Below are 54,174 nucleotides of genomic sequence, written 5' to 3'. Positions count from 1 at the left end.
CCGACCTGGGCGGGCCGCAGGGGCTGGTGATCGGCGGCAAGTCCATGGGCGGCCGCATGGCCAGCCTGATCGCCGACGACGCCGGCGTGCGCGGACTGGTGTGCTTCGGCTACCCCTTCCACCCCGCCGGCAAGCCGGAGCGGCTGCGCACCGAGCATCTGGCCGACCTGCGCACGCCGACCCTGATCTGCCAGGGCACCCGCGACGCCCTCGGCGACCGGGCGCTGGTGACGGGGCTTTCGCTGTCGCCGGCCATTACCCTGGCATGGGCGGAGGACGGCGACCATTCGCTGAAGCCCCGCCGCGCCTCCGGCCGCAGCGAGGCGCAGGCCCTGGCGGAAGCGGTCGATGCCGTCGACGGTTTCCTTCACCGCCTTCGATATCAGTCGCAGTGAGGCGCATATCTGCTATAGTGGTACCAAGGTCGCAGGAAGTTTACCTGCCAGAGACCCAACGAGGGATGCCATGGCCGTGGATGCCGCCGTCGCGGAACCGACGGTGCCGGGCGCGCGATCCCGCGCTCGTGAAGAGGGAGAGTTCGGGCGCCAGCTGTGGCCGGTGGGGCGCATCATTCGGCGCGCCATCCTGCAGTGCCCGGCCGATACGCCGGTAGCCCAGGCGGCCCGCCTGATGGCCGAGCAGGGCTGTTCCTCCATCATCGTCACCGAAGCGGGTGCCGCCGCCGGCATCTGGACCGAGCGCGATGCCCTGGCGCTGGACTTCTCCGACGCCGACGCCCTCGCCCGCCCCATCGCCGAGGTCATGAGCACGCCCATCCGCACCCTGCGGGAGGACGTGACCATCGAGGAGGCCATGCCGCGCTTCCGCGAGTCCGGCCTGCGTCACTTCCTGGTGGTGGACGCCTACAACAAGCCGGTGGGCGTGCTGTCGCGCACCGACATGGTGCGCAATTCCGGCCTGCACGGCTACCTCACGCTGCGCACCGTCGCCTCGGTCACCGGCCGCCGGCCGCTGGAGATCGCCGCCGACGCCTCCGTCGCCGCCGCCGCCCGCGCCCTGCGCCACACCGAAGCGGAAGCCGCCCTGGTGGTGGAGGCCGACGGCACCGCCTTCGGCATCGTGACCGAACGCGACATCCTGCGCCTGGTGGCCCGCCGCGACATCGGCCGGCCGGTGCGCGCCGTCGCCAGTTCGCCCGTCGTCGCCGTCCCCGCCGGAGCGCCGCTGCTGACGGCGCAGGAACTGATGGAGACGCTGCACATCCGTCACCTGGGGGTGGAGGACGGCGACGGCCGCATCGCCGCCATCCTGTCGTTCACCGACATCCTCCACGGCATCGAAAGCGACTACCTGCAGCACCTGCAGGCGGCCCTCAGCCGCCAGCTGGCCATCCTCCAGGCCGGCGAGCGGCGGCAGGAGACCATCCTCAACCTCACCCAGGAAGGCTATGCCGAGGTCGACCACGACGGCCGCATCACCACCTGCAACGCCGCCTTCGCGGCGCTGCTCGGGATGTCGCAGGAGGAACTGACGGGTCGCGCCCTGCGCAGCCTCGCCCACGGCGACGCGGCGACGCGGCTGGACGAGGGCTTCCGCGCCGCCATTGCCGCCGGCGACACGCCCCACGCCGCCTTCGAGACCGATCTGCTGCGCCAGAACGGCACCAGCGTCCCGGTGCGCGTGGCCGCCACGGTGCTGCACGACGAGGACGAGGCGGTGATCGGCGCCTTCGCCTTCTTCTCCGACCTCACCCAGCTGCGCCAGGGCGAGCAGCGCCAGCGCGAGCTGCTGAACCAGCTGTCGCAGAGCAATGCCGAGCTGGAGGCCTTCGCCTACATCATCAGCCACGACCTGCAGGAACCGCTGCGCATGATCGCCAGCTACCTGCAGCTGGTGGACCGCCGCACCGCCGGCACCCTGGACGGCGAAACGCGCGAGTTCGTCGGCTATGCGGTGGACGGCGCCAAGCGCATGCAGTCGATGATCACCGACCTGCTCGACTACAGCCGCATCGACCGCAAAGGGCGGCCGTTCGAGCCCTGCGACACCGGCCAGGCCGCCGACAGCGCCCTGCGGCGGCTGGAGGTCGCCATGGCCGACAGCGGCGGCCGGGTCACCCGCGGGCCGCTGCCGGTCATCGACGGCGACTTCCAGCAGCTGGTGCGGCTGTTCCAGCACCTGATCGACAACGCCCTGAAATACCGCGCCCCCGATCGCCCGCCGCGCATCCACATCAGCGCCGAGGCCGATCCCGAGCAGCCGGACCGCTGGCGCTTCGCGGTGCAGGACAACGGCATCGGCATCGAGCCGCAGTTCAACGACCGCATCTTCCTCATGTTCCAGCGGCTGCATGCCCGCGGCGCCTATTCCGGCAACGGCATCGGGCTTGCCATCTGCAAGCGCATCGTCGAACGCCACAAGGGCCGCATCTGGGTGGAAAGCCACCCCGGCAGCGGCAGCACCTTCCTGTTCACCCTGCCGGCCGCCGCCGCTGCCGCGCCGGCCGCAGCCCGCACGGAGACGACGGCATGAGCGAGCGCATCCCCTCGCATCTGGACTCGGGCGTCGCCAACCTGCTGGGCGAGGCGCCGCCGGGCGGCGTGGTCAAGCGGTCAGTGAACATCGCCGGCCACCGCACGTCGGTGTCGCTGGAACAGGCGTTCTGGACCTCGCTGCAGGCCATCGCGCGGGCGGAGCGCACCACCATCACCGCCCTCATCACCGCCGTCGACATCCACCGCGACCACGGCGAGGGCAACCTGTCGAGCGCCCTGCGGGTGTTCTGCCTGCGCTGGACCCAGGCCCGCGCCGGCCGCAACAACTGAACCCGGCCGCCGCCTAAGGCCCCACGCTGCCGGAGCCGGTGCCGGTCCCCACGTTCTTTTCCTGCGCCGCGATCAGGTCGTCGGCCCGCACCTCGGTGATGCCGGTGGGGTCGTGGTGGATGATGATGTCGGCGGTGGGATACTCGGCGCGGATCGCCGCCTCCACCTGATCGCCGATGGCGTGGGCCTTGGCGAGGGTCAGGGTGCGGTCCATCTCCACATGCAGCTGGATGAACTGCTGCTGCCCGCTCGACCGGGTGCGCAGGTCGTGGGCGTCGTGGACGAAGGGATGGGCGCGGGCGATGGCGAGGATCTTCTCCCGCTCCGCCTCGGGAAACTCGCGGTCCATGAGCAGGTCGAGGCTGGACAGGAAGATGCTGCGGGCATTCCACAGCAGATAGCCGGCAATGCCGATGGCGAACAGCGGATCGGCGTGCGGGATGCCGACGTAGGACGCCAGCACGATGGAGACGATGACGCTGCCGTTGATCAGCACGTCGCCGGTGTAGTGCAGGCTGTCGGCGTTGATGGCGACGGAGTTGGTCCGCCGCACCACGCTCTTCTGATAGGCGACCAGGCCGAAGGTGGCGACGATGGCGAAAGCCATGACGGCGATGCCGACCCAGCCGCGCGTCACCTCCTGCGGCGTCACCATGCGGTCGGCGGCCTCGATCAGCAGGAAGATGCTCGACCCGGCGATGAACGCCGCCTGCCCCAGCCCGGCCAGCGGCTCCGCCTTGCCGTGGCCGAAGCGGTGCTCGGCATCGGCCGGCTGCAGGGCGTGGCGCACGGCGATGAGGTTGATGACCGAGGCGGCGGTATCGAGGGCGCTGTCGATCAGGCTGGACATCAGCGCCACCGATCCGGTGACGGCATAGGCCACCACCTTCACCACGATCAGCGTCGACGCCACCGCCACCGCCGCATAGGTGGCGCGCCGCATGAGCCGGCCGACGGCCTCGCGCGGGTCGGCGGCGGCATTGGCGGCGGCATCGGCGTCTGACATCACATCCCTCCCCTCGCCCGCCACCCCGGCGCGCCGCTGCCGGTCCTTACGGGAACAGGCGCTCGGTCCGCCAGGGGGTGTCCTCGGCGTCGCGACTATAGACCAGGCGGTCGTGCAGGCGGAACGGGCGATCCTGCCAGAACTCGATGCGCGTCGGCACCAGCCGGAAGCCGGACCAGTGCGGCGGCCGCGGCACCTTGCCGATGGCGTACTTGGCCGCGTACTGCGCCACCCGCTTCTCCAGCTCGAACCGCCCGGCCAGCGGGCGCGACTGCTGCGACGCCCAGGCGCCGATGCGGCTGTCGCGCGGCCGCGACTCGAAATAGGCGTCGGCTTCCTCGTCCGTCACCAGGCTCATGGGGCCTTCGACCCGCACCTGCCGGCGCAGCGACTTCCAGTGGAAGCACAGGGCGGCGTGGGGGTTGGCCAGCAGTTCGGTGCCCTTGCGGCTTTCCAGGTTGGTGTAGAAGACGAACCCGCGGTCATCCAGGCCCTTCAGCAGCACCATGCGCACCGACGGCCGCCCGTCGGGCGTGCTGGTGGCAAGCGCCATGGCGTTGGGGTCGTTCAGCTCGTGCTCGCCGGCCTCGGCCAGCCAGTCCTCGAACTGGCGGAAGGGTTCGGCGGCGTCGTCAAGGGCGGTCATGCAAGCGGTATCCTCTGGTGGCGGAGCCGGCGGCAACGGCGGTGTTCTCCCGCCCGTTGCACCCGGACAGGACAGGATTATGTAAACGGGAAGCGGTGTTGGAAAGGGCCGCTTGCCCCACGATCGACAAGAAGCCTGGACGGATCGTCACGGTTTCGCCATGGTCGGTTTCTATGATTCTACGCATCGCCCCGTCCAACGGATTGAGAGACATGCTGAGCATCACCCGCAAATTCCCCGTTGTCGCCGCTGTCGCCGTGGTCGCCTCCCTGGGCCTGAGCGCGTGCGAGGGCGTCCAGAACAACCCCAAGACCTCGGCCGGCACCCTGCTCGGCGGCATCGGCGGCGCCGTGATCGGCAGCCAGTTCGGCGGCGGCACCGGCCAGATCGCCGCCACCGCGGCCGGCACCCTCATCGGCGCCCTGATCGGCAGCGAGATCGGCAAGTCGCTCGACCGCGCCGACCAGCAGTACGCCATGCAGGCGCAGAGCCGCGCCTACAGCGCCCCGGTTGGCGAAACCATTTCGTGGAACAACCCGCAGAGCGGCAACTACGGCTCGTTCACGCCGGTGCGCGATGGTCGTACCAGCAGCGGCGCCTATTGCCGCGAATACCGCACCACGGTTACCATCGACGGCCGGTACGAAACGGCCTACGGCACCGCCTGCCAGCAGCCCGACGGCACCTGGCGCGTGGTGGACGGCTGATCCGTCAGCCCGTCCGCGCGGCCGCGTTTCGTCCGCACAAGTTCCCTGGGGAGGCGCCCGTCGTGCGGGCGCCTCTCGTCTTGTCCGACCGGACCCGAAGCGACCACGGCTGAGCGAGCATGCGCGATCCCTACACCGTCCTCGGCGTTTCCCGCAGCGCCACCGCCGACGACATCAAGAAGGCCTTCCGCCGCCTGGCCCGCACCATGCACCCCGACCTGCACCCCGACGACACGCAGGCGGCGGAGCGGTTCAAGGAAATCAACGCCGCCTACGGCATCCTCGGCGACGCCGACAAGCGCGCCAAATTCGACCGCGGCGAGATCGACGCCGACGGCAACCCGCGGGCGCCCTTCGGCTTCGGCGGCGGTGGCGGCGGCGCCGGCCGAGGCGGCGGAGCGGCGGGCGGCGGCGGCCGGGCCGGCGGCCCCTTCGGCTTCGACTTCGACAGCACCTTTGCCGACGACGAGCTGTTCAACGACATCTTCGCCCGCGCCAGCAAGGCCAAGGCCGATGCCAAGGCCCGCAGCCAGCCCAAGGGGCCGGACAGCCACTACCGCCTGAAGGTGCCGTTCCGCGAAGCCGCCCTCGGCGGCACCCGGCGCATCCGCCTCACCAACGGCAAGACCGTCGACGTGCGCATCCCGCCGCGCAGCGAGGACGGCACCACCCTGCGCCTGAAGGGCCAAGGCCTGACCGGCATGGCCGGCGGCACGCCGGGCGACGCGCTGGTGGAGATCGTCATCGCCGACTCCGACAGCTACCGCCGCGACGGCGACGACGTGACGGTGGAAGTGCCGGTGACCCTGAAGGAAGCGGTGCTCGGCGGCAAGATCACCGTCCCCACCCTGTCCGGCCGGGTGGCGGTGACGGTGCCGGAGGGCTCCAACGGCGGCACCGTGCTGCGCCTGCGCGGCAAGGGCCTGCCCAAGACCGGCGGCGACGGCCACGGCGATTATCTGGTGCGGCTGCGCATCGTGCTGCCCGACCCGCGCGACGCGGCGCTGAAGGACTTCTGCGACCGCTGGAACCCTGCCGGCGACCAGGACGTGCGCAAGCGCCTGTTCGACGAAGAGTAGGCGCCGCGCCGGCGCCTACCTGTCCTCCCCGTCCTCCTCCCACCGCACCACGTCGCGGTAGGCGTGCCAGGTGGCATGGCCGATCAGCGGCAGCGCCACCACCAGCCCGAAGAAGGCGGTGATCAGGCCGAAGCCGGTGACCACCACGATCACCGCCGCCCACAGCGCCATGGCCTGCGGACTGCGGAACACCGCCTGGGCGCTGACGATGGCACCGGCAAACACGTCGGCGCGGCGGTCCAGCATCATCGGCAGGGCGAAGGCGCCAAGGACGAAGGCGGCGGCGGCAAAGCAGAAGCCCACCGCCGTCCCCACCGCCATGAACACCAGCCCCTCCGCCGTCGCCAGCTGCTGCACCAGGGCGGCGAAGCTCATGCTGGTGTAGGGGAAGCTGACGGCGAAGATCAGCGCCGCGATGCGCACCCAGATCATCATGAACAGCATCAGCACCAGGCCGGCGGTCAGGATGTGGAAGGTGTTGGTCCGCCACGCCAGCAGGGCGTCGATGAACCCCGGCGCCTCGCCGCGCTCCAGCCGCGCGCTGATGCGGTAGAGCCCGACCGCCAGCAGCGGCGCCACCAGCAGGAAGCCGGCGATCATCGGCGTCAGCAGGTAGAGCATGTCGAACCACGCCAGACCAATGCCGATGGCATAGCCCAGCACCACGAACACGGCACCGTAGGCAAAGCTCACCCAGCCGGCGGCGCAGACGTCTTCCCAGCCCTTGGCGAGCCAGTCGAACACCTGCGCGGCCTCCACCCGTCGGATGCGGTCGGCATAGGGAAAGGGCAGCGCCGCCCCCGGCGGGGATGCCGGCGGGGGAGACTCGCGGCGCGGCAGGGACCGCTGTCCGTCGGGCATGATCTGCGTCCTCCGTGCTGTTGCGACGGGTGGTGGAACGGGCTGGGCGCGGCCTTACTCGGCCGGCTTCACCAGGGCGCGGTAGGCGTGCCAGCTGGCATGGCCGATCAGCGGCATGGCGATGATCAGGCCGAGGAAGAAGAAGGCCATGCCGGCCGCCGTCACCACGGCGATGATGCCGGCCCACAGCAGCATGGGGCCGGGGTTGCGCAGCACCGCCGTCATGCTGACCAGGGCGGCGGTGAAGAAGTCGGTGCCCGGCCGGTCCATCATCATCGGCAGGGCGACGGCGCAGAACAGGAAGGCGACCAGCGCGAAGGCCGCCCCCACCGCCACCGACACGATGAGGAACAGCAGCCCCGCCGTGGTCGGCAGCACCGCCAGCATGGCGTCGAAGGAAAAGCTGGTGGCCGGGAACATGAGCGCAAAGATCAGCGTCGCCACCCGCACCCAGATCAGGCCGTAGAGCATGAGCACGAGGCCCGCCGTCAGGATGTGGAAGCCGTTGGCCTGGGCCGCCGTCACCGCCTCGTTGAAGGTGGGCTGGCCGCCGCCTTCCAGGGTTTTCGACATGCGGTAGAAGCCGATGGCCAGCACCGGCGCCACCAGGGTGAAGCCGGCGGCCACCGGCAGCAGCAGGAACGGACTGTCCAGCCGCGCCAGGCCGACGGCGATGACGTAGCCGGCCAGGGCGAAGATGGCGCCGTAGGCGGCGCTCGCCATGCCGCTGCGCACGAAGTCGCGCCAGCCGCGGGACAGCCAGGAGAACACGTCGTCCGATCCGACGGTGCGGACGCGGTCGGCGAAGGGAAGGTGCGCGCCGCCCACGGAGCCGTGGGGGTGGCTATGGGTCTGCTGGACGTCCATGTCGCTCTCCTCCGTCATGCTCGACGGCCGGATGCGACGGTGGTCAGCCCCTCTGGCTGGTCTGGCCCCTGTCGATGGCGCTCATACCTTAGCGGCGCGCAGGGTTAAGGATGATGGTAGGCGCAACCGCCGGTCTCTTCAAGGGGCGGGAAGGATGTCGGACAGCGGCGTCGCCAGGGCCCAGCGCTCGGTATCGTGCAGGGTGCGCAGGGTGTGGGCGAGCTTGGTCCGCCACGGCCGCGACAGGTCCGACGGCAGATCGGCGGGCAGGCCGAGGCCGAGGGCGTGGATGAGGTCGCCGAGGGTGGTGGTGCGCAGGTCGCGGGCGACCACCCAGCGCTGGCGGTCGGTGCGGGCGATAAGGCCGCAGGACTCCAGCGCCTCCATCACCTCGGTGAAGGCGGCCTCAGGGGCGCCGGTGGCGGCCAGGATGTGCAGCCGGCGGGCGCCCTGCGGCCCGGCCCGCTGCTCCGCCAGCAGGAAGCCGATGACGTCCAGCGCCAGCACCAGCCGCGTGGTGGCCGGCGGCTGGCCGGAGATCTGCGCCCGCTGCAGCCGCCATTCGGGCAGCGCCGCCGTCACCACCGCCCCCAGCAGCACCACGCTCCAGCTCGCATAGAGCCAGGTGAGGAACAGCGGCAGCGCCGCCAGCGCGCCGTAGAGGGTGAAGTAGTTGTGCGCCTGGGCGACATAGAGCACGAAGCCGAACCGCAGGGCGGCGAACAGCAAGGCCGCCACGCCGGCCCCGACCAGGGCATCCTTCACCCGCACCCGCCGGTTGGGCACGGCGACATACAGCAGCACGAAGGCGGTGGCGCTGAGCAGGTAGGGCATGGCATAGGCCACCGGCCCGCCCAGCCGGTCGAGCAGCAGCCGCAGCCCCACCTCGTCGTGGGCCTGGATCCAGGTGGAGATGGAAAAGCTCGCCCCGACCAGCAGCGGCCCGACCGTCAGCACGATCCAGTAGACCGCCAGCCGGGCCAGCGGCGGGCGCGAGCGGGTGACGCGGAAGATGTGGTTGAAGGCGTGCTCGATGGTCACCAGCAGCAGGATGGCGATGAACGCCAGCCCCGCCACCCCCATCAGCGTCAGCCCGCCGGAGGCATCGACGAAGCGCGCCACCGTATCCAGCACCTGCTGCCCGAAGCTCGGCACGAAGTTGAGGAAGATGAACTGCTCCAGCCACGCCCGCGCGCCCTCGAAGGCGGGCACGGCGGCCAGCATGGCGGCGCCGATGGCGAACATGGGCACGATGCCGATGAGCGACACATAGCCAAGATCCCCCGCCACCAGGAACACCTGATCGGCCACCGCCCGGCGGAACACATAGGCGGTGAAGCCGCCGGTGCGCCGCACGGCGGCCCGCGCGGCAGCCAGCAGCAAGGTGGTCCTACCGGCCTTCACCGCATCGGCCATCCGACTTTGCCCCCGTGATGTCTTGGTGTAGGATGCCCCACCTTTCATCGGGTATCACCCCACAGGACCCTAAAACGCAAGAGAGAACGCATGACCGCTTCCTCCTCCCTCATGGCGGGCAAGAAGGGCCTCATCATGGGCGTCGCCAACGACAAGTCGATCGCCTGGGCGATCGCCAAGGCGTGCCACGAAGCCGGGGCCGAGCTGGCGTTCACCTACCAGGGTGACGCGCTGCTCAAGCGCGTCAAGCCGCTGGCCGAAAGCGTCGGGTCGGACTTCGTGGTGCCGTGCGACGTCACCGATGCCGCCAGCATGGACGCCACCTTCGCCGAGGTGGAAAAGCGCTGGGGCAAGCTCGACTTCGTGCTGCACGGCATCGCCTGGGCCGACAAGGACCAGCTGAAGGGCCGCTACGTCGACACCACCCTGGAGAACTTCACCCGCAGCCTGCAGATCTCCTGCTTCTCGTTCACCGACGTCTGCCGCCGCGCCGCGCCGCTGATGACCGAGGGCGGATCGCTGGTCACCCTCACCTACTACGGCGCCGAGCGCGTCATGCCCCACTACAACGTCATGGGCGTGGCGAAGGCCGCACTGGAAGCCAGCGTGCGTTATCTGGCCGTCGACCTGGGCGTGGACGGCATCCGCGTCAACGCCATCTCGGCCGGCCCGATCAAGACCCTGGCCGCCTCCGGCATCGGCGACTTCCGCCAGATCCTGCGGTGGAACGAGCTGAACGCCCCGCTGCGCCGCAACGTGACGCTGGAAGACGTGGGCAAGTCCGGCCTCTACTTCCTGTCGGACCTCGCCTCCGGCGTGACCGGCGAAGTGCATCATGTGGACTGCGGCTACCACACCATCGGCATGCTGGAAGTGGACAGCGCCCCGCAGCTGGCGGAGATGCTGAGCCAGTTCAAGGTGCGCGACTGAGCCACCGGCGCGGGGCGCGGAAGGGGTTAGACATTCATGTCCGGTAATGGGTTCGGCACGCTGTTCCGCTTCACCACCTTCGGTGAAAGCCACGGCCCCGCCATCGGCTGCGTCGTCGACGGCGTGCCGCCGCGCATCCCGCTGACCGAGGCCGACATCCAGCCGTGGCTGGACAAGCGCCGCCCCGGCACCTCGCGCCACACCACCCAGCGGCGGGAGCCGGACGAGGTGCAGATCCTGTCCGGGGTGTTCGAGGGCCAGACCACCGGCACCTCCATCGGGCTGCTGATCCACAACACCGACCAGCGCTCCAAGGACTACGGCGAGATCGCCCGCCAGTTCCGCCCCGGCCATGCCGACGTCACCTACTGGCAGAAGTACGGCATCCGCGACTATCGCGGCGGCGGCCGGTCGTCGGCGCGCGAGACCGCTATGCGGGTGGCCGCCGGCGCCATCGCCCGCAAGGTGCTCGATGCCCTGGTGCCGGGCGGCGTGGTGGTGCGCGGCGCCATGGTGCAGATGGGCCCCCACGCCATCGACCGCGGCCGCTGGGACTGGACGCAGGTGGACGCCAACCCGTTCTTCTGCCCCGACGCCGAGGCGGCGGCGCAGTGGGAGGCGCACCTGGACGCCATCCGCAAGGCCGGCTCCTCCACCGGCGCGGTGGTGGAGGTTGAGGCGCTGAACGTGCCGCCGGGCCTGGGGGCGCCGGTCTACGACAAACTCGACGCCGACCTCGCCAAGGCCTTCATGAGCATCAATGCGGTGAAGGGGGTGGAAATCGGCGACGGCTTCGCCACCGCCGCCTACACCGGCGAGGACAATGCCGACGAGATGCGCATGGGGGCGGACGGGCGCATCGACTACCTGTCCAACCACGCCGGCGGCATCCTCGGCGGCCTGTCCACCGGGCAGCCGGTGGTGGCGCGCATGGCGATCAAGCCGACGTCGTCCATCCTCACCCCGCGCCGCAGCGTCGACATCGACGGCAATGAGGTGGAGGTCCGCACCAAGGGCCGCCACGACCCCTGCGTCGGCATCCGCGCCGTGCCGGTGGCGGAGGCGATGATGGCCTGCGTGCTGGCCGACCACCTGCTGCGCCACCGCGCGCAGTGCGGCGGCTTCTGACCGGCGGATCGGTCAAGGGAACCGGCGGCGCGGTCAAGACGCCGCCGCCGGTTTCGGTCACAGTAGCCGCCGGTTCCGTCTGAAGCAGAGCAGTTTCCATGTCCACCGCCGCCGCCGTCATGGCCCGTTCCGCCCGCACCGGCATCCTGCTGGTCGCCCTCGCCTCCGTGCTGTGGGGCACCAGCAGCATCGCCGCCAAGACCCTGATGCTGCACGCCGATGCCACGCCGCTCGGCGTCGGCTTCTGGCGGCTGGCGCTGTCGGTGCCGCCGCTGCTGGTGCTCGGCTGGCTGACCCTCGGCCGCGGCCTGTTCCGGCTGTCGCGCAAGGCGGTGCCGCTGGTGGCGGTGACCGGCCTCGCCATGGCCTTCTATCAGGTGTTCTTCTACGCCGCCGTCGCCCGCGCCGGCGTCACCGTCACCAGCCTGGTCGCCCTGTGCGGCGCGCCGGTGGTGGTGGCGGTGCTGTCGTCGGTGCTGCTGCGCGAACCGCCCGGCGCCCGCACCCTGCTGGCGCTGGCGCTGGCCGTCGGCGGCACGGTGATGCTGGTCGGCGTGCCCGACGGCGACGCCGGCACCCAGGTGCTGCTCGGCGCCCTGCTGGCGAGCGGCGCCGCCGCCTCCTACGCCACGGTGGTGATCGCCGGCCGCTCCATGGCCGGCACGGTTCACCCCTACCAGACCATCATCATCGGCTTCGGCGGCGGCGCGCTGTGCCTGCTGCCCTTCGCCGCCCCCGCCGGCATCGGCGTCAGCGACGTCGCCCTCGGCGTGCCGCTGCTCATCTACCTGGGCGTGGTGACCACCGGCCTGTCCTACGTGCTGTTCTTCACCGGCATGAAGACCACCCCGGCCACCGCCGCCAGCATCGTCACCCTGCTGGAGGCCCTGACCGCCACCCTGCTCGCCTGGCTGCTGTTCGGCGAGCGCCTGGGGCCGCTCGGCATGGTCGGCGGCGTGCTGCTGGTGGCGGCCATGCTGATCCTCACCCTGCGCCGCCGCACCGATTGACGCCGGAGCCGGCGGGGGCCATCTTGGTCACAGCCACGCCGCCGCCGGACGCCCGCCATGCCGTATGATCACAATGCCCCGAAGGCCCCCGTGAAGGTCGCCGTCAATGCCGACCTGCTGCGGCAGGCGCGGGAGCTTGAGCTTGATCTGGCGGTGGAACTGGAGCGCGGCCTGCAGGAAAGCATCCGCAAGCGGCAGGCGCTCAAGGCGGAGCAGGAGCGGCTGGCCCCGCATCTGCAGGCGCTCAACGACCTGGACCGGACCCGCGGCACCGCCATCGACGAGTTTCTGGACTACTGACGTGCGGCAGTTCGACGTCGTCCGCAACACCGGGCGCAGCCGGACGGAGGCGCCCTATTGGCTCATCGTGCAGTCGACGGCCTATGCCGCCTATGACCGCCGCGTGGTCATCCCGCTGGTCCCGGCGGAGCGCCTGCCCCTGCCTCAGCGCGCGATCAATCCGTCGTTCGAGATCGAAGGGCGGCGGGTGTTCCTGCACACCCTCAACATTGCCAGCCTGCCGCGGCAGGCGCTGGGAGAGGTGGTGGCGTCGCTCGCCGACCAGGGCGAGACGATCATCACCGCCATCGACTGGCTCCTCTCCCGCGCCTTCGACTGACGCCGCGGGAGCGGTCAGCCGAGGATCAGGCTGTCGTCGTCCACTTCCTCGCCGCGCACCTTCTCGAACATGTGCAGCAGGTCTTCCACCTTCATGCCGCGGCGGGCGTCGCCCTCCACGTCCAGCACCACGTCGCCGGCGTGCAGCATGACGGTGCGGTGGCCGTGGTCGAGGGCCTGGCGCATGGAGTGGGTGACCATCAGCGTGGTCAGCTGCTTCTCGCCGACGATACGGTCGGTCAGCTCCATGACGAAGGCCGCCGTCTTGGGGTCGAGCGCCGCCGTGTGCTCGTCCAGCAGCAGGATCTTCATGGGGTTCAGCGTCGCCATCACCAGGCTCACCGCCTGCCGCTGGCCGCCCGACAGCAGGCCCATCTTGTCGCTCAGGCGGTTTTCCAGCCCGAGGCCGAGCACCGAGATGCGCTCGCGGAATTCCTCCCGCAGCTCGTTGCGCACCGCCGCGCGCAGGCCGCGGCGATGGCCGCGGGCGGCGGCAAGGGCGAGGTTTTCCTCGATGCTCAGGCCCTCGCAGGTGCCGGCCATGGGGTCCTGGAAGACGCGGGCGCAGAGGCCGGCGCGGCGGGCGGTCGGCCACCGGGTGACATCCTGCCCGTCGATGAGCACGGTCCCCTCGTCGGGAATCAGCTCGCCGGCCAGGATGTTGAGGAAGGTGGACTTGCCGGCGCCGTTGGAGCCGATCACCGTCACGAACTGCCCCTGCGGGATGCTGAGCCCCAGCCCGCGCAGGGCGTGGTTCTCGATCGGCGTGCCGGGGTTGAAGCGGATGTGCAGGCCGCTCGCGTCGATCATTTGCGCACGCCTCCGCCGGCGGTGAGGGATTTCAGCTTCAGCTTGCGGCGCATGCCCGGCAGGGTCATGGCCGCCACCACCAGCACGGCGGTGATCAGCTTCAGGTCCTGGGCCTGCAGGCCGAGCACGTCGGCATTGAGCGCCAGCGCCACCATCAGGCGATAGAGGATGGAGCCGACGATGCAGGCGATGGTCGCCAGGATGATGGTCCGGGTGGACATCACCGCCTCGCCCAGGATCACGGCGGCCAGGCCGATGACGATGACGCCGACGCCCATGGTGATGTCGGCGCCGCCCTGCAGCTGGGCAAACAGCGCCCCGGCGAAGGCCACCATGCCGTTGGACAGCGCGATGCCGAGCAGGGTCATGCGGCCGGTGTCGATGCCCTGGGCCCGCGCCATGCGCTGGTTGGCGCCCGTCGCCCGCATGGCGAGGCCGGTCTCCGACAGCAGGAAGCGGTCGAGCAGCAGTTTGGCGGCGATCACCACCACCAGCAGCACCAGCGGATTGACCCAGTAGTACGGCAGGCCCAGCGACTCGAAGGGCGTGAACACCGTCTCCTGCCCCAGCAGGGCGATGTTGGGCCGCCCCATGACGCGCAGGTTGATGGAGAACAGCGCGATCATGGTCAGGATGGAGGCCAGCAGGTGCAGGATCTTCAACCGCACGTTCAGCCACGCCGTCACCAGCCCCGCCGCGCAGCCGGCGAAGAAGGCCGCCAGGGTGGCGAGGTAGGGGTTGACGCCCGCCATCAGCAGCACCGCCGCCACGCCGGCGCCGAGCGGCAGGCTGCCGTCCACCGTCAGGTCGGGGAAGTTGAGGATGCGGAACGAGATGTAGACGCCCAGCGCCACCAGACCGAACAGAAGGCCGATCTCGATGGCACCAAGAAAAGCGATGAGCGACACCGGTGCGGTTCCTGAAAAAGCTGCGGGGCCGCCCGCCGGACGGCCCCGCCGTGAACAGAACGTGGGTTACTGCACCACCGTCTCGGCGCGCTCCACCACCGCCTGCGGCAGGGTGACGCCCATGCGGGCGGCGGCAGCCGGGTTGACGGCCAGCTTCATGACCTCGACGCCCTCGACCGGGATGTCGGCGGCCTTGGTGCCCTGCAGGATCTTCGCCACCTGCACGCCGGTCTGGCGGCCGACGTCGTAGTAGTCGAAGCCGGCGGCGGCGACGGCGCCGCGGTTCACGCTGTCGGTGTCGCCGGCGAAGATCGGCATCTTGGCTTCCTCACCCACCTTGATGGCGGCTTCCAGGGCCGAGATCACGGTGTTGTCGGTGGGGATGTAGACGGCATCGGCCTTGCCCACCAGCGACCGGGTCGCCTGCAGTACGTCGCCGGAGGTGGGGGCGGAGGCGACGATCACCTTCAGCCCGAGGTCGGGGGCGGCCTGCTTCGCCAGGTCGACCAGCACCACGGCGTTGGGTTCGCCGGGGTTGTGGACGATGCCGATGGTCTTCACGCCCGGCACGATCTCCTGGATCAGGGCCAGGTGCTTGGCGACCGGGGTCATGTCGGAGACGCCGGTGACGCCGTCCTTGGCCTTGCCCGGCTCGTCGATCAGGCGGGCCAGCACCGGGTCGGTGACGGCGGAGAACACCACCGGAATGCGCCCGCGGGCGGCGGCGACGGCAGCCTGGGCCGACGGCGTGGCGATGGCGACGATGACGTCGGGGGCGTCGCCCACGAACTTCTTGGCGATCTGGCCGGCAATGCCGACATCGCCCTGGGCGGACTGGAACTCCACCGCCAGCGACTCGCCCTGCTTGAAGCCCTGTTCCGCCAGTTGATCCAGCACGCCCTGGCGCACGGCATCAAGGGCCGGATGCTCGACGATGGCGGTGATCTTCACCGACTTGGTGTCGGCGGCCTGGGCGTTCAGCGACAGCATCGACAGGCCGACCACGGCGGCGGCGGCGGCGGCGACGCGCAACGGTTTCAGCAGCACCTTGCTGACCTCCTGCTGGGGAGTGGCGGAAAGCGGCACGATGCGCGGAAAGGCCGCCTCCGTCAAGGCCGCGACGGCGGCGACGGGCAGCGGGACGAGCGGCCTCCGCCACGCCTCCCGCAGCGGTGGTGCCAGCAGGAGAAGCGTCTAATATTTTAAGCCCACTGCGCAAGCGATGGGCGTTTCTGCCTGAGTTTTGTGCACGGGCGCTTGGCAAGCGGGCGGCGCACGAAAAGTACGCAAAAAGGAGTTGTCTAAAAAATTAAACGCTGCCATGCTGCATTTGCATGGCCGGGTCGGGGGCGCCTTGGCGTCCCGGGGGCAGCGTAACCTATCGACAATACGAGAAACACGGGACGGCAACATGGCAGGCACGGAAGCCCCCCTGGTCGCGTTCGAAGGGGTGCAGAAGACCTACGACGGGGAGATCCTGGTCGTTAAGGACCTCAATCTGGAAATCAGCAAGGGCGAGTTCCTCACCATGCTCGGCCCGTCAGGCTCGGGCAAGACGACCTCGCTGATGATGCTGGCTGGCTTCGAGGTGCCGACCCACGGCGACATCAAGCTCGCCGGACGGTCGCTGAAGAACACCCCGCCGCACAAGCGCGACATCGGCATGGTGTTCCAGAACTACGCCCTGTTCCCGCACATGACGGTGGAAGAGAACGTCGCCTTCCCCCTGTCGGTGCGCAAGGTGAACAAGTCCGACCAGCTGGCGCGGGCCCGCAAGGCGCTCGACATGGTGAAGCTGTCCGGCATGGGCTCGCGCCGTCCGGCGCAGCTGTCGGGCGGTCAGCAGCAGCGCGTGGCGCTTGCCCGCGCGCTGGTGTTCAACCCGCAGCTGGTGCTGATGGACGAGCCGCTCGGCGCCCTCGACAAGCAGCTGCGCGAGCACATGCAGATCGAGATCAAGCACATCCACGAAAGCCTGGGCGTGACGGTGGTCTACGTCACCCACGACCAGTCGGAAGCGCTGACCATGTCGGATCGCATCGCCGTCTTCAACGACGGCATCATCCAGCAGCTGGCGCCGCCGTCGGACCTTTACGAAAACCCGCAGAACAGCTTCGTCGCCCACTTCATCGGCGAGAACAACATCCTGAACGGCACCGTCGAGACGGTGGACGGCGGCTTCTGCACGGTGCGGCTTGACTCGGGCGAACAGATCACCGCCCGCGCGGTGAACATCGGCGGCCCCGGCAGCCGTACCAGCCTGTCGTTCCGGCCGGAGAAGGTGGAGATCGAGGGCGTCGGCCCCGACCACCCCAACCGCCTGCCGGCCCGCGTGCAGGAAACCATCTACCTCGGCGACCACATGCGGGTACGCATGAAGGTCGCGGGCAACGACGAATTCACGGTGAAGATGCGTTTCCGCTCCGGCCGCGCCGTGCCGCATCCGGGCGAGGAAATGTTCGTCAGCTTCGCCGCCGAGAACTGCCTGGCGCTCGACCCGGTCGCCTGACGCAGCGACCGGCGCCGCCGCCCGCCCCGCGGGGGCGGCGCGCAGGGAGGATTGCGTCACCTTACAGCAGGGAGAACTTCGACAATGAGCATCGTTAGGAAGGGGATCATTGCCGCCGCGGCCGCCGCCGTCGTCGCCACCGCCGGTGTCGCCGCCCAGGCCCGTGACCTGACCGTCGTGTCGTGGGGCGATGCCTACCAGGCCGCGCAGGGCCGCATCTACTTCAAGCCGTTCAGCGAGCAGGCCGGCGTGCCGGTGATCGACGTGCCGTGGAACGGCGGCATCGGCGTGCTGCGCGCCAAGGTCCAGGGCGGCGCCAGCGACTGGGACGTCGTGCAGGTGGAAAGCGAAGAGCTGGAACTCGGCTGCGAGGAAGGCATCTTCGAGGAACTGGACTGGTCGAAGATCGGCGGCAAGGATGCCTACATCCCCTCCGCCGTGCATGACTGCGGCGTCGGCGCCATCGTCTACAACTTCGTCATCGGCTACGACAAGAACAAGCTGAGCGACGCGCCGGACGGCTGGGCCGACTTCTTCGACACCCAGAAGTATCCGGGCAAGCGCGCCCTGCGCAAGGGCCCGAAGACCACCCTGGAAGCCGCGCTGATGGCCGATGGCGTGCCGCCGGCCGAAGTCTACAAGGTGCTCGGCACCGACGAGGGCATCGAGCGCGCCTTCAAGAAGCTGGACAGCATCCGCGCCGACCTCATCTTCTGGGAGTCGGGCGCCCAGCCGCCGCAGCTGCTCGCTTCCGGCGAAGTCACCATGACGTCGGTCTACAACGGCCGCATCGACGCCGCCAACAAGAACGACAACCGCAACTTCGGCATGGTGTGGAACGGCAGCCTGTTCACGGTCGACAGCTGGGTCATCCTCAAGGACAGCCCGAACCTCGACAAGGCCTACCAGTTCCTGGCCTTCGCCGGCACCCCTGATGCCCAGGCGAAGCTGCCGCTGGAGATCGCCTACGGTGTCACCCACAAGGACGCCATCAAGCAGATCCCCGAAGAGCGCGGCAAGGACCTGCCGACCTACGAGGCGAACATGGCCAACGCCATCCAGATCTCCGACGCCTTCTGGCTGGAGAACATCGATCGCCTGACCGAGCGCTTCAACAAGTGGGCTGCCACCCAGTAAGGCACCCACCCGAAGCCTGAGTGGCCGGCGGAGGCGGTGGGGCCGGGCCCACCGCCTCCCGAAGGCCGGACCTTGCGGAAGAAGAGCGCCCATGTCGTCCGACGTCGCCCTGTCGCCCACCGCCCGCCCCGCCGGAGACGCCAAGGAGCGCAGCGCGCTCAAGGCCAAGCTCCGCCGCGCCGAGCGGATGCGGCAGCTGAAGGCCTTTGGCCTCATCGCCCCCCTGCTTGTGTTTCTGCTGATCACCTTCGTGATCCCCATTGCCGGCATGATGCTGCGCAGCGTCCACGACCCCGAGCTTTCGCAGGTCTGGCCGCGCACCACCGCCGCCATCGGCACGTGGAGCGACCGCAGCCAGCTGCCGTCGGAGGAGATTTACGCCGCCCTCGCCGCCGACCTGCGCGAGAGCCGCGAAAACCGCACCATCGGCACCGCCGCCCGACGCCTGAACTACGACATCAACGGCGCCCGCACCTTCATCATGGGCACCGCCCGCGCCCTGCCGGACACGGCCGAGGCGTGGAAGCCGGTGCTGATGGAGCTGGACCCGGCCTGGACCAACGTCGAGACCTTCGGCGCCATCGACCGCGCCAGCGGCCCGTTCACGTCGTTCTTCCTGCTGGCCGCCGTCGACAAGGAAAAGACCGCCAGTGGCGCCATCGTCAGCGCGCCGGAGCAGGAAGCGGTCTACCTGACCCTGTTCGGACGCACCTTCTTCATCTCCACCATGGTCACGCTCATCTGCCTGGTGATGGGCTTCCCGGTGGCCTACCTGCTGGCCAACCTGCCGCCGAAGAAGGCCAACCTTCTGATGATCCTGGTGCTGCTGCCGTTCTGGACGTCGCTGCTGGTGCGCACCGCCGCCTGGGTGGTGGTGCTGCAGGAACAGGGGCTGGTGAACGATGCGCTGCGCTTCCTGGGCATCCTGGATGAGCCGCTGCGCCTCATCTACAACCGCACCGGCGTCTACATCGCCATGGTCCACATCCTGCTGCCGTTCATGATCCTGCCGCTCTACTCGGTCATGAAGGGGATCAAGCCGGTGTACATGCGGGCCGCCACCTCGCTCGGCGCGCCGCCGGTGACCGCCTTCGTGCGCGTCTACCTGCCGCAGACCCTGCCCGGCATCTCGGCCGGCGCCCTGCTCGTGTTCATCATCGCCATCGGCTACTACATCACGCCGGCCCTGGTGGGCGGTGCGGCCGACCAGATGATCAGCTACTTCATCGCCTTCTACACCACCGGCACGGTGAACTGGGGCATGGCGGCGGCGCTCGGCGCGGTGCTGCTGGTGGCCACCATGATCCTGTACGCCGTCTACACTCGCCTTGTCGGTGCCGACAAGGTGCGCCTGGGCTGACGCGGGAAGGAGGACCAGATCAATGTCTACGCATACCCGCACGCCCACCGAATGGTTCTGGCTCTGGGTTCTGTGGCTGAGCGCCGGCTTCGTGCTGTTCTTCCTGATGGCGCCGATCATCGCCATCATGCCGCTCAGCGTGAACTCCGGCCAGTTCCTGACCTACCCGCTGCAGGGCTACTCCCTGCGCTGGTACGAGGCGTTCCTGGAAAGCCCGCGGTGGATGAGCGCGGTGAAGAACAGCCTGTTCGTCGGCTCCATCTCCACCCTGCTCGCCACCACCCTCGGCACGCTGGCGTCGCTCGGCCTGGTTCGGGCGACCTTCCGTGGCAAGGGGCTGATCATGGCGATCGTGCTGTCGCCGATGATCGTGCCGGTCATCATCACCGCCGTCGGCTTCTACTTCTTCTTCGCGCCGCTCGGCCTGACCAGCAGCTACACCGGCCTGATCCTCGCCCATACCGCCCTGGCGACGCCCTTCGTGGTGATCACCGTGTCGGCCACCCTGCAGGGGTTCGACATGAACCTCGCCAAGGCGGCGGCCAGCCTGGGGGCCCATCCGACGACGGTGTTCTTCCGCGTCATCCTGCCGCTGATCCTGCCGGGTCTGGCGTCGGGCGCCCTGTTCGCCTTCGCCACCAGCTTCGATGAAGTGGTGGTGGCCCTGCTGGTGGCCGGTCCGCAGCAGAACACCCTGCCGCGCGAGATGTTCTCCGGCATCCGCGAGAACATCAGCCCGATCATCACCGCGGTCGCCACCATCCTGACCCTGATGTCCATCGCCCTGCTGGCGAGCCTGGAGGCCCTGCGCCGCCGTGGCGAGCGGCTGCGCGGCATCAAGTCCTGACGATCCGGCTGCCGCCCGCCCGCCGGGCCGGCAGCCGCGTTGTTCCCGCGGGCGGGGTGCTCTAGATTAGGAGAAACCCGCCCGCAGGAGCCGATGCGATGGGACACGACTGGAAGCCGACACCTCAGGAAGAAGCCGAGAAGCGGGCGATGGGGCTGCGTCCCATGGTGGTGTGGGTTCCCGATCGCTCTGCCCCCGGCTACGCGGCAGAGGCTGCCCGCCAGTCCCGCAATGCGGCACAGTCGCCCGAAGAAGACGACATCACCCGCTTCATCGAGGAAACGGGCGACTTCGGGGACGAGGAATGAAACGCGGCATGGTCGTCCTGGTGGCGGCCGCCGGACCCTACAGCCGCAAGCCGCGGCCGGCTGTCGTGGTGCAGGCGGAAGAGTTCGCCAACACCGAATCGGTGGTGATCTGTCCGCTCACCACCCACGCCGTCGACGCGCCGCTGTTCCGCCCGCAGTTCGACCCCGGCGAGAGCAACGGTCTGAAGCAGACGTCCTTTGCCATGGTGGACAAGGTTTATGCCATCCCCCGGCGGAACATCGGCGGCGTCATCGGGCAGTTGCGCCCGGATCAGGTGGCGCTGCTTGACCAGGCCCTCGTCACCTTTCTCGGCCTCTCCCCGGCCTCATAGGTAAGGCGGCGTGCAGGCGGAGACGATGACGCAGGCCTCGTCGAAGGGATTGCGGAAGCGGTGGGGCTGGCGGCTGTCGAACAGGTAGCTGTCGCCCGGCTCCAGGATCTCCTTCTGGTCGGTGACCGTCAGCTCGATGCGGCCGGAGATGACGATGCCGCCCTCCTCGCCAGCGTGCTGCAGCATGGTGCGGCCGGTGTCGGCGCCGGGCTCGTAGGTTTCGTGCAGGATCTGCAGGGTGCGGTTGCGCAGGTCGCCGACCTGCCGGAACAGAACCCGCCCCTTGCCGATCTCGCTGGTCAGCTGGATGAGGTCCATCGGCTTGAAGAAGATCTTCTCCCGCGGCGGCATCTCGTTCGAGAAGAACTCGGCCAGCGACATGGGAATGCCCTGCAGCACCTTGCGCAGGGAGGCGACGGAGGGACTGTTGCGGTTCTGCTCGATGAGCGAAATGGTGCCGTTGGTCACGCCGGCCCGCTGGGCAAGCTGGCGCTGCGACAGACCGTGCTGTTCCCGTATGGCACGCAGGCGGGCGCCCACGTCGAATTCCATGTCCCCTGACCTCCCGTTTTTTATGTCGTCTAATATTTTAAACTGAGGAACGGCCGTTCACCAGCCCGAATATGTGAGTGGAGCCCCGGCATTTTCCCTGAATGGACCGTGACGGAACGGCCCCGGATGCGTTGTCTATTTTTTTAAACGTGGTAGCCTGTTCGGCACGCCCACGAAACGGCGATACGGCCGCCCTGCCGGTGCTGCGGCCGCCGCCCCGAACCAGACCAAGGAGGCAATTCACGATGGTGCAGCTCAGCGACGCCAAGCTCCTGCGCGACAAGGCCTACATCGATGGCGCCTGGGCCGGCGCCGACAGCGGCAAGACCTTCGCCGTCACCAACCCGGCCGACGGCAAGGAGCTGGCGCAGGTGCCCGACATGGGCGCCGCCGAAACCCGCCGCGCCATCGAAGCCGCCGACCGCGCCCTGCCCGGCTGGCGCGCCAAGACCGCCAAGGAACGCGCCACCATCCTGCGCAAGTGGTTCGAGCTGATCATGGCCGCCCAGGAAGACCTGGCGAAGATCATGACCGCCGAACAGGGCAAGCCGCTGGCCGAAGCCCGCGGTGAAGTGGCCTACGGCGCCTCGTTCATCGAGTGGTTCGCCGAGGAAGGCAAGCGCATCTACGGCGACGTCATCCCGAGCCACGGCGCCGACAAGCGCATCCTGGTGCTGAAGCAGCCCATCGGCGTGGTGGCCGCCATCACCCCGTGGAACTTCCCCAACGCCATGATCACCCGCAAGTGCGCCCCCGCCCTGGCGGCCGGCTGCACCGTGGTGATCAAGCCGGGCGAAGACACCCCGCTGTCCGCCCTCGCCCTGGCCGAACTGGCGGAGCGGGCGGGCATCCCCGCCGGCGTCTTCAACATCGTCACCACCGCCAACGCCAAGGAAGTGGGCGGCGAACTGACCGCCAACCCCATCGTCCGCAAGCTGTCCTTCACCGGCTCCACCCAGATCGGCAAGCTGCTCATGCAGCAGTGCGCCGGCACCGTGAAGAAGGTCAGCCTGGAGCTGGGCGGCAACGCGCCGTTCATCGTGTTCGACGATGCCGACCTGGACGCCGCCGTCGCCGGCGCCATGATGTCCAAGTACCGCAACGCCGGCCAGACCTGCGTCTGCGCCAACCGCATCCTGGTGCAGTCGAGCGTCTACGACGCCTTCGCCGCCAAGCTGGCCGAAGCCGTGCGCAAGATGAAGGTCGGCTCCGGCTTCGAGGAAGGCGTCACCACCGGCCCGCTCATCAACGAGAAGGGCATCGCCAAGGTGGAGCGTCTGGTCGAGGACGCCGTCGCCAAGGGCGCCAAGGTGGAAATCGGCGGCAAGCGCCACGAGGCCGGCAGCAATTTCTACGAGCCGACCATCCTGACCAACGTGTCGAAGGACATGGAGCTGTTCTCGGAAGAGATCTTCGGCCCGGTCGCGCCGCTGTTCAAGTTCGACACCGAGGAAGAGGCCATCCGCATGGCCAACGACACCCAGTACGGCCTCGCGGCCTACTTCTACGCCCGCGACATCGGCCGCATCTGGCGCGTGTCGGAGGCGCTGGAATACGGCATCCTCGGCATCAACGAAGGCATCATCTCCACCGAAGTCGCCCCCTTCGGCGGCATCAAGGAGTCCGGCATCGGCCGCGAGGGCTCCAAGTACGGCATGGATGACTTCATCGAGATCAAGTACCTCTGCATGGGTGGCATCAAGTAAGCCGGGCAGACCAGCAGAGTTCTTACCTACCCCATCAAACGAAACCGACAGACTATCAGCCGGAGTCCTTTACAATGACTGCTAACCTGGAGCTGAACGCCCGGCGCGAGACCGCCATTCCCCGCGGCGTCGCCACCATGCTGCCCGTCTTCACCCAGCGCGCCGAGAACGCCGAGATCTGGGACGTCGAAGGCAACCGCTACATCGACTTCGCCGGCGGCATCGCGGTCCTCAACACCGGCCACATGCACCCGAAGGTGAGGGCCGCCGTCGCCGGCCAGCTCGACAAGTTCAGCCACACCTGCTTCCAGGTGACGCCGTACGAGAGCTACGTCCAGCTGGCCGAGAAGCTGAACGCCCTGGTGCCCGGCCCGACGCCGAAGAAGACCCTGTTCCTGACCACCGGCGCCGAGGCGGTGGAGAACGCGGTCAAGATCGCCCGCGCCTACACCAAGCGGTCCGCCATCATCGCCTTCTCGGGCGCCTTCCACGGCCGCACCATGATGGGCATGGCGCTGACCGGCAAGGTCGTCCCCTACAAGGCCGGCTTCGGCCCGATGCCGGCGGAAGTGTTCCACGCGCCGTTCCCCAACGCCTACCACGGCGTGTCGGTGGAAGATTCGCTCAAGTACCTCGACACCCTGCTCAAGTCCGACGTTGATCCGGCCCGCGTCGCCGCCATGATCCTGGAGCCCGTCCAGGGCGAAGGCGGCTTCAACATCGCCCCGGCGGAATGGCTGCAGGCCCTGCGCAAGATCTGCGACGAGCACGGCATCCTGCTCATCATCGACGAGATCCAGACCGGCTTCGCCCGCACCGGCAAGATGTTCGCCATCGAGCACGCCGGCATCGAGCCCGACCTGATGACCATGGCCAAGTCGCTGGCCGGCGGCTTCCCGCTGTCCGCCGTGACCGGCAAGGCCGAGGTGATGGACGGCGCCAATCCGGGCGGTCTCGGCGGCACCTATGCCGGCAGCCCGCTGGCCTGCGCCGCCGGTCTGGCGGTGCTGGAGGTGATCGAGGAAGAAGGCCTCATCGCCCGCGCCAACGCCATCGGCACCCTGATGACCGACCGCCTGAAGGCCATGGCGCAGAAGAACAGCCTGTCCTGCATCGGCGACATCCGCGGCCAGGGCGCCATGATCGCCATGGAACTGGTCACCGACCGCGACACCCGCGCCCCGGCCGCCGACCTGACCAAGGCGCTGGTCCAGGCGGTCGCCAAGAAGGGCCTGATCCTGCTGGCCTGCGGCACCCGCGGCAACGTCATCCGCTTCCTGGTGCCGCTGACCGCCTCCGACGCCCTCATCAGCGAGGGCCTGGACATCATCGAGTCGACCCTGGAGGAACTCGCGGCCGCCGCCTGATCCCCTTGGCAGCGATCCACGAACCCTGCACCCTCCCCCAGGGATGGCGGCCCGGCTTTCCTCCCCGAGGCCGGGCCGCCGATCTTTCAGCCCTGTTCCGCCACGCCAGCCCCTCCGAGGTCCGCCCATGACGTCCAACAGCCTGCGCGACGCCGACATCGCCTACGCGCTGCACCCCTACACCAACGCCGTCGCCCACGAGCAGTCGGGCCCCATGGTCGCCGTGCGCGGCGAAGGCGTGCGCGTCTTCGACGACGCCGGCAAGGACTATATCGAGGGCATGGCCGGCCTGTGGTGCACCTCGCTCGGCTTCAACGAGCCGCGCCTGGTGGAGGCGGCCAAGCGCCAGATGGAGGCGCTGCCGTTCTTCCACATGTTCAACCACAAGGCGCACGAGCCGGGCATCCGCCTGTCGGAAACCCTGGTGCAGATGGCGCCGGTGCCGATGTCGAAGGCCTTCTTCTGCAACAGCGGGTCGGAAGCCAACGACACCGCCGTGAAGATGATCTGGTACTATCACAATGCCATCGGCAAGCCGGAAAAGAAGAAGATCATCGCCCGCCTGCGCGGCTACCACGGCGTCACCGTCGCCGCCGCCAGCCTGACCGGGCTGCCGCTGAACCACCGCAGCTTCGACCTGCCCATCGACCGCATCCTGCACACCTCCTGCCCGCACCATTACCGCTACGGTGAGGCCGGCGAGACCGAGGAAGCCTTCGCCGACCGCATGGCCGCCGACCTGGAAGCGCTGATCGAGCGCGAGGGCGCCGACACCATCGCCGCCTTCTTCGCCGAGCCGGTGATGGGCGCCGGCGGCGTCATCGTGCCGCCGAAGACCTACTTCGAGAAGATCCAGGCGATCCTGAAGAAGCACGACATCCTGTTCGTCGCCGACGAAGTGATCTGCGGCTTCGGCCGTACCGGCAGCATGTTCGGCTCGGAAACCTTCGGCCTGCAGCCGGACATCATGACCATGGCCAAGGCGCTGTCCTCGGCCTACCTGCCCATCTCGGCGGTGCTGATCAACGAGAAGGTCTATCAGGGCATCCGCGGCGAAACCGGCAAGATCGGCTCCTTCGGTCATGGGTATACGTACAGCGCCCATCCGGTGGCCGCCGCCGTCGCCAACGAGACGCTGAAGATCTATGCCGAGCGCGACATCATCGGCCACATCCAGGCGGTGGCGCCGCGCATGCAGGCCCGCCTGAAGGCGCTCGCCGACCACCCGCTGGTGGGCGAGGCGCGCGGCGTCGGCCTGATCGGCGCGGTGGAGCTGGTGACCGACAAGGCCACCAAGGCCAACTTCGACCCGTCGCAGGCAGTCGGTCCGCGGGTGGTCAACCAGGCCCAGGCCAACGGCGTCATCCTGCGCGCCATGGCCGGCGACATCATCGCCTTCTCGCCGCCGCTGATCATCAGCGAGGTGGAAATCGACCAGATGTTCGACCGCTTCGAACAGGCGCTGAACACGGTCACCCACGAGATCGGCGCCCCGGCCTGACGCAGCAGCCCGCCCTCTCGACGGCCGCATCACGAGGCCCCGCCGGAGCACTCCGGCGGGGCCTTGCCGTTCACGGGCGGGACGGCCGTCCCCGCCGCCGCACCGCCGCCACCGCCGCCAGCCCCGCCAGCAGCAGCGCCGCCGAAGCCGGCTCCGGCACCTGCAGCGGCGTCAGCAGCGCCGCCAGGGTCAGGTGCGACAGGCCCGGCACCTGGCCGCCGCCGTTGACCCAGCCGATGGCGAAGCTGCCGCTGGCACCGGTGGAGCCATAGGGGGTGTAGAGGTCGGCGAACAACCAGCTGCCGGCATCGGCGGTGCCGTTGGCGCCATTGGCGGAGCCGGCCTTCAGCAGCACCGCCAGGGTCAGCCGCGCCGGCAGCACGGAGGTCGGATCAGCGGTCCACGAGATGGTCCAGCCGCCGGCAAGGTCGGCGGCAATGCCGGTGATGATCAGACCGCCGAGGTTCACGCTCAGGGCGGTGTCGGCGCCGTCCCATTTGCCGACCGCCACCAGCCCGTCGCCCCATAGCGCCCGCAGGATCTGCTGCTCCGACCCATTGCCGTTGCCGCCGAGGGCGGTCTTCGCCTCCTTGATCGAAAAGGCGCCGTAGCAGTCGGAGGCGGTCTGTACCCCCGCCCCGACGTCGGTGCTGACGTCGTCGGGGGCGATGGTGGCACCCCCGGCGCTGCAGTAGCGGCCGGGGTCGATGAAGGCGGCGGTGGCCGGCGCGGCCGTCACGGCGGCGGCCATCACGGCCAGGGCGGCCGCCGCAAAAGTTGTCATCCTGCCCATGTCACGCGCGTCTCCCATGGTTGAGCAGCGCCGCAAGGGGGCGCCGCCCGCCATCAGCACGGCCCGTGCCACGGCCGAAAATCGCGCTGCGGCAGGCACTTGCGCCATGCTCCCGCAAACATCGAACCAACCCTGTCAGAGCCGCCGACTGCGCCCTTGGGGGCAAGACCGACCTTGGCCCCTGCGCCCCCTGCGCGGAAGGGCGCGGCCTGCCTGCGACGAAGATCGTGAAAAGGGGCCGCTCAGGCCGCCATCCTCGCGCGCCGGACGGCAGCGGCGGCGTTTTCCCGCGAAAGGCGAGATGTCAGAGCCACCGACACCCGCCGCTCCCCCGCCCCTATCGCCACTGGCCGTCCCGCGTCAGGTCGGCGACGATGTCCAGCAGCAGGCCGCGCACCGCCCCGGCCGCGATGGACAGGGGCCGGTCCGAGGGGTGGGCGAGCTGGATGGTGCGGTCGATGGTGGGGGCGATGATGGCTGCCCCGGCCAGCCGGCCCTGGTCCAGTTCCCGCGCCGCCACCCGCCGCGACAGGATGGCATAGCCGGCGCCACCCTCCACCAGCGCCTTGATGTGCTCCAGCGCGTCCAGTTCCAGGATCACGTTGAGCGGTGCGCCGGTCTCGCGGGCGGTGCGCTCCACCTCCCGCCGCAGGCCGTGGGGGGCGCCGGTGAGGATGAGCGGCAGGCCCGCCGCCTCGGCAAAGGGCAGCCCGGCCGCGCCGGCGGCGGTCAGCAGCGGATCGTCCTTCGGCCCGATCACCCACAGTCCTTCCTGCGCCAGCGGCGTCAGGGCCAGGCGCTGGGGGGTGTCGACGTCGAACACGATGGCGAGGTCCAGCTGCCCCGCCCGCAGCCATTCCAGGGTGTGGCCGGACAGACCCTCGGCGATGCGCAGGGTGACCTGCGGCAGCGCCCGCCGCACCGCCAGCGCCAGCGGCACCGTCAGCACCATGCCAAGCGAGGTCGGGATGCCCACCGCCACCGGCCCCGACGGCACCGAGCCGGCGCCGCGGATGTCGTCGCGCAGCGATTCCACTTCCGCCAGGATGCGGCGGGCGTGGGCGGCCAGCCGGGCCCCCTGCTCGGTCGGCACCACGCCGCGGGCGGTGCGCAGCAGCAGCTCCACCCCCAGTTCCTCCTCCAGCGCCTTCACATGCGCCGACAGGGCGGGCTGCGCCACCCGCAGCCGCTCCGCCGCCCGGGTGAAGGCACCATCGTCGCAGATGGCGAGGAAATAGCGCAGCTGGCGCAGGTCCATGGCCGCCCCCCCAGGTGATCGAGGGTCCAAACCTATCCCGTTTCCTTCACCCCCGCAATCGAGCCATAGCTTCTGCCTATGGCTTGCATCACAACTCCGTCTTTGATCCCCCTGCCCCGCCGCGCCATCCTCAGACCTGCAAGAGACATCCGACATTCGGAGAAGCCGGAACCATGAAGCCGTTTACGTGGGAAGACCCGTTCCTCCTCGACCAGCAGCTCACCGACGAAGAGCGCATGGTGCGCGACAGCGCCCGCGCCTATTGCCAGGAAAAGCTGCAGCCGCGCGTCACCAGCGCCTTCGAGGATGAGCGCTTCGACCGCGAGATCATGTCCGAGATGGGCGAACTCGGCCTGCTCGGCCCGACCATCCCGGAAGACTACGGCTGCTCCGGCGTCTCCCACGTTGCCTACGGCCTGATCGCCCGCGAAGTGGAGCGGGTGGACAGCGGCTACCGCTCCGCCATGTCGGTGCAGTCGTCGCTGGTCATGCACCCGATCTATGCCTACGGCACCGAAGAGCAGAAGAAGAAGTACCTGCCGAAGCTGGCCACCGGCGAGATGATCGGCTGCTTCGGCCTGACCGAGCCGGACGCCGGCTCCGACCCCGGCAGCATGAAGACCCGCGCCAAGAAGGTCGACGGCGGTTACCTGCTGTCGGGCTCCAAGATGTGGATCACCAACAGCCCGATCTCCGACATCGCCATCGTGTGGGCGAAGTCCGACGCCCATGAGGGCAAGATCAAGGGCTTCATCGTCGAAGCGTCCTCCAAGGGCTTCTCGGCGCCGAAGATCACCCAGAAGGCCTCCCTGCGCGCCTCCATCACCGGCGAGATCGTGCTGGACGAGTGCTTCGTGCCGGAAGAGAACCTGCTGCCCGGCGCCAGCGGTCTCGGCGGTCCGTTCGGCTGCCTCAACAAGGCCCGCTACGGCATCGCCTGGGGCACCATGGGCGCCGCGGAGGATTGCTGGCACCGTGCCCGCCAGTACACGCTCGACCGCAAGCAGTTCGGCCGCCCGCTGGCCCACACCCAGCTGGTGCAGCTGAAGCTGGCCGACATGCAGACGGAAATCACCCTCGGCCTGCAGGCCTGCCTGCGCGTCGGTCGCCTGATCGACGACGGCAACTGGGCGCCGGAGATGATCTCCCTCATCAAGCGCAACAACTGCGGCAAGGCCCTGCAGATCGCCCGTGTCGCCCGCGACATGCACGGCGGCAACGGCATCAGCCTGGAGTTCCAGGTCATCCGTCACATGATCAACCTGGAAACCGTCAACACCTACGAGGGCACGCACGACGTCCACGCCCTTATCCTGGGCCGCGCCCAGACCGGACTGCAGGCCTTCGGCTGACGCCGAGCGCCTGTTGAAACGCGGCGGGACGACCGATCCCTGCCCGGCTTCCCAAACGGCCGTTCCGCCGCGTTTCCCCTATCCACGCCTTCCCGCTGTCGCCGCCAGGAGACTTCGCCACCATGACCGGCCCGCTTGCCCATGTCCGCGTCCTCGACCTGAGCCGCGTCCTCGCGGGGCCCTGGGCCGGGCAGATGCTGGCGGACCTCGGCGCCGAGGTCATCAAGGTGGAGCGCCCCGGCGCCGGTGACGACACCCGCGGCTGGGGCCCGCCGTTCCTCAAGGACGAGGCCGGCAACGACACCGCCGAAGCCGCCTACTACCTGTCGGCCAACCGCGGCAAGCGCTCCGTCACCATCGACTTCACGCAGCCGCAGGGGCAGGAGCTGGTGCGCAAGCTGGCCGCCGATGCCGATGTGGTGATCGAGAACTTCAAGGTCGGCGGCCTGAAGAAGTACGGCCTCGACTACGCCAGCCTGAAGGCGGTGAACCCGTCGCTGGTCTATTGCTCCATCACCGGCTTCGGCCAGGACGGGCCGTATGCCCACCGCGCCGGCTACGACTTCATGATCCAGGGCATGGGCGGGCTGATGAGCCTGACCGGCGCCCCCGACGGCGCCCCCGGGGCCGAGCCCATGAAGGTCGGCGTCGCCATCACCGACATCTTCACCGGCATGTACGCCACCTCGGCCATCCTGGCGGCGCTGTCCTACAAGGAGCGCACCGGCGAGGGCCAGCACATCGACATGGCGCTGCTGGACGTGCAGGTGGCGACCCTTGCCAACCAGGCGATGAACTACCTCGCCGGCGGCATGGTGCCGAAGCGGCTGGGCAACGCCCATCCGAACATCGTCCCCTACCAGGCCTTCCAGACCGCCGACGGCTACATCATCCTGGCGGTGGGCAACGACGGCCAGTTCGCCCGCTTCTGCGCCGTCGCCGGCCAGCCGGAGCTGGCGCAGGATGCCCGCTACGCCACCAACCGCGCCCGCGTGCAGAACCGGGACGAGCTGGTGCCGCAAATCGCCGAGCTGATCCGCGCCTGCCCCTCCGCCTTCTGGCTGGAGAGCCTGGAAGCGGCCGGCGTCCCCTGCGGCCCGATCAACACCCTCGATCAGGTCTTCGCCGATCCGCAGGTCATCCACCGCGGCCTCAAGGTCAGCGTGCCGCACCCGACCGCCGGCCACGTCGATCTGGTGGCGAGCCCGATGAAGTTTTCCGCCACGCCGGTCGCCTACGACCGCGCGCCGCCGACGCTTGGCCAGGATACCGATGCGGTGCTGCAGGGCCTCGGCCTTGCCGCCGACGAGGTGGAGCGGCTGCGCCAGGCCGGCATCGTCTGACACCTGACCGGTTTTCGAGCCCGACCTGACTCCCTCCCAGGGCTCCCCCCGCGCGACGATCCGCGCACACCTTCGGCGTCCTCCTGCCCTACCAGGAGGACGCCGATTTTTTTCGTGCGCTCAGGGGGTCGCGGTCAGCTTTTCATAGGCCGCCATGGCCTCCATCACCGCGATGTCGAGCAGCCGGCCGCCGTGGTCGGGGCTGGCCAGCGACGGGTCGGAGCCGATGCGGCCGTCGGGGTGGACGGCGCGGTAATGGGCCGGGCCGTGGAAGGCGTGATGCGGCGCCACCGCCGGGTCGAGCGGCGCCGCCAGCACCGGCGCGTGATCGGGGTAGAGGAACTGCATCAGGCTGATCTCGGTGCAAGTGGCGTGGCTGCCTTCGGCGGCGCCGAACGCTTCGTCGGCATAGGCCTTCACCTGGGCGCCCGACCACCAGTTCTGCACCGCGAAGCGGACGTCGCCGGCATCGGGGTGGCCGGTGCGGTTCAGTTCCTCGTGGATCTCGTACCACGCCGACTGCAGCGTCGGGATGTTGCCGCCGTGGCCGTTGACGAACAGGAAGCGGCGGAAGCCGTGCGCCGTCAGCGCCATCACATAGTCGCGGATGACGGCGACCAGGGTCGACGGGCGGTAGGTCATGCTGCCGGCGAAGGCCATGTGGTGCACCGCCATGCCGATGTTGATGGACGGCCCGACCATGGCCTCCAGCCGGTCCCCGGCGCCGATGGCGATGGCTTCGGCGCACAGGGCGTCGGTGCCGATCAGGCCGCTCGGCCCGTGCTGCTCGGTGGAGCCGATGGGGACGATGATGCCGGTGGAGGTGCCGAGGTAGCGCTCGACGTCGGGCCAGGTGCAAAGGTGCAGGCGCATGGGGGAAGCTTCCGTATGCCGCGGGGGAGACGGCCGCGCGCGACGCCCGCGGCCGGTGGTCCGCCTTGCCTAGCACGGGCCGCCGGCCGCTGAAAAGGGCCACCCGGCCGCCGACGGTCGACACCCGCCGGCGCCATGTCGGAACGGCGCAAGCCCCCGCTCTGCCTATGCCTTTTTCGCACACCTGCTGCACCGCACTCGGGCGTAGACTTTTCCCTGGGACAGACAAGGGCCCGCGAAAGACGGGTGTCGCGCATCGGGATGCGGCGATCTGCACGGGAGGAAGGTTCATGTCCAGCTTACTTACGGGTCCACGCTTCATGCTGGTGGGCGGCGGCACGGCCGCGCGCGCCGCCGAGGTTCTTGGCCGCATGGGAGTGCGGCGGCCGCTGGTGGTCACCGATCCGGCACTGGCCGGCGGCGACATGCTGCGGCGGGTGCTGGCCCCCATGCAGGACACCGGCGCCTGCGTGCAGGTCTTCCACGACGGCGCCGGCGAGCCGACCGACGAGGCCGTGCGGCGGGGCGTGGCGGTGCTGCAGGCGGGGGATTTCGACGGCGTGGTCGCCTTCGGCGGCGGCTCGGTGATGGATGTCGCCAAGGCCATGCTGCTGCTCTACGGCGGCGGCGGGCCGCTGCGGCGCTGGGCGCTGCCGCAGGCGGCCGACCTGCGGGTGCTGCCGCTGCTGTGCATCCCCACCACCGCCGGCACCGGCTCGGAAGTCAGCCGCTTCGCCGTCATCATCGACCAGGGCAGCGGCGAACGCCTGATCCTCGCCGGCCTCGGCTGCGTGCCGGAAGGCGCCATCATCGACTGGGAACTGACCCTCGACCTGCCGCGCCGGCAGACCATCGACGGCGGCCTCAACGCCCTCACCCATGCCCTGGAAGCCTACGTCAGCCGCCGCGCCACGCCGGTGTCCGACGCCCTGGCGCTGTCGGCCCTGCGGCTGATCGGCAAGGCGCTGCCGCGGGTGGTGAAGTCGCCCGGCGATGCCCACGCGCGCGAAGACATGATGACCGCCGCCATGGAGGCCGGCCTCGCCTATTCCGATGCCTCGCACGGGCTGGTGGACGGCATGAGCCGGGCCATGGCGCTGTTCTTCCGGGTGCCGCAGGGGCTGGGCAGCGCCATGCTGCTGCCGGCCGTCACCAGCTTCAGCCTGGCGGCGGCGCCCGAGCGCTATGCCGAGGCGGCCCGCGCCATGGGCGTGGCGCACGAGCAGGACGACGACGATGTCGCCGGCGCCAAGCTGGTGGGCTGGCTGCGCCGCCTGTGCACCGACCTGGAGGTGCCGAGCCCGCGCGCCTTCGGCATCTCGGAGGACGCCTTCATGGAGGCCCTGGCCGGCATGGCCGATGCGGCGGTGCCGCCGGGCCTGGTGCCCGACCCCGCCCACCTGCCGACGGCGGAGCAGATCCAGGCGCTCTACCGCCAGTCCTTCGGCTGATCGCCCGCCGCTCCACCGGCCGCGCGCCGCCGGGCCCGGCGCCTACCAGCGCCAGCCCAGCGGCCGCAGCCACTCGGTCACCGGCTGCAGCAGGCCGAACAGGCGGGCGTGCAGCGCCCAACGCCAGAACGTTTCGGCGATGAAGGCGTCGTCGCGGCTGACCTTCCACTTGCGCCAGCGGGGATGGCGCAGGCACTCGAAGGTGACCAGCTGCAGCTGTTCCGAGGGCATGTCGTAGACCCGCACCACATAAGGCCCCGCCGCAACCGTCCGCACGATACGGCGATCCCACGACGTGGGCCCGGAGTCCGTGATGGCTGTTTCGACCATGGGTTCCTCGTCGCCGACGATCCGCGTGCCGGAGCCGTGCCGGGCCGTGTTGCTCCCTCTCGTGGGTAACGCCCGGCGCCTGCGGGCAGATTACAAGATTGGGGTGGTCAGGCGCCTGCCGCCAGTCTGCGGCCGGCGATGAGGAACTCGACATTGCCCTCCGGCCCCTTGATCGGGCTTTCGGTGATGCCGAGCACCTGCCAGCCGTCCAGCCCGGCCAGCCAGTCGCCGATGGTGGCGCAGACCTCGGCGTGCAGGGCGGGGTCGCGCACCACGCCGCCCTTGCCGACCCGCTCCTTGCCGACCTCGAACTGCGGCTTGATGAGGGCGATCAGCCAGCCGCCCGGCTTCACCAGCGCCAGCGCCGCCGGCAGCACCGTGCGCAGGCCGATGAAGCTGGCGTCGCAGACCACCATGTCGACGGCATCGGGGATGTCGGTGGCGGTCAGGTGGCGGGCGTTGGTGCGTTCCATCACCACCACCCGGCCATCCACCCGCAGCTTGTGGGCGAGTTGACCATAGCCGACGTCGACGGCATAGACCTTGGCGGCCCCCTTGGTCAGCAGCACGTCGGTGAAGCCGCCGGTGGAGGCGCCGACGTCGATGCAGACGAAGCCGGACGGGTCGCAGCCGAACTCCGCCAGCCCCTTCTCCAGCTTCAGGCCGCCGCGCGACACCCAGGGGTGATCCTGGCCGCGCACCTCCAGCGCGATGTCGGCCGCCACCTTGACCCCGGCCTTGTCCAGCTTGCGCTCGCCGGAATAGACCAGCCCGGCCATGACCAGCGCCTGGGCGCGGCTGCGGCTGTCCACCAGCCCGCGGTCGACCAGCAGCTGGTCGAGGCGGAGCTTCTCCACCTTGTCCCCCTTGTCGGTGCGCCCGTTCACGGCTTACGCCCGCACCGCGCCTTCACTGCCGCGGCCGAGCGCCTTCAGCGCCGTCGCCACCACGTCGGCGTCGGTCAGGCGGGCCTGGGCGTACTGGGTTTCCGGCTTGTCGTGCTCGAAGAAGTGGTCGGGAATGGCCAGGGTGCGGACCTTCAGGCCGTGGTCCAGCAGGCCCTCGTCGGCCAGGAACTGCAGCACATGGGCGCCGAAACCGCCGCGCGAGCCTTCCTCGATGGTGATGAGCACCTCGTGGCTGGCGGCCAGCCGGCGGACCAGATCGGTGTCGATGGGCTTGGCGAAGCGCATGTCGGCGACGGTGGCGGGCAGACCGCGCGCCGCCAGGTCTTCCGCCGCCTTCAGGCAGTGGGCGAGGCGCGGGCCGAGGGATAGCAGCGCCACCGAGGCGCCCTCGCGCACCACCCGCCCCTTGCCCACCGGCACCGGCTCGCCGGCCTCCGGCAGGGCGGCGCCGACACCCTCGCCGCGCGGGTAGCGGAAGGCGAAGGGACCGTCGCCATAGGCGGCGGCGGTGGCGACGGCATGGACCAGTTCCGCCTCGTCGGACGGACACATGACCACCATGTTGGGCAGGCAGCTGAGATAGGCGATGTCGAACACGCCCTGGTGGGTCGCCCCGTCGGCGCCGACGAAGCCGGCGCGGTCGATGGCGAATCGCACCGGCAGGTTCTGGATCGCCACGTCGTGGACCACCTGATCGAAGGCCCGCTGCAGGAAGGTCGAATAGATGGCGCAGAACGGCTTGAAGCCCTCGCACGCCAGTCCGGCGGCGAAGGTGACGGCGTGCTGCTCGGCGATGCCGACGTCAAAGGTGCGGCCGGGGAACTCGTCGCCGAACACGTCGAGGCCGGTGCCGCCCGGCATGGCGGCGGTGATGGCGACCACCCGGTCATCGCGCCGCGCCTCCGCCACCAGGGCCTTGGCGAAGACGCTGGTGTAGCTCGGCGCGTTCGGCTTCGACGCCGCCTGGGCGCCGGTCACCACGTCGAACTTCGACACCCCGTGGTACTTGTCGGCCGCCGCCTCGGCGGGGGGATAGCCGCGGCCCTTCTGGGTGACGACGTGGATCAGCACCGGACCGGTGTGGTTGGTGTCGCGCACGTTCTTCAGCACCGGCACCAGATGGTCCATCTTGTGGCCGTCGATGGGGCCGACGTAATAGAAGCCCAGTTCCTCGAACAGGGTGCCGCCGGTCATCAGGCCGCGGGCGTATTCCTCCGCCCGCTTGGCGGCGCGTTCCAGCGGACCGGGGAAGCGGGCGGCCATCTCCTTGGCGATGTTGCGCGCCGACAGCCACGGCTTGGACGACAGCACCTTGGACAGATAGGCCGACATGGCCCCCACCGGCGGCGCGATGCTCATGTCGTTGTCGTTGAGGATGACGATGAGCTTGGAGTTCATGGCGCCGGCGTTGTTCATCGCCTCGTAGGCCATGCCGGCCGACATGGCGCCGTCGCCGATGACGCAGACCACATGACGGTCATCGCCCAGCAGGTCGCACGCCACCTTCATGCCGAGCCCGGCGGAGATGGAGGTGGAGCTGTGGCCGGCGCCGAAGGGGTCGTACTCGCTCTCGCTGCGCAGGGTGAAGCCGGAGATGCCGCCCGGCTGGCGGATGGTGCGCAGGGACTCGCGGCGGCCAGTGAGGATCTTGTGGGGGTAGCACTGGTGGCCGACGTCCCAGATCAGGCGGTCGCGCGGGGTTTCGAACACATGGTGCAGCGCCACCGTCAGTTCCACCACGCCGAGGCCGGCACCCAGGTGGCCGCCGGTGCGCGACACCGCATCGATCAGGTCCGCGCGCACTTCCTCGGCCAGCTCCTTCAGCCGGTCGAGGGGCAGGCCGCGCAGGTCGGCGGGGCCGGACACGGTATCAAGGAGCGGGGTAGCGGGGCGCTGGGTCAAGGTATGTTCCTTTGGCGGCAACGGACGGTCAGGCGCGGCGCGTCAGGACGAACTGCGCAACCTCGCGCAGCAGGTCGGCCTCACCGTCGAACGGCTTGAGGTGGGTCACGGCCTGCTGCACCAGCATGTCAGCATGGGTGCGGGCGCGCTCGACACCAAGCAGGGTAACAAAGGTCTGTTTTCCGGCGGCGGCATCCTTGCCGGCGGTCTTGCCCAGTTCGGCGGTATCGCCTTCCACGTCGAGCAGGTCGTCGACGATCTGGAAGGCAAGGCCGAGGTCGTGGGCGTATTTCGACAGCGCCTGCCGCAGCGGCAGGCTGGCCTTGCCGAGGATGGCCCCGGCGCAGCACGAGAAGCCGATCAGGCCGCCGGTCTTCAACTGGTGCATGCGGGTGACGGCGGCGACGTCCATGGCCGGGCCGAAGCCGTCCTGACGCTCGGCCAGCAGGTCGACCATCTGGCCGCCGACCATGCCGCCGGCCCCGGCGGCGCGCGCCAGTTCCATCACCAGTTCCGTCCGCACCGCCGGATCGGGGTGGGCGCCCACATCGGCCAGCACCTCGAAGGCGCGGGTGAGCAGGCCGTCGCCGGCCAGGATGGCGGTGGCTTCGTCGAACCGGCGGTGGACGGTGGGCCGGCCGCGGCGCAGGTCGTCGTCGTCCATGGCCGGCAGGTCGTCGTGCACCAGGCTGTAGCAGTGCAGCATCTCCACCGCCGCCGCCACCCGCAGCGAGGCGGCCGACGACACCCGGAACATGTCGGCGGTGGCGGTGACCAGGAACGGCCGTAGCCGCTTGCCGCCGTTCAGGCAGGCGTAGCGCATGGCTTCCCACAGCCGGCGTTCCGGCAGATCGTCCACCGGCAGCAGGCGGGCGAGTTCCTCTTCCACGGCACTGGCACGCTCGGCCATCAACTCGCGAAGGCGGCTCATGTGGGGCGGATCTCCAGGCAGGCGGCGGGCAACGGGATCGGACGGCGGACCGGGGATGGCGACGGCGGCAACGGCGACGGCCGCCGCTCAGCCGGCCTCGAACGGGACGGCGCCGGTCGGGCGGCCGTCGGCGCCGAGGGAGATTTTCTCCACCCGCTGGCGGGCTTCCGCCAGCTTGCGTTCGCAGTGCTGACGCAGGGCGACGCCGCGCTCGTAGGCATCCACCGCATCATCGAGCTTCACCCGCCCGCCTTCCAGCGAACGGACGATTTCCTCCAGCGCCGCCAGGGCGTCTTCGAAGGACAGCGCAGCGATATCGGCGGGAACAGGTGCGTCGGCCATGCGTCGATCGGGTCCAGGACTGCTGAGGGAGGGGCCGAAGTCTAAGCCTCCCCCCACCCCAAGGCAAGGCGCAAGCGCCCCGCCTTCCGCCGTGCGCCGGACGGCCGCCCGCCGCCGCCGCTCAGATGCCCATCAGGGCGCGGACATGACCGACGGTACAGGCCGCCAGGGCGCGAATGTCGTAGCCGCCTTCCAGCACCGAGACCACCCGGCCGCCGCAGACGTCGTCGGCCAGCGCCATCACTTCCTTGGTCGCCCACACGAAGTCGCTCACCTGCAGCAGCAGGTAGGCCATGGGGTCGTTGGCGTGGGCGTCGAAGCCGCAGCTGATGATGATGAGGTCGGGCTTGAAGTCCCGCATGGCCGGCAGGATGACGTCGCTCATCACCTGGCGGAACTCGTCCGACCCGGCGCGCACCGGCAGGCCGACGTTGACGATGTTGTTGTGACCGCCGGTTTCCGACGGCGCGCCGGTGTCCGGCCACTGCGGCCACTGGTGGGTGGAGGCGTAGAACATCTCCGGGTCGTCCCAGAAGATGTGCTGGGTGCCGTTGCCGTGGTGGACGTCCCAGTCGAGCACCGCCACCCGCTTCAGGCCGTGCGCCTCGCGGGCGTGATAGGCGCCGACGGCGGCGTTGTTGAAGACGCAGAAGCCCATGGCCTTCTCGCGCTCGGCATGGTGGCCGGGCGGGCGGACGGCGCAGAAGGCGTTGCGCACCTCGCCCAGCGCCACCGCGTCCACCGCCGTGCAGACGGCGCCGGCGGCGCGCAGGGCGGCCTCGCCGCTCTCCGGGCAGAGCACGGTGTCGCCGTCGATGTGGTGGTGGCCCTCGCGCGGCACCGCATCCATCACCCGCTCGATATAGCTGAGGGGGTGAACGCGCATCAGCTGCTCGCGGGTGGCGTGGGGCGCCTCCTCGCGGTGGAGCATCATGAACTCTTCGGATTCGAGCACCCGCAGGATCGCCCGCAGACGATCGCCGCTTTCGGGATGCAGGTCGCCCGGATCATGATCGATGCACGCATGATGCGTGACCAGCAACGTCGCCATAAACTGTCGGTCCTTCCCACCCGCGGGCAATTCCCTTACCCGCGCCCTGACATTGCCGAAATTTGTCACCACTCGGGTCAGGGAGCAACCTGTCTTTACGACAGATATGGGTCGCCGGAGGGGGCAGCGCGAGCCCGATCCGGTCGCATAACCCCTTGCCCACACGCGCCCATTTGCTCATATCCGACAAACGGCATACACTCGGGTACCCGAGGGGGGACTTAAACCGTGGAACGCATCATGCCCGACGATCAGGCGCTGGACCTTCAGCAGCTTCAGGAAAATGCCCGCCGCGCCAGCGCGCTGCTCAAGGCCATGAGCAACGAACACCGCCTGATGGTGCTGTGCCAGCTGCTGCATGGGGAGAAGTCGGTCGGGCAGCTGGAGCGCATCGTCGGCCTCAGCCAGTCGGCGCTCAGCCAGCACCTGGCGCGGCTGCGCCGCGACGATCTGGTGAAGACCCGCCGCAGCGCCCAGACGATCTACTATTCCCTGAAGGGCGAGGAAGCGAGCGCCGTCATCGCCACCCTCTACAGCCTTTACTGCGAGGGCGAGGCCCCGCCCTGCCGGGTGGCCGTCGCCGGCGAGTAAGCCGGCCGCTCGTCATAGGCCACCGGAACGATCAGCACCGCCTGCGCCACCGCCACCAGCGCCGCCGCCACGATGATGAGGGCGAGGCGGACGGGGGCGGCTGTGGCGGTGCGAGGGCGGCGGCGGAGCATGACGGAGCGGTCGCGGCTGTTGCGCTGATGGCTGACCAACGGCCGCCCGCGCGCCCGGTTGCCGGCGCCGAAGCATACCTCTTATCCGGTCGGGTAAACGCCCCGAGGCCGGCCCGTGCCGCCCGGCGGCCTCAGCGGCTGCGGTAGCGGTCGGCGCCGGCCGGTTCGCTCAGCCGCTCCAGCCCGCCCTCCACTTCCAGGCGGCGGACGTGGGCCAGCACCTCGCCGATGGCGAAGAACAGCTGATGGTCGTCCAGCGGCCGCGGGAACAGCACCGGGATCAGCTCCGCCGCCGTGCGCCCTTCCGCCACCGCGCAGGCGGCGCGGGTGTCGGCCAGCCGGTCGGCGTGGTGGGCGGCCAGCTCCGCCGCCCGCGCATGCAGGCCGACGAAGGGCAGGCCGTGGCTCGGCAGTACCAGCGTGTCGGGGCGCAGGGTCTCGAACCGCCGCAGCGACGCCAGGAACAGCGCCAGCGGATCGGCCTCCGGCTCGTTCGGCCACAGGGAAACGTTGGGGCTGATGCGCGGCAGGATCTGGTCGCCGGCGATCAGCAGCCCGTCCTCGTCGCACACCAGCTGCGCCAGCTCCGGCGCGTGCCCCTGCCCCACCATCACCCGCCACGCGCGGCCACCGATGTCCAGCCGGTCGCCATCGGCGATGCGGCGATAGCGGCGCGGCAGCGGCGCCACCCGGCCGGCATAGGCATTGCCGCGCGCCCGCACCTTGTCCAGCAGCTCCGGGCTGAAGCCGGCGCGGCGGTAGAAGGCGACGGCGCTGGCCGTCATCTCGGCGGAGGTGTCGAGCGACAGGAATAGGCCGGTCGCCCATTCGCCCAGGGTCGTCCACAGTTCCACCTCCAGCCGCTCGGACAGCCAGCCGGCGAGGCCCATGTGGTCGGGGTGGAAGTGGGTGCAGAACAGCCGGGTGATGGGTCGCCCGCCCAGGCGCGGGTGGCGGAACACCGTCTCCCACAGCTCGCGCGTCAGGGTGGAGGCGACGCCGGTGTCGACGATGGCCCAGCCGCCGTGATCCTCCACCAGCCACAGGTTGATGTGGTCGAGGGCGAAGGGCAGCGGCATGCGCAGCCACAGCACCCCGTCGGCGATGGGCAGAAGCTGGCCGCGATCCGGCGGCGTGGTCACCGGGTGGCGCAGGGCGCCGCCGGCGGCGGAACGGGGCGGAGGCTGGGTGCTGGTCATGCCTCAGGGATGACACGCACCGGCGCCACTTCGCAAGGGCCGTTCTCCGCCCTAGGATGCCGCAACGACGGTACACCACAGCGGCAGGAGGCGGAGCAGTGCGACTCGGTGTGGATCTCGGCGGCACCAAGATCGAGTGCCTCGCCCTGGCCGAAGACGGCACCCCCCTCGCCCGCCGCCGCGTCGCCACCCCGGCCGGCGACTACGCCGCCACGGTGGGCGCCGTCGCCGCCCTGGTGGCGGCGGTGGAGCAGGAGGCCGCCTGGCCCGCCGGCGCCGCCAGCGTCGGCGTCGGCATTCCGGGGGCGCTCTCGCCGGCCAGCGGCCTGGTGAAGAACGCCAACTCCACCTGCCTGATCGGCCGGCCGCTGGACCGCGACCTGGAGGCGGCGCTGGGGCGGCCGGTGCGGCTCGCCAACGACGCCGACTGCTTCGCCCTGTCGGAAGCCACGGACGGCGCCGGGGCGGGCGCCGCCAGCGTGTTCGGCGTCATCCTCGGCACCGGCGTCGGCGGCGGCATCGTCATCGGCGGCCGTCCGGTGTCCGGCCCCAACGCCATCGCCGGCGAATGGGGCCACAACCCGCTGCCGTGGCCGACCGAGGCCGAACGGCCGGGCCCGGCCTGCTACTGCGGCAAGCACGGCTGCATCGAGACCTTCCTGTCAGGACCGGGCCTGACCGCCGACCACGGCGGCGGCCTGACGGGGGCGGAGATCACCGCCGCCGCATCGGCGGGCGATCCGGCGGCGACGGCAGCGCTCGACCGCTACGTCGACCGGCTGGCGCGGGCGCTGGCGACGGTGATCAACGTGCTGGACCCGGAGGTGATCGTGCTCGGCGGCGGCCTGTCCAACCTGACGGTGCTCTACGACCGCCTGCCGGCGGCGCTGCCGCGGTGGGTGTTCAGCGACACCGTGCGCACCGCCGTGCGGCCGCCGGTGCATGGGGATTCCAGCGGCGTGCGCGGGGCCGCCTGGCTATGGCCGGCGGCCCCGCTCAGCCGGTGAGGCAGTCCCTCAGCACTCGGGCTTCGGCAGCGGCTTCAGGTCGGTCATGGTGCCGGTGATGGAGAAGTCACCGAAATCCTGGTGGACGCTGTCGGCCACGCCATTGGTGTGGTAGGCGAGGCCGACCTGGAACTCGGGCATCGGGTCCTGGCCTTCCTGCGGGAAGAAGGCCATGGTCATGGGCCAGGCCGGGCCGGTCAGCAGGTCGGTGGAGATGCGCTCGTCCTTGGCGCCGGCGGAGGCCTTCTCCGGCCCGACGCGCGGGGCCGCCGCCGGCTTCTGCACGCCGATCAGCGCCGACACCTCGTAGGGGCCGCGGTCGCCGGAGCCGTCGAACACCGCCCGGTTGATGAACTTGGTGCCCTTCTGCGCCTCGGCCAGCAGCAGCAGGGTGTGCTCGGTCGGGAACAGGGTGTCCCCCGGCAGGTCGAGGCTGTGCTCGGTCGGCTGCACGAAGGTGACGCTGCCGGCGGAGCCGTCGGCCGGCATGGCGGCGCGGCCGTCGATGGTTTCCACCAGCGTGCCGTTGCGGCTGTTGCGCACCTTGAAGCGGTACTGCGAGCCGTCGCGGCTTTCCCAGGTGGAAAACTCCCACGCCGTCATCACCGGCGAGCCGACCCCGTAGGAGATGGACAGCAGCGTGCGGGTGTTGACCGCATAGCCGTCGCAGGTGTCGGTGAAGCTGTAGTGCATGGTGCCGCTCGCCCCCACCACGCCGCTGCCGCTGCGCGAACTGGACAGCTGCATGTCGTAGGTCGCCTCGTGCGACGCCAGACGCGGGGGAGACTCGGCCCGGGCATCCTGTGGCGCCGCCGCGACGCCCAGCACGAGGACGCCGGCCAGGGCGATGCCAGACGTGGTGCGGATCATGAGCTGCATCCTTCCAAATGGCCCTTTTGGACCCAACGATCCGACGAAAAGAGCCGTTCCCCCGATGTAGGGCCGGCTCCCCCCAAGAACAAGGCGCGCTCCTTTCGGTCGCGCGCCTCGTCCTGGACCTTGGCGGCCCTTCCACCGTATCCGAAACGACGGATCAGCCGCCGCTCTTTTCCGCTGCCGCCGCCGACGCATCCGGCGTAGCGCCGGCCGGGGTGCGGGCCTCGCCGGCCTTGATCTGCTTCGGCTGGCGCACCTGGATGTGCAGCTCGCGCAGCTGCTTTTCCGTCACTTCCGACGGCGCGTTCATCATCAGGTCCTGCGCCTGGCCGTTCATGGGGAAGGCGATGACCTCGCGGATGTTGGGCTCGTCGGCCAGCAGCATGACCATGCGGTCGATGCCCGGGGCAGAGCCGCCGTGCGGCGGGGCGCCGAACTTGAAGGCGTTGAGCATGCCGCCGAACTTCTGCTCCACCACTTCGGGGCCGTAGCCGGCGATTTCGAAGGCGCGGTACATGATGTCCGGGCGGTGGTTACGGATGGCGCCCGACGACAGTTCAATGCCGTTGCAGACGATGTCGTACTGGAACGCCTTGATGTCCAGCGGGTCCATGGTGTTCAGCGCCTCCAGGCCGCCCTGCGGCATGGAGAACGGGTTGTGGCTGAACTCGATCTCGCCGGTGTCCTCGTTCAGCTCGTACATCGGGAAGTCGACGGTCCAGCAGAACTTGAACACGTCCTTTTCCAGCAGGTCGAGTTCATTGCCGATCTTGGTGCGGACCTGACCGGCGAACTTGGCGGCCTTCAGCGGCTTGTCGCAGGCGAAGAAGACGGCATCGCCTTCCTTCAGCTCGCAGCGCTCGCGGATCAGCGCCACCCGCTCGTCGTCCAGGTTCTTGGCGATGGGGCCCTTGGCGCCGCCGACCACGTACTGGATGTAACCCAGGCCGCCGGCGCCGTTCTCGCGCGCCCAGTCGTTCAGCTTGTCGAACCACGAGCGCGGCTGCTCCGCCCCGCCCGGCGCCGGGATGGCGCGGACGATGGCGCCGCCTTCGATGGCGCGCGCGAAGATGCCGAAGCCCGAGCCCTTGAAGGCGTCGGTGACGTCGGCGATGACGATGGGGTTGCGCAGGTCCGGCTTGTCGGAGCCGTACTTCAGCATGGACTCGTCGAACGGAATGCGCGGGAACGGCAGCGGGGTGACGGCGCGGCCGTTGCCGAACTGGGTGAACAGGCCGTGCAGCACCGGCTCGATGGCGGCGAAGACGTCGTCCTGGGTCACGAAGCTCATCTCGAAGTCGAGCTGGTAGAACTCGCCGGGGCTGCGGTCGGCGCGGGCGTCCTCGTCGCGGAAGCACGGCGCGATCTGGAAGTAGCGGTCGAAGCCCGCCACCATCAGCAGCTGCTTGAACTGCTGCGGCGCCTGCGGCAGGGCGTAGAACTTGCCGGGGTGGATGCGGCTCGGCACCAGGAAGTCGCGGGCGCCTTCCGGGCTCGACGCGGTCAGGATGGGCGTCTGGAACTCGGTGAAGCCCTGCTCGATCATCTTCTGGCGCAGGTAGCTGATGACCTGGCTGCGCAGCAGGATGTTCTTGTGGATCTGCTCCCGCCGCAGGTCGATGTAGCGGTAGCGCAGGCGCATCTCTTCCGAGTAGTCCTGATCGCCCGCCACCTGGATCGGCAGCACGTCGGCGGTGGACTGGATGGCGACGTCGGCCACCTGCACCTCGATGTCGCCCGACGGCAGGCGCGGGTTCTTGGTCTCGGCGGAGCGCTCCACCACCTTGCCGGTGATGGTGACGACGCTTTCGACGCGCAGGTCGGTCAGGGTGGAGAACACCGGGCTGGAGGTGTCGCAGACCGTCTGGGTGATGCCGTAATGGTCGCGCAGGTCGATGAACAGCAGGTTGCCGTGGTCGCGCTTGCGATGCACCCAGCCCGACAGCCGCACGGTCTGACCGGCGTGCTCGGCCCGCAGATCGTTGCAGGTATGGGTACGATACTGGTGCATGACATCCTCTCACGGAAAGCTGCGGACGGGCGCCCGACATTAAGGCATACGGGGGCCGAAAGCACACCCTTACGCGGATTTTGTCAAGAACGCCCGCGGCAGCGCGGAAAGCCGCGCCGGCGCGTGCGCCGCATCTTGCCGCGGACTCGCGGGCGCGGTATAGCAAATGCATGACTCTCATCGCCGATTCCGCCGCTCTCCGCGCCCTGTGCGACCGCCTGTCGAAGGCCGAGTTCGTCACCGTCGACACCGAGTTCATGCGCGACCGCACCTACTGGCCGGGCCTCTGCCTGGTGCAGGTGGCCGGTCCCGACGAAGCGTGGTGCATCGACCCGCTGGCGCCCGACATCGACCTGACGCCGCTGTTCGACCTGATGCGCAATCAGGCGGTGCTGAAGGTGTTCCACGCCGCCCGCCAGGACCTGGAAATCTTCTACCGCGCCATGGGCGATTTCCCGCGGCCGCTGTTCGACACCCAGATCGCCGCCATGGTCTGCGGCTTCGGCGAGTCCGTCGGCTACGAGACGCTGGCGACCAAGCTCGCCAAGGCGCGCATCGACAAGTCCATGCGCTTCACCGACTGGACCCGCAGGCCGCTGACGGAACGCCAGCTGCATTACGCCCTGGCCGACGTCACCCACCTGCGCGTGGTCTATGAAAAGCTGCGCCGCCGCCTGGAGAAGACCGACCGGGCGCACTGGCTGCACGAGGAAATGGACGCCCTGGTCGACCCGGAGAAGTACAGCTTCGACCCCGACCAGGCATGGCTGCGCCTGAAGCCGCGCACCAAGAGCCCGCGCTTCCTCGCCATCCTCAAGGAAGTGGCGGCGTGGCGCGAGCGCGAGGCCCAGACCAAGGACATGCCGCGCCAGCGGGTGCTGAAGGACGAGGCGATCCTGGAAATCGCCGCCCATGCCCCCACCGGCGTGGACGAACTCACCCACGTGCGGGCCATCAGCCGCAGCACCGCCGAGGGCCGCCTCGGCCGCGAGATCCTGGATGCGGTCGCCCGCGGCAAGGCGGTGCCCGAGGCCCAGGCCCCGACCATGGAGCCGCGGCGCGAGATCCCGCCCGGCGTCGGCCCGGCCATCGACCTGCTGCGGGTGCTGCTGAAGATGCGCTGCGAGGAACACGACGTGGCGCAGAAGATGGTCGCCAGCATGGAAGACCTGGAACAGATCGCCATGGACGACAACGCCGACGTGCCCGCCCTCGGCGGCTGGCGGCGGCTGGTGTTCGGCGAGGACGCGCTCAAGCTGAAGCGCGGTCAGCTGGCCCTGGCGCTGTCCGGCGACGGCGGCGTCAAGGCGCTGGACCTGACCGAGCCGTCCTGACCTCGCCCCTCCCCGCGCCGCCGGGCCTCTCGCCCGGCAGCCGCCGCGGCACCGCCCTTACGGCCGGTCGCCGCCGGCGGCGACGCGCCACAGGGTTTCGCTGTAGGGCAATTCCGCCAGCACCCGCGTTTCCCGCATCACCCAGCTGCGCACCAGGCCCCGGCAGCCTTCGTCCGGGCGCGAGAACTGACGGCGGCAGATGGCATCGGCGCTGTCGACAAAGCGCATGTCGGCGCCGCGGGTGACGATATAGACCATGCCGTCGGGCGCGGCGCCCGCCGCCACATCGGCACGCGCCGTACTCGCCGTCGCCACGCTGGCGCCGGCCGGAACCACAAAGACCGCAACCTGGGTTACCGCCACGGCGACCACCAGGGCCACCACGGCCGCCACCGTCATCAGGAACGCCCGCATCTTGCACACCCCCCGAAAGGATGCCCGCCTGCACCTTATGGGGTAGGAGCATGCCGCAAGACAAAGCCAGTGGCAACAGGTTTGATGGCGAAATGAGTCGGCCCGGGAGGGGCGGCGGCGAGCGGCCGAAATCCGGCGCCGAACCGGCGATCAGTTGCCGGTCTGGCCGCGCTGGATGCGGCGCCAGCGGGCGACATTGCGGTTGTGCTCTTCCAGCGTCTCGGCGAAGGCATGGCCGCCGGTGCCGTCGGCCACGAAGTAGAGATCGCGGGTGGAGATGGGGTTCAGCACCGCCTCGATGGACGCTCGGCCGGGGTTGGCGATGGGGGCCGGCGGCAGGCGGTCGATGACATAGGTGTTGTAGGCGGTCTGGCTTTCCAGGTCGCGGCGGGTGAGCGCCCGGCCGAGGGTGCCGGTCTCCGGCGCCAGACCATAGATCACCGTCGGGTCCGACTGCAGCCGCATGCCCTTGCGCAGGCGGTTGATGAACACCGCCGCCACCCGCGGCCGCTCGGCGGCGATGCCGGTTTCCTTCTCGACGATGGAGGCCAGCACCAGCGCCTCCTCCGGCGAGGCCAGCGGCAGGTCGGGGGCGCGCTTCTCCCACAGGTCGGCGACGGTGCGGCGCATGGCCTCGCGCATGCGGCGGACCATGACCTCGCGGCTGTCGCCCCAGCTGTAGTGGTAGGTTTCCGGCAGCAGGTCGCCGGTGGCCGGCGGCGGCGGCAGGTCGCCCTCCAGCCCTTCGGCGGCGGCGACGAGGGTCAGCACGGTCGGCGTCGTCAGCCCCTCGGCGATGGTCAGCGACCGCACCACCACCTTGCCCGCCGCCAGCATGTCCAGCGCCTGCCGCATGGAGGTGCCGGCCGGGAACCGGTACTCGCCGGCGTGCAGCCCGGCGGCCCGGCCGGAGGCCTTGACGCCGACGGTGAACAGGGTGCGGTGCAGCTGGTCGCCCTCGATCACCCCCGCCTCGGCCAGAACCGCGGCGATGCGCGCGAGGCCCGAGCCCTTGGGGATGATGACGGTGGTGTCCTGCGGCAGCGGCCCCGGCGCCTCGAAGGTGCGGGTGGCCCACCACCAGCCGGAAACGGCAACGATCGCGCCGGCGAGAACCAGCGCGATCGTCAATTTGATCAGCGTGCGAAGAACGCGCATGCCGTCAGGCCGTCAGGCTGCGGGAACCGGACCGGGCGCCCCTCAGGGCGCGCGGCCCAGCACCAGCGAGGCGTTGGTGCCGCCAAAGCCGAAGCTGTTGGAAACGGCCACGTTCACCGTCCGCTCCTTGGGCTTGTGCGGCACCAGGTCGATGTCGCAGCCGTCGGAGGGATTGTCCAGGTTGAGGGTCGGCGGCACCACCTGGTCGCGCAGGGCGAGCAGGGAGTAGATCGCCTCGATCGCCCCGGCGGCGCCCAGCAGATGCCCCACCGCCGACTTGGTCGACGACATGGACAGCTTGTAGGCGTGGTCGCCGAACAGCCGCTTGACCGCCCCCAGCTCGATCTCGTCGCCGAGCGGCGTGGAGGTGCCATGGGCATTGACGTAATCGACCGCATCGACGCTCAGGCCGGCATCGCGCAGCGCATTGCGCATGGCGCGGAAGCCGCCGTTGCCGTCTTCCGCCGGAGCGGTGATGTGGTAGGCGTCACCCGACATGCCGTAGCCGAGCACCTCGCCGTAAATGCGGGCGCCGCGGGCCTTGGCGTGTTCGTATTCTTCCAGCACCAGGATGCCGGCACCTTCGCCCATGACGAAGCCGTCGCGATCCTTGTCCCACGGGCGGGAGGCGCGGGTCGGCGTCTCGTTGAAGCCGGTGGACAGGGCGCGGGCAGCGGCGAAGCCGGCCATGCCCAGGCGGCAGACGGCCGCTTCGGCACCGCCGGCGATCATCACGTCGGCGTCGCCGTACTTGATGATGCGGCTGGCATCGCCGATGGCGTGCGCGCCGGTGGAGCAGGCGGTCACCACCGAGTGGTTGGGGCCCTTGAAGCCGTACTTGATCGACACATGGCCGGAGACCAGGTTGATCAGCGACGACGGAATGAAGAACGGGCTGAGCTTGCGCGGGCCGTTGGCGACCATGGTGTCTTCGGCGCCGGCAATGTTGCCGAGGCCGCCGATGCCGGAGCCGATGATCACGCCGGTGCGCTCGCGGTCCTCATCGCTTTCGGGCGTCCAGCCGCTGTCCTCGATGGCCTGGATGGCGGCGGCCATGCCATAGACGATGAACTCGTCCATGCGGCGCCGGTCCTTGGCCGGAACATAGGCGTCGGCGTCGAAACGATGCAGGTCGTTCTCGCCCTTGGGAACCGTACCGGCGATCTTGGCCGGCAGGTCCGACACGTCGAAGTGGTCGATGGCGCGGATACCGCTCTCGCTGTTCAAGAGGCGGGTCCAGTTGCCTTCGACGCCGCAGCCCAGCGGCGTGACCATGCCGACGCCGGTGACGACAACTCGTCTCATGGCTCTCCCGAATACTGTCTCTGCTCGCCCGCCGCCGCAGCCGACGCCCGGGCCCAGGTGGTTGCGCCGCCGGCATCACTGCGGCAGCGCGCCCGACCTTACTTCGCGTTCGCCTGGATGAAGTCGATGGCGTCCTTCACGGTCAGGATCTTCTCGGCCGCGTCGTCCGGAATCTCCACGCCGAACTCTTCTTCGAACGCCATCACCAGCTCGACGGTGTCGAGGCTGTCGGCGCCCAGGTCGTCGATGAAGGAGGCGTTCTCGGTGACCTTGGCCTCCTCGACACCGAGGTGCTCAACCACGATCTTCTTAACGCGCTCGGCGACGTCGCTCATGTCGTCAGTCCTCAAATTCACAAAGTGTTGTGTGGTGGATCGATCGGGTACGCCAAATACCCCGCGGTAAAAGGCCGGGGTTCGGGCGTTGGTAGCACACTTGCGGGGCCTTGACCACACCAACATGACACCGCGGCAGCCCCGGACCAGCCGTTGCGCGCCCCAATGTCGGGAGAAAGCCGCCGCCCCGCAAGGGCATCAGATCATGGCCATGCCGCCGTTGACGTGCAGCGTCTGGCCGGTGACGTAGGAGGCCTCGTCGCTCGCCAGGTAGATGACGGCGGCGGCGATGTCCTCCGGCGTGCCCATGCGGCCGAGCGGAATGCCGGCGTTCAGCTTGGCCTTCTGCTCGTCGCTCAGCTTGTCGGTCATGGCGGTCTCGATGAAGCCCGGCGCGATGCAGTTCACCGTGATGCCGCGGCTCGCCACTTCCTGGGCCAGAGACTTGGTCAGCCCGGTCATGCCGGCCTTGGAGGCGGCATAGTTGACCTGGCCGGGATTGCCGGTGTGACCGACGATGGAGGTGATGTTGATGATGCGGCCCGACCGGCGCTTCATCATGCCCTTCACGGCGGCGCGCGACAGGCGGAAGGCGGCGGTCAGGTTGACGTCGATCACCGACTGCCAGTCCTCGTCCTTCATGCGCAGGATGAGGCCGTCGCGGGTGACGCCGGCATTGTTCACCAGCACGTCCAGGCTGCCCATGGCCTCGACGGCGGCGGGCACCAGCGCCTCGACATCCTCGGCGGAGGACAGGTTGCACGGCAGCACGTGGACGCGGTCGGCCAGGGTGACGGCCAGGGCGTCCAGCGCCTCGCGCCGGGTGCCGGAGATGGCGACGACGGCGCCGCGGGCGTGCAACGCCTTGGCGACGGCGGCACCCAGGCCGCCGGAGGCGCCGGTCACCAGCACGGTCTTTTCGGTCAGATCGAACATGGGCGCTTTCTCCCCTGCGGTTGGGCTCAGCCGAGGCTCTTCAGGAAGCTCTCGATGTCGGCCGGGCCGTTGACGGCCACCCCGGTCAGTTCACGGTCGATGCGGCGGGCGAGGCCGGTGAGCACCTTGCCGGAGCCCAGCTCCACCAGCGTATCGACGCCCAGCGCCTTCATGGCCAGCACGCTTTCACGCCAGCGCACGGCGCCGGTCACCTGCTCGACCAGCAGCTCGCGGATGGCGGCGGGATCGGTGGTGGGGCTGGCGGTGACGTTGGCCACCACCGGCAGGCGCGGGCTGCGGATGTCGACGTTGGCCAGGGCCTGGGCCATGGCGTCGGCGGCCGGCTGCATCAGCGGGCAATGGAAGGGGGCGGACACCGGCAGCATGACCGAGCGCTTGGCGCCGCGCTCGGCGGCCAGCGCCACGGCGCGTTCCACCGCCGCCTTGTGGCCGGAGACCACCACCTGGCCGGGGGCATTGTCGTTGGCGGCGGCGATCACCTCGCCCTGGGCGGCGGCCTCCGCCACCTCACGGGCCTGATCGAGGTCGAGGCCGAGCAGCGCCGCCATGGCGCCGACGCCCACCGGCACGGCCTTCTGCATGGCCTGACCGCGGATCTTCAGCAGCCGGGCGGTATCGCCGATCTCCAGCGCGCCGGCGGCGCACAGGGCGGAGTATTCACCGAGGGAGTGGCCGGCGACGAAACCGGCGATCGACGGCAGGTCGAGCCCGCCCTCGCGCTCCAGCACCCGCACCACGGCCAGCGACACCGCCATCAGCGCCGGCTGGGCGTTCTCGGTCAGTGTCAGCTGGTCGTCGGGGCCTTCGAACATCAGGCGCGACAGGCCCTGGCCCAGCGCCTCGTCCACTTCCTCGAACACCTCGCGGGCCGGCGCGAAGGCGTCGGCCAGTTCCTTGCCCATCCCGACTGCCTGCGACCCCTGGCCGGGGAACACCAGTGCACGCGCCATGGCGCCAGTCCCTCCACGTCAATGGATATGGGCGGCGGCCGCGCACGCGGGGCGGCGGCCGGCCGCAAATGCCGGGCAAAGTGCGCAGGCGGCGGCGCCCTGTCAAGCGGCATGCGCAGCCGCGGGCAGGACAGGGGTTGCAATCGGGGCCGGCTGACGTATAGTGCGCGGCTTCACGAAACCGTGTCCCTTGCCGGATCTCCTCCCATCGTTGGGGTCCGGCTATGCCCGCCGGTCATGGGGACCGCTGCGGGATGAGACAAGCCAAAAGGGTCTCTAGACGATGCCTTTGTATGAAAGCGTGCTGATCGCGCGCCAGGACATCTCGGCCACCCAGGTCGAGCAGCTGGCGGACGACATGGCCAACATCATCGCCCAGGGCGGTGGTTCCGTTGGCAAGAAGGAATACTGGGGTCTGCGCAACCTCAGCTACCGCATCAAGAAGAACCGCAAGGGTCACTATGTTCTGATGAACATCGACGCCCCGGCCCCGGCGGTTCACGAGATGGAGCGCCTGCTGCGTCTGAACGAAGACGTGCTGCGCCACATGGTCGTGCGCGTCGAGGAACTGGAGGAAGGCCCCTCGGCCGTCCTGCAGACCCGCAACGAGCGCGGCGACCGTGGCGACCGCGGCCCGCGTGGCGGCCGTGGCGGCCGTGAGCGTGGCGAGCGTGGTGACCACCGCGGCGAGCGTGGTGACCGCGGCGACCGTCGTGATTCCCGCAGCGAGGGAGCTGAATAATGGCTGCCGCCCGTCGTCCGTTCTTCCGCCGTCGCAAGACCTGCCCGTTCTCCGGCGCCAACGCCCCGAAGATCGACTACAAGGACGTGAAGCTGCTGCAGCGCTTCATTTCCGAGCGCGGCAAGATTGTCCCGTCCCGCATCACGGCCGTCTCGGCCAAGAAGCAGCGCAAGCTGGCCCAGGCCATCAAGCGTTCCCGCTTCCTGGCCCTGCTGCCGTATGTGGTGAAGTGAGCCGGGCAAGGAGGACATCGATATGACCGAAGTCATTCTGCTCGAACGCATTGCGAAGCTGGGCCAGATGGGCGACACCGTGAAGGTGAAGCCCGGGTTTGCCCGCAACTTCCTGCTGCCCCAGGGCAAGGCCCTGCGTGCCAACGAGAAGAACCGCAAGCTGTTCGAATCGCAGCGCGCCCAGCTTGAAGCCCGTAACCTGGAGCGCCGTCAGGAAGCCCAGGCCGTGGCCGAAAAGATGGCCGACCTGAGCATCATCATGGTGCGCCAGGCCGGTGAAGGCGGCCAGCTGTACGGCTCCGTGACGGCCCGCGACGTCGCCCAGGCGATCAAGGAGAACGGTTTCTCCGTCGAGCGTGGCCAGATCGAGCTGAACAACCCGATCAAGGACCTGGGCCGTTACCAGGTCGCCGTCATCCTGCACCCGGAAGTGACCGTGTCCGTCCCGGTCACCGTCGCCCGCACGCAGGAAGAAGGCGAAGCCCAGCTGCGCTCCGCCGCCGAGCCGGAAGCCGAAGCCGTTGAAGCCGAAGAAGAAGGCTTCGACGTCGAGGCGCCGGAGGAAGAGGAGTCGGACGAGCAGGCCTGAGCCTGACCGTCTGCCGCCTTTCCGGCTGCATCGCATACGGAACACCCCGCCGCTGGCCTCAGCGGCGGGGTTTTTCGTGTCCGCCGGGCTGCCCGCGCGGCGGCGGGCGGAAGGGGTCAGGCCGGAATGATGTTGGCGACCGGCGAGCGCACGAAGGCGCCCTCATGCGCCGCCCGCGCCTTGCGTTCGACGCTGGTGAAGCGCGACAGCAGGTCGGCCAGCTCCAGTTCCGCCACCATCAGCGAGGCTTCCTCCGGCGTCACCCAGACGCGGCGGCGCTGGCCGCGCTCCGGCCAGTCGAGCGCCTCGTAGCGGACGCGCAGGGCGAAAACGTCCACCGCCAGCGTGCGCAGGGCGCCGCAATGGAGGGATTTGGTGTAGCTGTAGGTGCCGATGGGCACGGGCGTCACGTCGCCGACGACGCCGCCTTCCTCGAACGCCTCCAGGGCGGCCGTCTCCGCCGCCGAATGCTTCTTTTTCGGCCATCCCTTGGGGACGATCCAGCGCCCCGTGCCCCGCGAGGTCAGCAGCATCACCTGTACCTGACCGTCCCGGATCACATAAGGAATGGCAGCGCATTGCCGGTTACGCCCGGCCTTTTTCGTGTTCGCCACCGCAAGCCTCCAGTCGGGGCGTCCCCTGACGGACACATCCCGAAGTGATCATTCTGCCGATCCCGAAGCAGAAAGGACAGCCTGCCGATGGTCCTACTTTATACGGCGGGGTAGCCGACAGGGCGGCGCCCCGGACGGGGCCACGGCACCGGCTGTGATTTCTTGCGGAACGGGTGCAGACACAACGGCCCCGGCGGCCGGAGGTTGCGCACGTCGTGCGTCTGCCGGTCCTGCGGTCAGCGGCTGGTGGCTTCGCCCCGGCTGCCGCCGGCGGGCAGCAGCGGCTGCGGCGCCCCGGCCGCCCGGCCCTGCTGCTCCGGCGCCTGGGGCGGCTGGGCCGGCTGGGCCGGCTGGGCAGCGGGCGCCGCTTCGGCCGGCGGAGCGCGGAAGGTATCGAGGCACCGGGCGGCGGGCAGTCCCTCGGCGGACATGTCGAGGGCGAACAGCCCCTGCGACTCGACGCGCGGGAACAGGTGGACGTCCAGCGTGCAGCCGGCGCCGCGATAGCGCCAGCGCACGCCCGGCGCCTCCGCCACTTCCTGCGCCGGAGCCCCCATGATGGAGCGCAGCTCGTCCGCCGACAGGCCGGTGAGCGAGTCGGGGATGGGGCGGCGGGCCGGCGGCCGGCTGGCCTGCTGCGGCGCGCCGGCGGCGCCATCGACCCCCGCTGCGGTCGCCGCGTCGGCCCCGTTGGCGCCGTTCGCCGCGCCGGTGCCGTTGGCCTCGGCGGCAGCCGCCCGCGCCTCCGCCCCCGCGGCGGGGCGGTCCTGCCGGGCGGGCGGCCTGCGGCCGGGCGGGGGGGG

57 protein-coding genes and 1 pseudogene (1 of these 58 only partly in view) are annotated in these 54,174 nt (G+C 69.8%); 28 read left to right on the top strand and 30 right to left on the bottom strand.

The window, feature by feature from the left end; translation table 11 throughout:
* The 3 genes from ABD056_RS12645 to ABD056_RS12635 all read left to right on the top strand — a co-directional run.
* On the top strand, positions 1-395 hold the 3' portion of the coding sequence (locus ABD056_RS12645; RefSeq protein ID WP_343867125.1) for an alpha/beta family hydrolase. 235 nt of this gene lie to the left of the window's left edge; 395 of the gene's 630 nt are visible here — the last part of the coding sequence; its start codon lies off the left edge, out of view; it ends in the stop codon at positions 393-395.
* A 70-nt stretch (positions 396-465) separates the two neighbouring features.
* A complete protein-coding gene (locus tag ABD056_RS12640; protein ID WP_343867123.1) occupies positions 466-2,493 on the top strand; it encodes a CBS domain-containing protein in 2,028 nt (675 codons plus the stop codon).
* Complete coding sequence (locus ABD056_RS12635) at positions 2,490-2,786, top strand: ribbon-helix-helix domain-containing protein (RefSeq protein ID WP_343867122.1); 297 nt, start codon at positions 2,490-2,492, stop codon at positions 2,784-2,786. The genes ABD056_RS12640 and ABD056_RS12635 overlap by 4 nt, the downstream gene beginning before the upstream one ends.
* Positions 2,787-2,799: 13 nt before the next feature.
* On the opposite strand, the gene ABD056_RS12630 is transcribed toward ABD056_RS12635, so the two are convergent.
* Entirely contained in the window at positions 2,800-3,792 is a 993-nt protein-coding gene (locus ABD056_RS12630; RefSeq protein WP_343867121.1) for a cation diffusion facilitator family transporter, read from the bottom strand.
* A gap of 46 nt (positions 3,793-3,838) precedes the next feature.
* Entirely contained in the window at positions 3,839-4,438 is a 600-nt protein-coding gene (pdxH, locus tag ABD056_RS12625) for a pyridoxamine 5'-phosphate oxidase (RefSeq protein WP_343867119.1), read from the bottom strand.
* Positions 4,439-4,650: 212 nt separating this feature from the next.
* On the opposite strand from pdxH, the gene ABD056_RS12620 reads away from it, so the two are divergent.
* Positions 4,651-5,145, top strand: coding sequence for an RT0821/Lpp0805 family surface protein (locus ABD056_RS12620; protein ID WP_343867117.1), 495 nt, complete (start codon positions 4,651-4,653; stop codon positions 5,143-5,145).
* A 119-nt stretch (positions 5,146-5,264) separates the two neighbouring features.
* Entirely contained in the window at positions 5,265-6,224 is a 960-nt protein-coding gene (locus ABD056_RS12615) for a DnaJ C-terminal domain-containing protein (protein WP_343867115.1), read from the top strand.
* 15 nt (positions 6,225-6,239) lie between these two features.
* On the opposite strand, the gene ABD056_RS12610 is transcribed toward ABD056_RS12615, so the two are convergent.
* The 3 genes from ABD056_RS12610 to ABD056_RS12600 form a co-directional block, all read right to left on the bottom strand.
* Complete coding sequence (locus ABD056_RS12610; RefSeq protein ID WP_343867113.1) at positions 6,240-7,085, bottom strand: DUF2189 domain-containing protein; 846 nt, start codon at positions 7,083-7,085, stop codon at positions 6,240-6,242.
* Between the two features lie 54 nt (positions 7,086-7,139).
* Positions 7,140-7,952, bottom strand: coding sequence for a DUF2189 domain-containing protein (locus tag ABD056_RS12605; protein WP_343867112.1), 813 nt, complete (start codon positions 7,950-7,952; stop codon positions 7,140-7,142).
* Positions 7,953-8,090: 138 nt separating this feature from the next.
* Positions 8,091-9,368 carry a YihY family inner membrane protein gene (locus ABD056_RS12600; protein WP_343867111.1) on the bottom strand — a complete coding sequence of 426 codons (1,278 nt, stop codon included), beginning with the start codon at positions 9,366-9,368 and terminating at the stop codon, positions 8,091-8,093.
* A 90-nt stretch (positions 9,369-9,458) separates the two neighbouring features.
* Here ABD056_RS12600 and fabI point away from each other — a divergent pair, with 90 nt between their 5' ends.
* The 5 genes from fabI (at position 9,459) to ABD056_RS12575 (ending at position 13,055) form a co-directional block, all read left to right on the top strand.
* The gene (fabI, locus tag ABD056_RS12595) at positions 9,459-10,298 is read left to right on the top strand and encodes an enoyl-ACP reductase FabI (protein ID WP_343867110.1); all 840 of its coding nucleotides are present in this window, start codon (positions 9,459-9,461) and stop codon (positions 10,296-10,298) included.
* A 36-nt stretch (positions 10,299-10,334) separates the two neighbouring features.
* The gene (gene aroC / locus ABD056_RS12590; protein WP_343867108.1) at positions 10,335-11,426 is read left to right on the top strand and encodes a chorismate synthase; all 1,092 of its coding nucleotides are present in this window, start codon (positions 10,335-10,337) and stop codon (positions 11,424-11,426) included.
* A gap of 98 nt (positions 11,427-11,524) precedes the next feature.
* The gene (locus ABD056_RS12585; RefSeq protein ID WP_343867106.1) at positions 11,525-12,436 is read left to right on the top strand and encodes a DMT family transporter; all 912 of its coding nucleotides are present in this window, start codon (positions 11,525-11,527) and stop codon (positions 12,434-12,436) included.
* A 57-nt stretch (positions 12,437-12,493) separates the two neighbouring features.
* The gene (locus tag ABD056_RS12580; protein WP_343867104.1) at positions 12,494-12,736 is read left to right on the top strand and encodes a type II toxin-antitoxin system CcdA family antitoxin; all 243 of its coding nucleotides are present in this window, start codon (positions 12,494-12,496) and stop codon (positions 12,734-12,736) included.
* Between the two features lies 1 nt (position 12,737).
* Positions 12,738-13,055 carry a CcdB family protein gene (locus tag ABD056_RS12575; protein WP_343867103.1) on the top strand — a complete coding sequence of 106 codons (318 nt, stop codon included), beginning with the start codon at positions 12,738-12,740 and terminating at the stop codon, positions 13,053-13,055.
* 14 nt (positions 13,056-13,069) lie between these two features.
* Here the strand turns inward: ABD056_RS12575 and ABD056_RS12570 are convergent, their stop codons facing one another.
* The 3 genes from ABD056_RS12570 to ABD056_RS12560 all read right to left on the bottom strand — a co-directional run bounded on the left by ABD056_RS12570 (position 13,070) and on the right by ABD056_RS12560 (position 15,858).
* Positions 13,070-13,864, bottom strand: a complete 795-nt coding sequence (locus tag ABD056_RS12570; RefSeq protein WP_343867101.1) for an ABC transporter ATP-binding protein — start codon at positions 13,862-13,864, stop codon at positions 13,070-13,072.
* Entirely contained in the window at positions 13,861-14,772 is a 912-nt protein-coding gene (locus ABD056_RS12565; protein WP_343867099.1) for an ABC transporter permease, read from the bottom strand. The genes ABD056_RS12570 and ABD056_RS12565 overlap by 4 nt, the downstream gene beginning before the upstream one ends.
* Positions 14,773-14,838: 66 nt before the next feature.
* Positions 14,839-15,858 (bottom strand): ABC transporter substrate-binding protein, encoded by a 1,020-nt coding sequence (locus tag ABD056_RS12560; RefSeq protein ID WP_343867098.1) that lies wholly within the window; start codon positions 15,856-15,858, stop codon positions 14,839-14,841.
* Between the two features lie 325 nt (positions 15,859-16,183).
* Between ABD056_RS12560 and ABD056_RS12555 the strand changes: the two genes are divergently transcribed.
* From ABD056_RS12555 to ABD056_RS12530, 6 genes are all read left to right on the top strand, one after another.
* Positions 16,184-17,281 carry an ABC transporter ATP-binding protein gene (locus tag ABD056_RS12555; RefSeq protein WP_343867096.1) on the top strand — a complete coding sequence of 366 codons (1,098 nt, stop codon included), beginning with the start codon at positions 16,184-16,186 and terminating at the stop codon, positions 17,279-17,281.
* Positions 17,282-17,365: 84 nt separating this feature from the next.
* Positions 17,366-18,418, top strand: coding sequence for an ABC transporter substrate-binding protein (locus ABD056_RS12550; RefSeq protein ID WP_343867095.1), 1,053 nt, complete (start codon positions 17,366-17,368; stop codon positions 18,416-18,418).
* Positions 18,419-18,509: 91 nt separating this feature from the next.
* A complete protein-coding gene (locus tag ABD056_RS12545; RefSeq protein ID WP_343867093.1) occupies positions 18,510-19,778 on the top strand; it encodes an ABC transporter permease in 1,269 nt (422 codons plus the stop codon).
* Between the two features lie 22 nt (positions 19,779-19,800).
* On the top strand, positions 19,801-20,625 hold the full coding sequence (locus tag ABD056_RS12540) for an ABC transporter permease (protein ID WP_343867091.1): 825 nt from the start codon (positions 19,801-19,803) through the stop codon (positions 20,623-20,625).
* Positions 20,626-20,723: 98 nt separating this feature from the next.
* Positions 20,724-20,933: an antitoxin MazE family protein gene (locus ABD056_RS12535; protein WP_343867089.1), complete on the top strand. Its 210-nt coding sequence runs from the start codon at positions 20,724-20,726 to the stop codon at positions 20,931-20,933.
* Positions 20,930-21,265, top strand: coding sequence for a type II toxin-antitoxin system PemK/MazF family toxin (locus ABD056_RS12530; protein WP_343867087.1), 336 nt, complete (start codon positions 20,930-20,932; stop codon positions 21,263-21,265). Before ABD056_RS12535 ends, ABD056_RS12530 begins: the two co-directional genes overlap by 4 nt.
* On the opposite strand, the gene ABD056_RS12525 is transcribed toward ABD056_RS12530, so the two are convergent.
* On the bottom strand, positions 21,260-21,817 hold the full coding sequence (locus ABD056_RS12525; protein ID WP_343867085.1) for a cupin domain-containing protein: 558 nt from the start codon (positions 21,815-21,817) through the stop codon (positions 21,260-21,262). The two genes, ABD056_RS12530 and ABD056_RS12525, sit on opposite strands and share 6 nt — an antisense overlap.
* A gap of 245 nt (positions 21,818-22,062) precedes the next feature.
* Here ABD056_RS12525 and gabD point away from each other — a divergent pair, with 245 nt between their 5' ends.
* The 3 genes from gabD to ABD056_RS12510 all read left to right on the top strand — a co-directional run bounded on the left by gabD (position 22,063) and on the right by ABD056_RS12510 (position 26,391).
* Positions 22,063-23,523 (top strand): NADP-dependent succinate-semialdehyde dehydrogenase, encoded by a 1,461-nt coding sequence (gabD, locus tag ABD056_RS12520; RefSeq protein ID WP_343867083.1) that lies wholly within the window; start codon positions 22,063-22,065, stop codon positions 23,521-23,523.
* 74 nt (positions 23,524-23,597) lie between these two features.
* The gene (gene gabT, locus ABD056_RS12515; RefSeq protein WP_343867082.1) at positions 23,598-24,890 is read left to right on the top strand and encodes a 4-aminobutyrate--2-oxoglutarate transaminase; all 1,293 of its coding nucleotides are present in this window, start codon (positions 23,598-23,600) and stop codon (positions 24,888-24,890) included.
* A gap of 127 nt (positions 24,891-25,017) precedes the next feature.
* A complete protein-coding gene (locus ABD056_RS12510; protein ID WP_343867080.1) occupies positions 25,018-26,391 on the top strand; it encodes an aspartate aminotransferase family protein in 1,374 nt (457 codons plus the stop codon).
* Positions 26,392-26,461: 70 nt separating this feature from the next.
* Here the strand turns inward: ABD056_RS12510 and ABD056_RS12505 are convergent, their stop codons facing one another.
* Both ABD056_RS12505 and ABD056_RS12500 read right to left on the bottom strand, forming a co-directional pair.
* Positions 26,462-27,184 carry a PEP-CTERM sorting domain-containing protein gene (locus ABD056_RS12505; protein ID WP_343867078.1) on the bottom strand — a complete coding sequence of 241 codons (723 nt, stop codon included), beginning with the start codon at positions 27,182-27,184 and terminating at the stop codon, positions 26,462-26,464.
* Positions 27,185-27,521: 337 nt separating this feature from the next.
* The gene (locus ABD056_RS12500; protein WP_343867077.1) at positions 27,522-28,442 is read right to left on the bottom strand and encodes a LysR substrate-binding domain-containing protein; all 921 of its coding nucleotides are present in this window, start codon (positions 28,440-28,442) and stop codon (positions 27,522-27,524) included.
* Positions 28,443-28,615: 173 nt separating this feature from the next.
* On the opposite strand from ABD056_RS12500, the gene ABD056_RS12495 reads away from it, so the two are divergent.
* Together ABD056_RS12495 and ABD056_RS12490 are read left to right on the top strand one after the other, a co-directional pair.
* Positions 28,616-29,794: an acyl-CoA dehydrogenase gene (locus ABD056_RS12495; protein ID WP_343867075.1), complete on the top strand. Its 1,179-nt coding sequence runs from the start codon at positions 28,616-28,618 to the stop codon at positions 29,792-29,794.
* Positions 29,795-29,916: 122 nt separating this feature from the next.
* Complete coding sequence (locus tag ABD056_RS12490) at positions 29,917-31,137, top strand: CaiB/BaiF CoA transferase family protein (protein WP_343867073.1); 1,221 nt, start codon at positions 29,917-29,919, stop codon at positions 31,135-31,137.
* 120 nt (positions 31,138-31,257) lie between these two features.
* Here the strand turns inward: ABD056_RS12490 and ABD056_RS12485 are convergent, their stop codons facing one another.
* Entirely contained in the window at positions 31,258-32,010 is a 753-nt protein-coding gene (locus ABD056_RS12485) for a creatininase family protein (RefSeq protein ID WP_343867071.1), read from the bottom strand.
* Between the two features lie 290 nt (positions 32,011-32,300).
* On the opposite strand from ABD056_RS12485, the gene ABD056_RS12480 reads away from it, so the two are divergent.
* Positions 32,301-33,461, top strand: coding sequence for an iron-containing alcohol dehydrogenase (locus tag ABD056_RS12480; protein ID WP_343867069.1), 1,161 nt, complete (start codon positions 32,301-32,303; stop codon positions 33,459-33,461).
* Between the two features lie 42 nt (positions 33,462-33,503).
* Here the strand turns inward: ABD056_RS12480 and ABD056_RS12475 are convergent, their stop codons facing one another.
* From ABD056_RS12475 to ABD056_RS12450, 6 genes are all read right to left on the bottom strand, one after another.
* On the bottom strand, positions 33,504-33,737 hold the full coding sequence (locus ABD056_RS12475; RefSeq protein ID WP_343867067.1) for a hypothetical protein: 234 nt from the start codon (positions 33,735-33,737) through the stop codon (positions 33,504-33,506).
* A gap of 161 nt (positions 33,738-33,898) precedes the next feature.
* Positions 33,899-34,678, bottom strand: coding sequence for a TlyA family RNA methyltransferase (locus tag ABD056_RS12470; RefSeq protein ID WP_343867065.1), 780 nt, complete (start codon positions 34,676-34,678; stop codon positions 33,899-33,901).
* Positions 34,679-34,681: 3 nt separating this feature from the next.
* Positions 34,682-36,601, bottom strand: a complete 1,920-nt coding sequence (dxs, locus tag ABD056_RS12465; protein WP_343867063.1) for a 1-deoxy-D-xylulose-5-phosphate synthase — start codon at positions 36,599-36,601, stop codon at positions 34,682-34,684.
* A 28-nt stretch (positions 36,602-36,629) separates the two neighbouring features.
* Positions 36,630-37,532, bottom strand: a complete 903-nt coding sequence (locus tag ABD056_RS12460; protein ID WP_343867062.1) for a polyprenyl synthetase family protein — start codon at positions 37,530-37,532, stop codon at positions 36,630-36,632.
* Between the two features lie 87 nt (positions 37,533-37,619).
* Positions 37,620-37,874: an exodeoxyribonuclease VII small subunit gene (locus ABD056_RS12455; protein ID WP_343867060.1), complete on the bottom strand. Its 255-nt coding sequence runs from the start codon at positions 37,872-37,874 to the stop codon at positions 37,620-37,622.
* Between the two features lie 121 nt (positions 37,875-37,995).
* Positions 37,996-38,925: a histone deacetylase family protein gene (locus ABD056_RS12450; protein ID WP_343867058.1), complete on the bottom strand. Its 930-nt coding sequence runs from the start codon at positions 38,923-38,925 to the stop codon at positions 37,996-37,998.
* Positions 38,926-39,165: 240 nt separating this feature from the next.
* On the opposite strand from ABD056_RS12450, the gene ABD056_RS12445 reads away from it, so the two are divergent.
* Positions 39,166-39,516 (top strand): ArsR/SmtB family transcription factor, encoded by a 351-nt coding sequence (locus tag ABD056_RS12445; RefSeq protein ID WP_425545037.1) that lies wholly within the window; start codon positions 39,166-39,168, stop codon positions 39,514-39,516.
* On the opposite strand, the gene ABD056_RS12440 is transcribed toward ABD056_RS12445, so the two are convergent.
* Positions 39,465-39,686: a hypothetical protein gene (locus tag ABD056_RS12440; protein ID WP_343867056.1), complete on the bottom strand. Its 222-nt coding sequence runs from the start codon at positions 39,684-39,686 to the stop codon at positions 39,465-39,467. The genes ABD056_RS12445 and ABD056_RS12440 overlap by 52 nt on opposite strands.
* Before the next feature lie 92 nt (positions 39,687-39,778).
* On the bottom strand, positions 39,779-40,846 hold the full coding sequence (locus ABD056_RS12435) for an MBL fold metallo-hydrolase (protein ID WP_343867054.1): 1,068 nt from the start codon (positions 40,844-40,846) through the stop codon (positions 39,779-39,781).
* Between the two features lie 56 nt (positions 40,847-40,902).
* Between ABD056_RS12435 and ABD056_RS12430 the strand changes: the two genes are divergently transcribed.
* On the top strand, positions 40,903-41,853 hold the full coding sequence (locus ABD056_RS12430) for an ROK family protein (RefSeq protein ID WP_343867052.1): 951 nt from the start codon (positions 40,903-40,905) through the stop codon (positions 41,851-41,853).
* Between the two features lie 9 nt (positions 41,854-41,862).
* On the opposite strand, the gene ABD056_RS12425 is transcribed toward ABD056_RS12430, so the two are convergent.
* Positions 41,863-42,723 carry a cell envelope integrity EipB family protein gene (locus ABD056_RS12425; protein WP_343867050.1) on the bottom strand — a complete coding sequence of 287 codons (861 nt, stop codon included), beginning with the start codon at positions 42,721-42,723 and terminating at the stop codon, positions 41,863-41,865.
* 163 nt (positions 42,724-42,886) lie between these two features.
* On the bottom strand, positions 42,887-44,740 hold the full coding sequence (gene aspS, locus ABD056_RS12420; RefSeq protein ID WP_343867048.1) for an aspartate--tRNA ligase: 1,854 nt from the start codon (positions 44,738-44,740) through the stop codon (positions 42,887-42,889).
* A gap of 170 nt (positions 44,741-44,910) precedes the next feature.
* Here aspS and rnd point away from each other — a divergent pair, with 170 nt between their 5' ends.
* Entirely contained in the window at positions 44,911-46,074 is a 1,164-nt protein-coding gene (gene rnd, locus ABD056_RS12415; protein WP_343867046.1) for a ribonuclease D, read from the top strand.
* A gap of 57 nt (positions 46,075-46,131) precedes the next feature.
* Here the strand turns inward: rnd and ABD056_RS12410 are convergent, their stop codons facing one another.
* From ABD056_RS12410 to fabD, 6 genes are all read right to left on the bottom strand, one after another.
* Entirely contained in the window at positions 46,132-46,488 is a 357-nt protein-coding gene (locus ABD056_RS12410) for a hypothetical protein (RefSeq protein WP_343867044.1), read from the bottom strand.
* A gap of 150 nt (positions 46,489-46,638) precedes the next feature.
* Complete coding sequence (mltG, locus tag ABD056_RS12405) at positions 46,639-47,646, bottom strand: endolytic transglycosylase MltG (protein WP_343867042.1); 1,008 nt, start codon at positions 47,644-47,646, stop codon at positions 46,639-46,641.
* 42 nt (positions 47,647-47,688) lie between these two features.
* On the bottom strand, positions 47,689-48,951 hold the full coding sequence (gene fabF, locus ABD056_RS12400) for a beta-ketoacyl-ACP synthase II (protein ID WP_343867040.1): 1,263 nt from the start codon (positions 48,949-48,951) through the stop codon (positions 47,689-47,691).
* Between the two features lie 98 nt (positions 48,952-49,049).
* On the bottom strand, positions 49,050-49,286 hold the full coding sequence (locus ABD056_RS12395; protein ID WP_343867038.1) for an acyl carrier protein: 237 nt from the start codon (positions 49,284-49,286) through the stop codon (positions 49,050-49,052).
* A 198-nt stretch (positions 49,287-49,484) separates the two neighbouring features.
* The gene (gene fabG, locus ABD056_RS12390) at positions 49,485-50,222 is read right to left on the bottom strand and encodes a 3-oxoacyl-[acyl-carrier-protein] reductase (RefSeq protein ID WP_343867037.1); all 738 of its coding nucleotides are present in this window, start codon (positions 50,220-50,222) and stop codon (positions 49,485-49,487) included.
* A gap of 26 nt (positions 50,223-50,248) precedes the next feature.
* Entirely contained in the window at positions 50,249-51,193 is a 945-nt protein-coding gene (gene fabD / locus ABD056_RS12385; RefSeq protein WP_343867036.1) for an ACP S-malonyltransferase, read from the bottom strand.
* Positions 51,194-51,476: 283 nt separating this feature from the next.
* Between fabD and rpsF the strand changes: the two genes are divergently transcribed.
* From rpsF to rplI, 3 genes are read left to right on the top strand one after another with little or no spacing between them, the layout of a single operon-like run.
* A complete protein-coding gene (gene rpsF, locus ABD056_RS12380) occupies positions 51,477-51,935 on the top strand; it encodes a 30S ribosomal protein S6 (protein ID WP_343867035.1) in 459 nt (152 codons plus the stop codon).
* Positions 51,932-52,168 (top strand): 30S ribosomal protein S18, encoded by a 237-nt coding sequence (rpsR, locus tag ABD056_RS12375; protein WP_425545036.1) that lies wholly within the window; start codon positions 51,932-51,934, stop codon positions 52,166-52,168. Before rpsF ends, rpsR begins: the two co-directional genes overlap by 4 nt.
* Before the next feature lie 22 nt (positions 52,169-52,190).
* Positions 52,191-52,757, top strand: a complete 567-nt coding sequence (rplI, locus tag ABD056_RS12370; protein ID WP_343867032.1) for a 50S ribosomal protein L9 — start codon at positions 52,191-52,193, stop codon at positions 52,755-52,757.
* Between the two features lie 116 nt (positions 52,758-52,873).
* On the opposite strand, the gene ABD056_RS12365 is transcribed toward rplI, so the two are convergent.
* Both ABD056_RS12365 and ABD056_RS12360 read right to left on the bottom strand, forming a co-directional pair.
* Positions 52,874-53,317 (bottom strand): NUDIX hydrolase, encoded by a 444-nt coding sequence (locus ABD056_RS12365; protein ID WP_343867031.1) that lies wholly within the window; start codon positions 53,315-53,317, stop codon positions 52,874-52,876.
* A gap of 290 nt (positions 53,318-53,607) precedes the next feature.
* Positions 53,608-54,174: pseudogene (locus ABD056_RS12360) on the bottom strand (hypothetical protein); the annotation flags it as partial.

The sequence above is a fragment of the Caenispirillum bisanense genome, from assembly GCF_039523075.1.
In the GTDB taxonomy this organism is placed as follows: domain Bacteria; phylum Pseudomonadota; class Alphaproteobacteria; order Rhodospirillales; family Rhodospirillaceae; genus Caenispirillum; species Caenispirillum bisanense.
This window is presented reverse-complemented; position numbering and strand designations above follow the sequence as displayed.

Bases quoted from the DNA above. Each gene is read 5' to 3' on its own strand.
- ABD056_RS12640 (WP_343867123.1), top strand. From the start codon at position 466: ATGGCCGTGGATGCCGCCGTCGCGGAACCGACGGTGCCGGGCGCGCGA.
- ABD056_RS12635 (WP_343867122.1), top strand. From the start codon at position 2,490: ATGAGCGAGCGCATCCCCTCGCATCTGGACTCGGGCGTCGCCAACCTG.
- ABD056_RS12630 (WP_343867121.1), bottom strand. From the start codon at position 3,792: ATGTCAGACGCCGATGCCGCCGCCAATGCCGCCGCCGACCCGCGCGAG.
- pdxH (WP_343867119.1), bottom strand. From the start codon at position 4,438: ATGACCGCCCTTGACGACGCCGCCGAACCCTTCCGCCAGTTCGAGGAC.
- ABD056_RS12620 (WP_343867117.1), top strand. From the start codon at position 4,651: ATGCTGAGCATCACCCGCAAATTCCCCGTTGTCGCCGCTGTCGCCGTG.
- ABD056_RS12615 (WP_343867115.1), top strand. From the start codon at position 5,265: ATGCGCGATCCCTACACCGTCCTCGGCGTTTCCCGCAGCGCCACCGCC.
- ABD056_RS12610 (WP_343867113.1), bottom strand. From the start codon at position 7,085: ATGCCCGACGGACAGCGGTCCCTGCCGCGCCGCGAGTCTCCCCCGCCG.
- ABD056_RS12605 (WP_343867112.1), bottom strand. From the start codon at position 7,952: ATGGACGTCCAGCAGACCCATAGCCACCCCCACGGCTCCGTGGGCGGC.
- ABD056_RS12600 (WP_343867111.1), bottom strand. From the start codon at position 9,368: ATGGCCGATGCGGTGAAGGCCGGTAGGACCACCTTGCTGCTGGCTGCC.
- fabI (WP_343867110.1), top strand. From the start codon at position 9,459: ATGACCGCTTCCTCCTCCCTCATGGCGGGCAAGAAGGGCCTCATCATG.
- aroC (WP_343867108.1), top strand. From the start codon at position 10,335: ATGTCCGGTAATGGGTTCGGCACGCTGTTCCGCTTCACCACCTTCGGT.
- ABD056_RS12585 (WP_343867106.1), top strand. From the start codon at position 11,525: ATGTCCACCGCCGCCGCCGTCATGGCCCGTTCCGCCCGCACCGGCATC.
- ABD056_RS12580 (WP_343867104.1), top strand. From the start codon at position 12,494: ATGCCGTATGATCACAATGCCCCGAAGGCCCCCGTGAAGGTCGCCGTC.
- ABD056_RS12570 (WP_343867101.1), bottom strand. From the start codon at position 13,864: ATGATCGACGCGAGCGGCCTGCACATCCGCTTCAACCCCGGCACGCCG.
- ABD056_RS12555 (WP_343867096.1), top strand. From the start codon at position 16,184: ATGGCAGGCACGGAAGCCCCCCTGGTCGCGTTCGAAGGGGTGCAGAAG.
- ABD056_RS12550 (WP_343867095.1), top strand. From the start codon at position 17,366: ATGAGCATCGTTAGGAAGGGGATCATTGCCGCCGCGGCCGCCGCCGTC.
- ABD056_RS12545 (WP_343867093.1), top strand. From the start codon at position 18,510: ATGTCGTCCGACGTCGCCCTGTCGCCCACCGCCCGCCCCGCCGGAGAC.
- ABD056_RS12540 (WP_343867091.1), top strand. From the start codon at position 19,801: ATGTCTACGCATACCCGCACGCCCACCGAATGGTTCTGGCTCTGGGTT.
- ABD056_RS12535 (WP_343867089.1), top strand. From the start codon at position 20,724: ATGGGACACGACTGGAAGCCGACACCTCAGGAAGAAGCCGAGAAGCGG.
- ABD056_RS12530 (WP_343867087.1), top strand. From the start codon at position 20,930: ATGAAACGCGGCATGGTCGTCCTGGTGGCGGCCGCCGGACCCTACAGC.
- ABD056_RS12525 (WP_343867085.1), bottom strand. From the start codon at position 21,817: ATGGAATTCGACGTGGGCGCCCGCCTGCGTGCCATACGGGAACAGCAC.
- gabD (WP_343867083.1), top strand. From the start codon at position 22,063: ATGGTGCAGCTCAGCGACGCCAAGCTCCTGCGCGACAAGGCCTACATC.
- gabT (WP_343867082.1), top strand. From the start codon at position 23,598: ATGACTGCTAACCTGGAGCTGAACGCCCGGCGCGAGACCGCCATTCCC.
- ABD056_RS12510 (WP_343867080.1), top strand. From the start codon at position 25,018: ATGACGTCCAACAGCCTGCGCGACGCCGACATCGCCTACGCGCTGCAC.
- ABD056_RS12505 (WP_343867078.1), bottom strand. From the start codon at position 27,184: ATGGGCAGGATGACAACTTTTGCGGCGGCCGCCCTGGCCGTGATGGCC.
- ABD056_RS12500 (WP_343867077.1), bottom strand. From the start codon at position 28,442: ATGGACCTGCGCCAGCTGCGCTATTTCCTCGCCATCTGCGACGATGGT.
- ABD056_RS12495 (WP_343867075.1), top strand. From the start codon at position 28,616: ATGAAGCCGTTTACGTGGGAAGACCCGTTCCTCCTCGACCAGCAGCTC.
- ABD056_RS12490 (WP_343867073.1), top strand. From the start codon at position 29,917: ATGACCGGCCCGCTTGCCCATGTCCGCGTCCTCGACCTGAGCCGCGTC.
- ABD056_RS12485 (WP_343867071.1), bottom strand. From the start codon at position 32,010: ATGCGCCTGCACCTTTGCACCTGGCCCGACGTCGAGCGCTACCTCGGC.
- ABD056_RS12480 (WP_343867069.1), top strand. From the start codon at position 32,301: ATGTCCAGCTTACTTACGGGTCCACGCTTCATGCTGGTGGGCGGCGGC.
- ABD056_RS12460 (WP_343867062.1), bottom strand. From the start codon at position 37,532: ATGAGCCGCCTTCGCGAGTTGATGGCCGAGCGTGCCAGTGCCGTGGAA.
- ABD056_RS12455 (WP_343867060.1), bottom strand. From the start codon at position 37,874: ATGGCCGACGCACCTGTTCCCGCCGATATCGCTGCGCTGTCCTTCGAA.
- ABD056_RS12450 (WP_343867058.1), bottom strand. From the start codon at position 38,925: ATGGCGACGTTGCTGGTCACGCATCATGCGTGCATCGATCATGATCCG.
- ABD056_RS12445 (WP_425545037.1), top strand. From the start codon at position 39,166: ATGCCCGACGATCAGGCGCTGGACCTTCAGCAGCTTCAGGAAAATGCC.
- ABD056_RS12435 (WP_343867054.1), bottom strand. From the start codon at position 40,846: ATGACCAGCACCCAGCCTCCGCCCCGTTCCGCCGCCGGCGGCGCCCTG.
- ABD056_RS12430 (WP_343867052.1), top strand. From the start codon at position 40,903: ATGCCGCAACGACGGTACACCACAGCGGCAGGAGGCGGAGCAGTGCGA.
- ABD056_RS12425 (WP_343867050.1), bottom strand. From the start codon at position 42,723: ATGATCCGCACCACGTCTGGCATCGCCCTGGCCGGCGTCCTCGTGCTG.
- aspS (WP_343867048.1), bottom strand. From the start codon at position 44,740: ATGCACCAGTATCGTACCCATACCTGCAACGATCTGCGGGCCGAGCAC.
- rnd (WP_343867046.1), top strand. From the start codon at position 44,911: ATGACTCTCATCGCCGATTCCGCCGCTCTCCGCGCCCTGTGCGACCGC.
- ABD056_RS12410 (WP_343867044.1), bottom strand. From the start codon at position 46,488: ATGCGGGCGTTCCTGATGACGGTGGCGGCCGTGGTGGCCCTGGTGGTC.
- mltG (WP_343867042.1), bottom strand. From the start codon at position 47,646: ATGCGCGTTCTTCGCACGCTGATCAAATTGACGATCGCGCTGGTTCTC.
- fabF (WP_343867040.1), bottom strand. From the start codon at position 48,951: ATGAGACGAGTTGTCGTCACCGGCGTCGGCATGGTCACGCCGCTGGGC.
- ABD056_RS12395 (WP_343867038.1), bottom strand. From the start codon at position 49,286: ATGAGCGACGTCGCCGAGCGCGTTAAGAAGATCGTGGTTGAGCACCTC.
- fabG (WP_343867037.1), bottom strand. From the start codon at position 50,222: ATGTTCGATCTGACCGAAAAGACCGTGCTGGTGACCGGCGCCTCCGGC.
- fabD (WP_343867036.1), bottom strand. From the start codon at position 51,193: ATGGCGCGTGCACTGGTGTTCCCCGGCCAGGGGTCGCAGGCAGTCGGG.
- rpsF (WP_343867035.1), top strand. From the start codon at position 51,477: ATGCCTTTGTATGAAAGCGTGCTGATCGCGCGCCAGGACATCTCGGCC.
- rplI (WP_343867032.1), top strand. From the start codon at position 52,191: ATGACCGAAGTCATTCTGCTCGAACGCATTGCGAAGCTGGGCCAGATG.